56 protein-coding genes (2 of these 56 running past the window's edge) are annotated in these 54,461 nt (G+C 65.8%); 20 read left to right on the top strand and 36 right to left on the bottom strand.

The window, feature by feature from the left end; all coding sequences use genetic code 11:
- Positions 1–62, top strand: the 3' portion of a protein-coding gene (locus AC1ROK_RS15270) for a DUF2147 domain-containing protein (protein WP_492848320.1). The gene continues 334 nt to the left of window position 1, outside the view; 62 of the gene's 396 nt are visible here — the last part of the coding sequence; its start codon lies off the left edge, out of view; it ends in the stop codon at positions 60–62.
- A gap of 273 nt (positions 63–335) precedes the next feature.
- On the opposite strand, the gene AC1ROK_RS15265 is transcribed toward AC1ROK_RS15270, so the two are convergent.
- Complete coding sequence (locus tag AC1ROK_RS15265) at positions 336–1,235, bottom strand: DMT family transporter (RefSeq protein WP_492848318.1); 900 nt, start codon at positions 1,233–1,235, stop codon at positions 336–338.
- Between the two features lie 173 nt (positions 1,236–1,408).
- Here AC1ROK_RS15265 and AC1ROK_RS15260 point away from each other — a divergent pair, with 173 nt between their 5' ends.
- Both AC1ROK_RS15260 and AC1ROK_RS15255 read left to right on the top strand, forming a co-directional pair.
- Positions 1,409–1,762, top strand: a complete 354-nt coding sequence (locus AC1ROK_RS15260; RefSeq protein ID WP_492848316.1) for a nuclear transport factor 2 family protein — start codon at positions 1,409–1,411, stop codon at positions 1,760–1,762.
- A 170-nt stretch (positions 1,763–1,932) separates the two neighbouring features.
- The gene (locus AC1ROK_RS15255; protein ID WP_492848314.1) at positions 1,933–2,646 is read left to right on the top strand and encodes a DNA helicase; all 714 of its coding nucleotides are present in this window, start codon (positions 1,933–1,935) and stop codon (positions 2,644–2,646) included.
- Between the two features lie 64 nt (positions 2,647–2,710).
- Here the strand turns inward: AC1ROK_RS15255 and AC1ROK_RS15250 are convergent, their stop codons facing one another.
- From AC1ROK_RS15250 to AC1ROK_RS15230, 5 genes are all read right to left on the bottom strand, one after another.
- Entirely contained in the window at positions 2,711–3,943 is a 1,233-nt protein-coding gene (locus tag AC1ROK_RS15250; protein ID WP_492848312.1) for an aminotransferase class V-fold PLP-dependent enzyme, read from the bottom strand.
- Positions 3,944–4,215: 272 nt separating this feature from the next.
- On the bottom strand, positions 4,216–4,785 hold the full coding sequence (locus AC1ROK_RS15245) for a Spy/CpxP family protein refolding chaperone (protein ID WP_492848311.1): 570 nt from the start codon (positions 4,783–4,785) through the stop codon (positions 4,216–4,218).
- Between the two features lie 230 nt (positions 4,786–5,015).
- Positions 5,016–5,444, bottom strand: coding sequence for a CBS domain-containing protein (locus AC1ROK_RS15240; protein ID WP_492848309.1), 429 nt, complete (start codon positions 5,442–5,444; stop codon positions 5,016–5,018).
- Positions 5,445–5,605: 161 nt separating this feature from the next.
- Positions 5,606–7,495 (bottom strand): aq_1923 C-terminal domain, encoded by a 1,890-nt coding sequence (locus tag AC1ROK_RS15235; protein ID WP_492848308.1) that lies wholly within the window; start codon positions 7,493–7,495, stop codon positions 5,606–5,608.
- A 170-nt stretch (positions 7,496–7,665) separates the two neighbouring features.
- Complete coding sequence (locus tag AC1ROK_RS15230) at positions 7,666–7,947, bottom strand: hypothetical protein (protein ID WP_492848306.1); 282 nt, start codon at positions 7,945–7,947, stop codon at positions 7,666–7,668.
- Between the two features lie 196 nt (positions 7,948–8,143).
- Here AC1ROK_RS15230 and AC1ROK_RS15225 point away from each other — a divergent pair, with 196 nt between their 5' ends.
- From AC1ROK_RS15225 to pip, 4 genes are all read left to right on the top strand, one after another.
- A complete protein-coding gene (locus tag AC1ROK_RS15225; protein WP_492848304.1) occupies positions 8,144–8,599 on the top strand; it encodes a DUF4864 domain-containing protein in 456 nt (151 codons plus the stop codon).
- Between the two features lie 99 nt (positions 8,600–8,698).
- A complete protein-coding gene (locus AC1ROK_RS15220) occupies positions 8,699–8,857 on the top strand; it encodes a hypothetical protein (RefSeq protein WP_492848302.1) in 159 nt (52 codons plus the stop codon).
- 96 nt (positions 8,858–8,953) lie between these two features.
- On the top strand, positions 8,954–10,156 hold the full coding sequence (locus AC1ROK_RS15215) for a pyridoxal phosphate-dependent aminotransferase (protein ID WP_492848299.1): 1,203 nt from the start codon (positions 8,954–8,956) through the stop codon (positions 10,154–10,156).
- Positions 10,156–11,115, top strand: a complete 960-nt coding sequence (gene pip, locus AC1ROK_RS15210; RefSeq protein ID WP_492848297.1) for a prolyl aminopeptidase — start codon at positions 10,156–10,158, stop codon at positions 11,113–11,115. Before AC1ROK_RS15215 ends, pip begins: the two co-directional genes overlap by 1 nt.
- A 144-nt stretch (positions 11,116–11,259) precedes the next feature.
- Here pip and AC1ROK_RS15205 read toward each other — a convergent pair whose 3' ends face one another.
- From AC1ROK_RS15205 to AC1ROK_RS15190, 4 genes are all read right to left on the bottom strand, one after another.
- Positions 11,260–12,357: a hypothetical protein gene (locus AC1ROK_RS15205; protein ID WP_492848295.1), complete on the bottom strand. Its 1,098-nt coding sequence runs from the start codon at positions 12,355–12,357 to the stop codon at positions 11,260–11,262.
- Positions 12,358–12,583: 226 nt separating this feature from the next.
- The gene (locus AC1ROK_RS15200) at positions 12,584–13,426 is read right to left on the bottom strand and encodes an aldo/keto reductase (RefSeq protein WP_492848293.1); all 843 of its coding nucleotides are present in this window, start codon (positions 13,424–13,426) and stop codon (positions 12,584–12,586) included.
- Between the two features lie 950 nt (positions 13,427–14,376).
- Positions 14,377–15,363, bottom strand: coding sequence for a magnesium transporter CorA family protein (locus tag AC1ROK_RS15195; RefSeq protein WP_492848291.1), 987 nt, complete (start codon positions 15,361–15,363; stop codon positions 14,377–14,379).
- Between the two features lie 253 nt (positions 15,364–15,616).
- Positions 15,617–16,111: a hypothetical protein gene (locus AC1ROK_RS15190; protein WP_492848289.1), complete on the bottom strand. Its 495-nt coding sequence runs from the start codon at positions 16,109–16,111 to the stop codon at positions 15,617–15,619.
- 123 nt (positions 16,112–16,234) lie between these two features.
- Here AC1ROK_RS15190 and AC1ROK_RS15185 point away from each other — a divergent pair, with 123 nt between their 5' ends.
- Positions 16,235–16,918 carry a GNAT family N-acetyltransferase gene (locus tag AC1ROK_RS15185; RefSeq protein WP_492848287.1) on the top strand — a complete coding sequence of 228 codons (684 nt, stop codon included), beginning with the start codon at positions 16,235–16,237 and terminating at the stop codon, positions 16,916–16,918.
- Between the two features lie 170 nt (positions 16,919–17,088).
- Here AC1ROK_RS15185 and AC1ROK_RS15180 read toward each other — a convergent pair whose 3' ends face one another.
- The 5 genes from AC1ROK_RS15180 to AC1ROK_RS15160 all read right to left on the bottom strand — a co-directional run bounded on the left by AC1ROK_RS15180 (position 17,089) and on the right by AC1ROK_RS15160 (position 20,632).
- Complete coding sequence (locus AC1ROK_RS15180; protein ID WP_492848285.1) at positions 17,089–17,982, bottom strand: LysR family transcriptional regulator; 894 nt, start codon at positions 17,980–17,982, stop codon at positions 17,089–17,091.
- A gap of 3 nt (positions 17,983–17,985) precedes the next feature.
- Positions 17,986–18,948 (bottom strand): thioredoxin-disulfide reductase, encoded by a 963-nt coding sequence (gene trxB, locus AC1ROK_RS15175; RefSeq protein ID WP_492848283.1) that lies wholly within the window; start codon positions 18,946–18,948, stop codon positions 17,986–17,988.
- Between the two features lie 158 nt (positions 18,949–19,106).
- Positions 19,107–19,580, bottom strand: a complete 474-nt coding sequence (gene greA, locus AC1ROK_RS15170) for a transcription elongation factor GreA (protein WP_492848282.1) — start codon at positions 19,578–19,580, stop codon at positions 19,107–19,109.
- Positions 19,581–19,836: 256 nt separating this feature from the next.
- Complete coding sequence (locus tag AC1ROK_RS15165; RefSeq protein ID WP_492848281.1) at positions 19,837–20,229, bottom strand: hypothetical protein; 393 nt, start codon at positions 20,227–20,229, stop codon at positions 19,837–19,839.
- Positions 20,230–20,422: 193 nt separating this feature from the next.
- Positions 20,423–20,632 carry a cold-shock protein gene (locus AC1ROK_RS15160; RefSeq protein WP_055045318.1) on the bottom strand — a complete coding sequence of 70 codons (210 nt, stop codon included), beginning with the start codon at positions 20,630–20,632 and terminating at the stop codon, positions 20,423–20,425.
- 444 nt (positions 20,633–21,076) lie between these two features.
- Here AC1ROK_RS15160 and AC1ROK_RS15155 point away from each other — a divergent pair, with 444 nt between their 5' ends.
- Positions 21,077–21,997 carry a class I SAM-dependent DNA methyltransferase gene (locus AC1ROK_RS15155; protein ID WP_492848278.1) on the top strand — a complete coding sequence of 307 codons (921 nt, stop codon included), beginning with the start codon at positions 21,077–21,079 and terminating at the stop codon, positions 21,995–21,997.
- A gap of 55 nt (positions 21,998–22,052) precedes the next feature.
- On the opposite strand, the gene AC1ROK_RS15150 is transcribed toward AC1ROK_RS15155, so the two are convergent.
- From AC1ROK_RS15150 to AC1ROK_RS15115, 8 genes are all read right to left on the bottom strand, one after another.
- Positions 22,053–22,835: a sulfite exporter TauE/SafE family protein gene (locus AC1ROK_RS15150; RefSeq protein WP_492848276.1), complete on the bottom strand. Its 783-nt coding sequence runs from the start codon at positions 22,833–22,835 to the stop codon at positions 22,053–22,055.
- A gap of 175 nt (positions 22,836–23,010) precedes the next feature.
- Entirely contained in the window at positions 23,011–23,805 is a 795-nt protein-coding gene (locus tag AC1ROK_RS15145) for a phytanoyl-CoA dioxygenase family protein (RefSeq protein ID WP_492848274.1), read from the bottom strand.
- A gap of 199 nt (positions 23,806–24,004) precedes the next feature.
- Positions 24,005–24,868 (bottom strand): EamA family transporter, encoded by an 864-nt coding sequence (locus AC1ROK_RS15140; protein WP_492848271.1) that lies wholly within the window; start codon positions 24,866–24,868, stop codon positions 24,005–24,007.
- Positions 24,869–24,914: 46 nt separating this feature from the next.
- A complete protein-coding gene (locus AC1ROK_RS15135; protein ID WP_492848268.1) occupies positions 24,915–25,712 on the bottom strand; it encodes a nucleotidyltransferase domain-containing protein in 798 nt (265 codons plus the stop codon).
- A 67-nt stretch (positions 25,713–25,779) separates the two neighbouring features.
- A complete protein-coding gene (catB, locus tag AC1ROK_RS15130; protein WP_492848266.1) occupies positions 25,780–26,418 on the bottom strand; it encodes a type B chloramphenicol O-acetyltransferase in 639 nt (212 codons plus the stop codon).
- Positions 26,419–26,797: 379 nt separating this feature from the next.
- Complete coding sequence (carB, locus tag AC1ROK_RS15125) at positions 26,798–30,121, bottom strand: carbamoyl-phosphate synthase large subunit (protein ID WP_492848264.1); 3,324 nt, start codon at positions 30,119–30,121, stop codon at positions 26,798–26,800.
- Between the two features lie 224 nt (positions 30,122–30,345).
- Positions 30,346–30,999, bottom strand: a complete 654-nt coding sequence (locus AC1ROK_RS15120) for a DUF2161 domain-containing phosphodiesterase (protein WP_492848379.1) — start codon at positions 30,997–30,999, stop codon at positions 30,346–30,348.
- 40 nt (positions 31,000–31,039) lie between these two features.
- A complete protein-coding gene (locus tag AC1ROK_RS15115) occupies positions 31,040–31,252 on the bottom strand; it encodes a hypothetical protein (RefSeq protein ID WP_492848262.1) in 213 nt (70 codons plus the stop codon).
- Between the two features lie 230 nt (positions 31,253–31,482).
- Between AC1ROK_RS15115 and AC1ROK_RS15110 the strand changes: the two genes are divergently transcribed.
- Positions 31,483–31,764: a DUF2277 domain-containing protein gene (locus AC1ROK_RS15110; RefSeq protein WP_291308596.1), complete on the top strand. Its 282-nt coding sequence runs from the start codon at positions 31,483–31,485 to the stop codon at positions 31,762–31,764.
- On the opposite strand, the gene AC1ROK_RS15105 is transcribed toward AC1ROK_RS15110, so the two are convergent.
- Both AC1ROK_RS15105 and AC1ROK_RS15100 read right to left on the bottom strand, forming a co-directional pair.
- Positions 31,765–32,349 carry an NADPH-dependent FMN reductase gene (locus tag AC1ROK_RS15105; RefSeq protein WP_492848260.1) on the bottom strand — a complete coding sequence of 195 codons (585 nt, stop codon included), beginning with the start codon at positions 32,347–32,349 and terminating at the stop codon, positions 31,765–31,767.
- Between the two features lie 67 nt (positions 32,350–32,416).
- Positions 32,417–32,926 carry a hypothetical protein gene (locus AC1ROK_RS15100; protein ID WP_492848258.1) on the bottom strand — a complete coding sequence of 170 codons (510 nt, stop codon included), beginning with the start codon at positions 32,924–32,926 and terminating at the stop codon, positions 32,417–32,419.
- 213 nt (positions 32,927–33,139) lie between these two features.
- Between AC1ROK_RS15100 and AC1ROK_RS15095 the strand changes: the two genes are divergently transcribed.
- Together AC1ROK_RS15095 and AC1ROK_RS15090 are read left to right on the top strand one after the other, a co-directional pair.
- Positions 33,140–34,201, top strand: coding sequence for an SH3 domain-containing protein (locus AC1ROK_RS15095; protein ID WP_492848256.1), 1,062 nt, complete (start codon positions 33,140–33,142; stop codon positions 34,199–34,201).
- 141 nt (positions 34,202–34,342) lie between these two features.
- Positions 34,343–34,825 carry an SRPBCC family protein gene (locus AC1ROK_RS15090; RefSeq protein WP_492848254.1) on the top strand — a complete coding sequence of 161 codons (483 nt, stop codon included), beginning with the start codon at positions 34,343–34,345 and terminating at the stop codon, positions 34,823–34,825.
- Positions 34,826–34,907: 82 nt separating this feature from the next.
- Here AC1ROK_RS15090 and AC1ROK_RS15085 read toward each other — a convergent pair whose 3' ends face one another.
- Together AC1ROK_RS15085 and clpS are read right to left on the bottom strand one after the other, a co-directional pair.
- The gene (locus tag AC1ROK_RS15085) at positions 34,908–35,741 is read right to left on the bottom strand and encodes a ChaN family lipoprotein (protein WP_492848252.1); all 834 of its coding nucleotides are present in this window, start codon (positions 35,739–35,741) and stop codon (positions 34,908–34,910) included.
- A 93-nt stretch (positions 35,742–35,834) separates the two neighbouring features.
- Positions 35,835–36,143, bottom strand: coding sequence for an ATP-dependent Clp protease adapter ClpS (gene clpS, locus AC1ROK_RS15080; protein WP_492848250.1), 309 nt, complete (start codon positions 36,141–36,143; stop codon positions 35,835–35,837).
- Between the two features lie 106 nt (positions 36,144–36,249).
- Here clpS and AC1ROK_RS15075 point away from each other — a divergent pair, with 106 nt between their 5' ends.
- The gene (locus AC1ROK_RS15075; RefSeq protein ID WP_492848248.1) at positions 36,250–39,000 is read left to right on the top strand and encodes a M16 family metallopeptidase; all 2,751 of its coding nucleotides are present in this window, start codon (positions 36,250–36,252) and stop codon (positions 38,998–39,000) included.
- On the opposite strand, the gene AC1ROK_RS15070 is transcribed toward AC1ROK_RS15075, so the two are convergent.
- Positions 39,001–40,311 (bottom strand): tetratricopeptide repeat protein, encoded by a 1,311-nt coding sequence (locus AC1ROK_RS15070; protein WP_492848246.1) that lies wholly within the window; start codon positions 40,309–40,311, stop codon positions 39,001–39,003.
- A gap of 311 nt (positions 40,312–40,622) precedes the next feature.
- On the opposite strand from AC1ROK_RS15070, the gene AC1ROK_RS15065 reads away from it, so the two are divergent.
- Positions 40,623–41,459, top strand: a complete 837-nt coding sequence (locus AC1ROK_RS15065; RefSeq protein ID WP_492848244.1) for an aldo/keto reductase — start codon at positions 40,623–40,625, stop codon at positions 41,457–41,459.
- A gap of 58 nt (positions 41,460–41,517) precedes the next feature.
- On the opposite strand, the gene yddG is transcribed toward AC1ROK_RS15065, so the two are convergent.
- Entirely contained in the window at positions 41,518–42,414 is an 897-nt protein-coding gene (gene yddG / locus AC1ROK_RS15060; RefSeq protein ID WP_492848242.1) for an aromatic amino acid exporter YddG, read from the bottom strand.
- A gap of 79 nt (positions 42,415–42,493) precedes the next feature.
- On the opposite strand from yddG, the gene AC1ROK_RS15055 reads away from it, so the two are divergent.
- The 3 genes from AC1ROK_RS15055 to AC1ROK_RS15045 all read left to right on the top strand — a co-directional run bounded on the left by AC1ROK_RS15055 (position 42,494) and on the right by AC1ROK_RS15045 (position 44,661).
- The gene (locus AC1ROK_RS15055; RefSeq protein WP_492848239.1) at positions 42,494–42,823 is read left to right on the top strand and encodes a DUF6665 family protein; all 330 of its coding nucleotides are present in this window, start codon (positions 42,494–42,496) and stop codon (positions 42,821–42,823) included.
- A 147-nt stretch (positions 42,824–42,970) separates the two neighbouring features.
- The gene (locus AC1ROK_RS15050; protein WP_492848236.1) at positions 42,971–44,260 is read left to right on the top strand and encodes a hypothetical protein; all 1,290 of its coding nucleotides are present in this window, start codon (positions 42,971–42,973) and stop codon (positions 44,258–44,260) included.
- Between the two features lie 125 nt (positions 44,261–44,385).
- Positions 44,386–44,661 carry a hypothetical protein gene (locus tag AC1ROK_RS15045; protein ID WP_492848234.1) on the top strand — a complete coding sequence of 92 codons (276 nt, stop codon included), beginning with the start codon at positions 44,386–44,388 and terminating at the stop codon, positions 44,659–44,661.
- A 180-nt stretch (positions 44,662–44,841) separates the two neighbouring features.
- Here the strand turns inward: AC1ROK_RS15045 and AC1ROK_RS15040 are convergent, their stop codons facing one another.
- Both AC1ROK_RS15040 and AC1ROK_RS15035 read right to left on the bottom strand, forming a co-directional pair.
- On the bottom strand, positions 44,842–45,315 hold the full coding sequence (locus AC1ROK_RS15040; protein WP_492848232.1) for a GNAT family N-acetyltransferase: 474 nt from the start codon (positions 45,313–45,315) through the stop codon (positions 44,842–44,844).
- Positions 45,281–45,664 carry an ArsR/SmtB family transcription factor gene (locus tag AC1ROK_RS15035; RefSeq protein WP_492848230.1) on the bottom strand — a complete coding sequence of 128 codons (384 nt, stop codon included), beginning with the start codon at positions 45,662–45,664 and terminating at the stop codon, positions 45,281–45,283. Before AC1ROK_RS15035 ends, AC1ROK_RS15040 begins: the two co-directional genes overlap by 35 nt.
- 112 nt (positions 45,665–45,776) lie before the next feature.
- On the opposite strand from AC1ROK_RS15035, the gene AC1ROK_RS15030 reads away from it, so the two are divergent.
- Positions 45,777–46,949 (top strand): MFS transporter, encoded by a 1,173-nt coding sequence (locus tag AC1ROK_RS15030; protein ID WP_492848228.1) that lies wholly within the window; start codon positions 45,777–45,779, stop codon positions 46,947–46,949.
- Positions 46,950–47,059: 110 nt separating this feature from the next.
- Positions 47,060–47,221 carry a hypothetical protein gene (locus AC1ROK_RS15025; protein WP_492848226.1) on the top strand — a complete coding sequence of 54 codons (162 nt, stop codon included), beginning with the start codon at positions 47,060–47,062 and terminating at the stop codon, positions 47,219–47,221.
- On the opposite strand, the gene AC1ROK_RS15020 is transcribed toward AC1ROK_RS15025, so the two are convergent.
- The 5 genes from AC1ROK_RS15020 to AC1ROK_RS15000 all read right to left on the bottom strand — a co-directional run bounded on the left by AC1ROK_RS15020 (position 47,196) and on the right by AC1ROK_RS15000 (position 53,627).
- Positions 47,196–48,731 carry a permease gene (locus tag AC1ROK_RS15020; RefSeq protein ID WP_492848224.1) on the bottom strand — a complete coding sequence of 512 codons (1,536 nt, stop codon included), beginning with the start codon at positions 48,729–48,731 and terminating at the stop codon, positions 47,196–47,198. The two genes, AC1ROK_RS15025 and AC1ROK_RS15020, sit on opposite strands and share 26 nt — an antisense overlap.
- On the bottom strand, positions 48,731–49,492 hold the full coding sequence (locus tag AC1ROK_RS15015; protein WP_492848222.1) for an ABC transporter ATP-binding protein: 762 nt from the start codon (positions 49,490–49,492) through the stop codon (positions 48,731–48,733). The genes AC1ROK_RS15020 and AC1ROK_RS15015 overlap by 1 nt, the downstream gene beginning before the upstream one ends.
- Positions 49,493–49,630: 138 nt before the next feature.
- On the bottom strand, positions 49,631–50,437 hold the full coding sequence (locus AC1ROK_RS15010; protein ID WP_492848220.1) for a ribonuclease T2 family protein: 807 nt from the start codon (positions 50,435–50,437) through the stop codon (positions 49,631–49,633).
- Positions 50,438–50,441: 4 nt separating this feature from the next.
- Entirely contained in the window at positions 50,442–51,536 is a 1,095-nt protein-coding gene (gene cfa, locus AC1ROK_RS15005; RefSeq protein ID WP_492848218.1) for a cyclopropane fatty acyl phospholipid synthase, read from the bottom strand.
- Between the two features lie 114 nt (positions 51,537–51,650).
- A complete protein-coding gene (locus AC1ROK_RS15000) occupies positions 51,651–53,627 on the bottom strand; it encodes a bifunctional 2',3'-cyclic-nucleotide 2'-phosphodiesterase/3'-nucleotidase (RefSeq protein ID WP_492848217.1) in 1,977 nt (658 codons plus the stop codon).
- A 221-nt stretch (positions 53,628–53,848) separates the two neighbouring features.
- Between AC1ROK_RS15000 and ypfJ the strand changes: the two genes are divergently transcribed.
- A protein-coding gene (ypfJ, locus tag AC1ROK_RS14995) for a KPN_02809 family neutral zinc metallopeptidase (RefSeq protein ID WP_492848215.1) crosses the window boundary here: on the top strand, positions 53,849–54,461 show its 5' portion. Its footprint extends 287 nt past the window's final position; only the first 613 of its 900 coding nucleotides appear in the window; the start codon lies at positions 53,849–53,851; the stop codon falls past the right edge of the window.

The following is a 54,461-nucleotide window of genomic DNA, read 5'->3' as shown; positions in this document are numbered from 1 at the left end:
ATGTCAAGGCCTGCGCCTATATCGTGGTGTGCCGCGAGATCACCCTGACGCGGGTGCAGTAGTCGCCAGACATCGGTTAGTCATCGGAACTCGGCAACCCGCGCCCCTCTCCCCTGAGGGGAGAGGGTGGTGCAGCTAGGACCGTCAGGTCCGTAGCGAAACCAGGGTGAGGGGTTCAGCTTCTCAGCGAGCGCGTGTTGCGCCGCCTCACCCCTCAACCGGCCTTCGGCCACCTTCTCCCCTGAGGGGAGAAGGGGAAGAACTGCCTGCGCCGAGAGAATAGGCGGTCGAACGTAATTGCCGCTTTTGCGGTGACGAGGGGTGCAGCCGGGTTACTACGCGGCAGCGCTACGGCGCTGCTGCAGTGCCGGGATCGCCTCCACCAGGATGATGGCGAAGAAGATGAGCGCCGCGCCGGCATAGCCGACGGGGGGCAGGCGCTCGTCCAGCAGCAGGGCGCCGCCCAGCGCGGCGAACAGGCTTTCGGCCGACAGCACGATCGCGGCGTTGGCGGCCGGCACGTGCTGCTGGGCGATGGCCTGCAGCGTGAAGGCCAGCGCGGTGGACATCAGCCCGACATAGAGGATCTGCACCCAACCGGCGGCGATATCGGCGACATCGGGCGTCTCGAAGCCGAAGGCGAGCGCCAGGCAGACAAGGCCGACGCTGATGAAGGTGATGGCGGAGAGCACCACCGGCAGGCCGGTCTCACGGCTCAGCAGCCCGAGCATGAAGACGTGGCCGCCCCAGAACACGGCGCTGATCACCACCAGCATATCGCCGAAGTTGAAGCTCTCGAGCCGTCCGCCGTTCAGGTAGAAAATGCCGATCAGCGCCAGCGGGGCGCCGAGATAGATGATCGGGTGCGGTTTGGCCCGGATCACCAGGAAGGCGATCAGCGGGACGAACAGCACGTAGAGCGCGGTGAGGAAGCCCGAATTGGTGACGCTGGTCTGCGCCAGGCCATATTGCTGCAGCAGCGAGCCGGCGAGGAAGGCGATGCAGAGCACGGCGATCAACCGCCAGAGACGCGGGGTGAACTGCGTGGCTGCCGGGGCCTTGCGGCGGAGCTCGATGAACGCGAAGGGCAAGAGCGCCACGCCGCCGAGCAGGAACCGTGCGCCGCTGAAAGTGAGCGGCCCCATATGCGCCATGGCGGCCTTCTGCGCGACGAACGCGAGACCCCAGATAGCAGTGGCAATGAGCAGCAGCAGGACGGCGAGCGGGCGGGACATCGGCGCTGTGTAGCCGGAGCGACGGGCCCGCGTCGAACGGATTTTGGCGATGGGACCGATCAGCCGGCGTGATGGCTGGTGGGTGAGTGAATCGAGCGTCGCTCCCTCGGTCCTGGATTTATGTCAGCATTACTGACATAATGAGTCGGAACCAGTGCATGGAGGAATGAGCAGTGGACACCGATGACAGAGGTTTCGCCGAGGAGTGGGTCGATGCCTGGAATGCAAGGGATCTCGAACGGATCCTGAGCCACTACGCACCGGACATCGTGTTCCTCTCGCCAGTCGCGGCGCAGCGGCTTGGTGATGGTCGCGTCAGTGGGATTTCAGCGCTGCGCGCGTACTGGCAGGCCGCGCTGGCGGCGCTACCGGACCTGCGATTTGAACTCGAGGCCGTGCTGTCCGGCTACCGCTGCCTCACCATCCTCTACCGCAACCAGCATCGGCAGCTGGTGGCTGAAACCGTCGAGTTCAACGCCGTTCGGCAGGTCGTGCGTTCGTCCGCCTGCTATGGCGCATCGGCCTGATCGCTCGGATTGCACGAATCGGCTAGCCTCCAGTCTTGGCGCACGGCCCGCGCCGCCCCCCTCCGACGGGAAAGTAGATCGCATACAGGGCTGGTTGAACAATCGAACCGACTGATCGGGCGAAGGCAAAAGGAGGGATTGCTTGTTGGACCCGTACCAGGAGGTTTTTGATGAAACTATCTGTACCGATCTATCAGTTGAAGCGTGACGCCAAGCGGCGGGCGCGTGAGGAGGGTATCCCCCTCCACACGGCCCTCGATCGTGTGGCGGAAGCCGAAGGCTATTCCGGGTGGAGCCTGCTGGCCGCCCGCTATGCCCAGAGTTCTCCGGTGGCCAAGCTCCATGGCCGGTTGCAGGCGGGCGAACTGGTGCTCGTCGGGGCGCGGCCGGGGCAGGGCAAGACCTTGCTGGCGCTGGAGCTGGCTGCCGAGGCGGCCAAGGCCGGCGGACAGAGCATGTTCTTCACGCTCGAATACACCGACAAGGAAGTGCTGGAGCGCCTGCGGGCGATCGGGCAAGAGCCGGAAAAGCTCGGTAGCCGGTTCGGCTTCGATTGCTCCGACCGGATCTCGGCCGACTACATGATCGACAAGCTGGGGCAGGCGGCGCGCGGCACGCTGGTTGTCGTCGACTACCTGCAACTGCTCGACCAGCGGCGGGAGAACCCGCCCCTGGCAGTGCAGGTCAAGGCGCTGAAGGCCTTCGCCGAGGCGCGCGGGCTGGTGATCGTGTTCATCTCGCAGATCGACCGGTCATATGATCCGGCGGAGAAGCCGCATCCCGATCTCAGCGATGTGCGGCTGCCCAACCCGCTGGATCTCGGTCTGTTCAGCAAGAGCTGGTTCCTCAACAACGGCGAGCTCAGCCTGCAAGCTGCCGGGTGAGTTCCCATGTCCAGCGCCTCGGCGAGGCGCTGGATTCCCGCTCGGCCGGCCGGGCCCGGGCGAATTACTTCAGTTCGGCATCCAGCGCTTCGATCAGCCGCTGCACTTCGGCTTCGGAGGTGTAGTGGGTGAACGAGACGCGCAGCACGCCGTGACCGGGGTTGAGGCCGAGTGCTTCGAGCAGGCGGTAGGCGTAGAAATGGCCGCCTGAAGCCATGATCTTGTGGCGGGCGAGACGGTCGGCAGCTTCGACGGCGAGCTCGCCCAGCGCCAGCGAAATGGTTGGCGCACGCTTCGCAGGATCGGTAGGTCCGATGAGGCGGACATTGTTCTTGGAACGCAGGAACTCCATCAGCGGAGCGAGGAGGATTTCCTCCTGCTGCCGCATGGCGGCGTGCGCCCTGCGGAAGGGGTTGGTTCCCTCGACGCGATCACCGGCGAGCTCAGCGACCCGCTCGAGATAGTCGGCGACACCGGCGCTCGCCGCGATCTGGGCGTGGTCGGGGCCGGCCGGCGTCAGACGCTTGCGCGGCTGGGTATCGTTGAAGAAGTGCCCCTGGTTGGGGAGCTCCGAGGCCAGCGAGGGGCGGATCGCCATGACGCCCTGATGCGGGCCGTACACCTTGTAGGCTGAGAACAGGTAGACGTCGCAGCCGAGCTCGAGCAGGTCGGGCAGGCCGTGCGGCGCGTAGGAGACGCCATCGACTACGGTGACGGCGCCAAAGCTCTTGGCCTTCTGGACGATCTCGTGGACCGGGTTGATCTCGCCGACAATGTTGGAGGCGTGCGGGAAGCAGACGGCGCGGACCTTGCTATCGAGCAGCTTGTCGAGCGCGGCAGGATCGAGATGGCCGGTAAGCGGATCGACCTGCCACTCGCGGATGACGATGCCCCGATCGGCCAGCCGGCGCCACGCGCCGCCATTGGCCTCATGGTCCTGGTTGGTGACGATAACCGCGTCACCGGGCTTCAGCCAGCCGGCAAAGGCATGGCCCAGGGTATAGGTGTTGCCGGAGGTAGACGGGCCGAAATGGATCCAGTCCATGCCGACATTGAGCGCCTGCGCCATGCGGCGATGCGCCAGGTCCATGGCGGCGCCGGCCTCGCGCGAGGCCGGGTAGAAGCCATAGGGCTGCACCTTGGTGGCGCGATAGAAGTGATCGAGCCGGCCGAGCACCTGCTGGGAGGTATAGGAGCCGCCGGCATTCTCGAAGAAGGCCCAGCCATCGAGGCTCGGTTCGCGAAAAGCCGGGAACTCGGCGCGGATCAGGTCGGTGTCGAGGGGCAGGGCGGTCATGAGTGGCGCTCGGGACAAGAGATGTCCGATGGTTAGCGGAGCGATGTGATCGCGGCAATGCGGCGTGTGGATAACGGGGGATGGGGACGGCGAGGGCGGTGGCTGTGGACCCCCACCCCTGTCAGCTCCCCGCAAGGGGGACAGGGGTGGGGGCGGAGTTCACCGGCCGCCGAGAGAGGGAAGAAGCCCCCGACGGGAGGGACGCCGGGGGCTTCTCTGGGGACGGCGTCGCGGCCGGTCGCGTTGGGGACTTCGACCGGCGGCGACTGGGGTCAGCCGTCCAAACCGGGGGTGGCGGGGCGCTGGGGCAGGTGCTTGCCGGGATGCTGCAGCTTGCCCTGCATGTGGCCGCGTGGGGCGAGTTCGCGCTTCTGGGTGTCGGTGAGGCTTTCGTAGAAGCTCCTGAACTGCGGCAGCAGGTCGCTCATCGCGGCAAGGCGGGCTTCGTCGAACTTGAGGCGCTGCTCGAGGCGCTGGATCAGGTCCGGGCGCTCGGTCTTGTTGGCGGCCTGGCCGGGGCGGATGGTGGCGCACTGGTCGGCGAAATCGGTCTGCGCGGTCAGTGCCGAGGTACGGAAATCCTCGAACAGCTTTTCCTGGTCCGCGGTCAGCTGAAGCCTGTTGGCCATGCGGTCGAGGCGGCGCTCCAGCCGATCGGCGGCGCGGCTGTTGCAGGAGAACTCGGCGAAGCGGAAGGCGCCGCCGGCGGCGTCGCGGCGGAACTCGAGGGTGCGGTTGTCATTGCGCGGGCGATCGGGACCGGCGGCGAAAGCCGGGCTCATGGCGGTGAGGCCAAGGGCGGCGACGAGGGCGGCGAGGATGGTGGCGCGGGTCGGGGTCATCGGGGTCTCCCATCGATTGAGTGGCAACGGGAGGAGGATGTGCTGCGTCGGCTTGCCGGGGTGTTGCGGCAAGGTGAAATCGCGGCAAGGTTGGAAAGGTGGGCGGGTCGCCAAACGGCGACACCGTGCACTAGGCACACCCCCTCCGAGCTCCGCTAGGTCGCTTCGCTCCCAAGCTTCGCTTGCCTCCCCCGTCAAGGGGGAGGTGGGCATCGAGCTTGTGGCTATGGCTATGAGGCGATGTATTCTTTCAGCGCCAGGGCTTCCTGTTCGGCTTCTTCGATCTTGCGCTTCACCACGTCGCCGATCGAGACGATGCCGGTGAGTTTGCCGGCTTCGACGATGGGGATGTGGCGGATGCGGTGGCGGGTCATGGTTTCCATGAGATCCGAGACCGAGCTGGCAGAGGTGCAGGTGATGACCTTGCTGGTCATGACGTTGCGCACCGGGCCGGCGAGAACCGCAACAGGGTCCTTTTCGAGGTGACGGACGACGTCGCGCTCGCTGAGGATGCCCGCGACCTTGCCTTTGGCGTCGACGACGACCACGGCACCGATCTTTTTGGAGTTGAGAATGCGGACGGCTTCGGAGAGCGGCTCGCCGGCTTCCACCGTGAAGACGGTGTGGCCCTTGGATTGAAGGATAGTCTCGACTTGCATCGTTGTTCCTCCTCTCAGGCGGCCATAGTGCGCCAAAGGTGAGGAACGGACAAGAGTTCGGGTCGGCGTACCGTTATGGCGGCGTTTGGAGGCACCAAGCAGCCAAATCCACCGGCCCGACACCTCCCCCACAAGGGGGGAGGTGCCTGAGAGTGCAGTGGTTACTGCGCAGCCGGGGCCTTGAGGTCGCGCTTTTCGTCCTGGCTGGACGGGGCCGGCGTGTCGAGCACGGGGAGCTCGACCGGTTCGCCGCTCGCTTCGGCGACGACATTGAGCTTGCCGGCGAGCGCTGCCGGGTTGGTCTCGGCGGCGGCGAGGTCGGCGAGGCCGATGCCCGCTTCGTCCTTGGCAGTGATGGTCAGCTTCAGGTGCGAAGCGCCGCTGAGGAAGGTGCCGAGTTGCTGGGCAGCGGTGAGCGCCTCGGTGGTGTTGCCGAGGAAGGCGAGCGTCATGCCCTGGGCCATGCCGGCGACGGCGGTGCGGAAGGCAGCCTCGGACTGGCCGGCATCCTTGGCGCCGGCGGCGAAGGCGAGCGAGCCGATGCCGCGGTCTTCGACCTCGATGGTGACGTCGCGCAGGGTGAGCAGCATGGCGGCCATGGTGGCTTCATCGGTGTTGTCGGCGAACAGCGATTGAGTCGCGTTGCCGAAGGTGCCCGAGAGGTTGACGCGGCCGAGTGCGCCCATGTCGATCAGCACGTCATCGACCTTGATGGTGGACGACGCCTGATCCCAGGCGAGCTTGGTGCCGAGCGAGATGTCGAGCTTGTCGACGCCGCGAGCCAGCAGATCGGCGACCGGCAGGTCGGTCATGTCGGCGGTGATCGGCAGGATGAAGTTGGAAAGGTTCAGCGCGATGTCGGCCGGAATGCCGTTGACATAGTTGCCGAGCGTCGCGTCGAAGGCGCCGAGCGTGCCGGTAATGCGCTTGCCCGAGGCTTCCGGATCGGGGACGTCGATCGAGAGATCGGCGAGGCTCATGCCGTCGAGCGCCGGAACGAGCTTGCGCCAATTGGCGGTGAAGTAGGCTTCGTCGAGCTTGGTGGCCGCTTCGATGGCCGCGATGGCGGCGGTGAAGTCCATCTTCTTCCAGGTGAAGTTGCCGAACTTCAGGAAGCCGTCGTTCTCGACCGTCATGTCGAAATCGTCGAGCGAGATCGCCGGATAGATGGCCGGCTCGAAACCGCCGACGGTGATCGGGCCCGAGGCGACGGTGAGCGGGTTGCCTTTGTCATCCTTGCCCGAGCAGGTGAAGCCGTTGAAGGTCATCGGCGTCGAGGAGAAGGCGGTGAACATGTCGGCGTAGAAGCGAACGAGCTTGTCGACAGTTTCGGGCGCCACGTCGGTGCCGGCCTTCTGCGCCGCGTCGGCCTGGACGATCAGCGAATTGATCTCGGTAAAGTTCTGCTTGAGCGGCCGGGCGCTGAAGCTACCGAGCTCGCCGGTGCCAAACTCGCAGCTGAAGGCGTCGCCGCCCTTCAGCGAGCCGCCGGAAAACTTGAAGTCGGCATAGACCTCTTTCATCTCGGTGCCGGCCGCAGGGGCCGCTGCGAGACCGTAGAAGCCGAGCAGGGCGGCGAGATCGAAGCGGCCGACCGACATTTCGCCGAAGGTGCCGGTGACGCTTTCGGGGCCGCTGAAATCGGCGCTGCCGACATGGGCGGAGGCCGCGACGCCATCGGCGACATCGGTGAGGGTGATGTCGCGATAGGTGATCACCGACGGGCCGGCGCCATCGACATAGCTGGGGTAGCTGACCTTGATCTCGGGGATGGTGACCGACTTGGCATCGAGGGTGGCCAGCGCATCGAGCGCGCCCGGTGCACCGGTGAACAGGCCACGCACCGCGCCTTCATTGATATTGCCGTCGACCACTTCGACGCTGGGGACCGAGAGCTCGTAGGGGCCGGTGGCCGCGCCCTGGGTGATGCCGGTGACGGAAAGGGTTTCGGCGGAGGCGCCGGTAACGGCAAAGCCGGCAAATACGCTGCCGAGCAGAAGGGCGCGCATCGGACGCAGGCGGCCGAGCGGAGCAGAAGCGGTACGGGTCATGTCGGTTTCCTCAGTCGCAAAATCATGAGACGCCGCGGCCCGCGCTCACCTTGGGGTGAGGAAGGACACGGCGCGGGGAACGGCCCGAAGCGAGCGTCACCGGCTTCTAGACTACCCTAGCTAACGGGAAGATGAACGGCGGAGCGCGAAACGCGCGGAATTATGCCGTTTCAGCCTTCGCCGTGGCCGGGCTTCCAGGCGGAAAGCGGACTGGACTGCCGGGCCTTGGGCGGCTGCAAGCCTTCGCGCAGAATGGCGCGGACCACTTCGACGAGGATGGCGAAGAGCAGGGCGCAGAGCGGCACGAACAGCAGCACCACGGCAGTGTCGATCTCGCCGGCGCCGATGATGGCGCGAGGCGGGACGATGCCGAGCAGCAGCGCGATGCCGGCGCCGACGAAGGTGAGCGAGAACGAGATGGCGGTCGCAGCACTCAGGGCATTGCGGAACAACGGCCGCCGCAATGACGGTCGCTTCGGCTGGGGAAGCTTGGTGGGAGACATGAGGACTCGCTGACTCGGCAGATCACAACGCAGTGATAAGGCCCACTGAATGCGCGGATGTTTCGTTGCTAAAGGGGTGAAGCGGGTACGATTTGAAGGCAATCGTGTGGCGAAAACCCGTCAGGCGACATTGGGAGATGGGAGCATGGGACTGTTCGCGGCGGGGAGCCGGTTGGTGCTGGCCGGGCTGTTGGCCGCATTCCTGGTGATTGGAACGCAGGCGCGAGCCCAGGATCAGGCCGGCGAGGTCGTGGCGCTCGAGCCGTGGCAGAGCGTGATCACCAGCCAGATCGAGGCGTTCCGTACGAGGGATGCGGCCGCGGCGTTCAGCTATGCCGGGGCGGGCTTCCAGGTGACGTTCCCCAGCGCCGAGGCGTTCTTCAGCGCCATCGTGGCCGCGGGGTACGCGCCGATCATGGAGTCGCGCTCGCACAGCTTTGGCAGGTTCCAGAAGCTTGGCGACAAGGCGGTGGTGCAGGAAGTGAAGTTCGTCGGCAACGACCAGAGCCTTTACGGCGCCATCTACATGCTGGCCGAAGAGGCCAATGGCTGGCGGGTGCAGGGTGTGCAGCTCGCCAAGCAGGCGGGCGTCGGAATCTGAGCCTTCCTGAGCCGAGGATGAACGGCGGTATCAGTGAGCGTTCAACGGGTTGGAGCGAGAAGCGGGCATTCCAATGCCGCGTTGTCCAGGATTGTTCCGTTGAAGCTTCTCGTTCTTTCCGCCGTCCTTGCCGCCATTCTCGTCAGCCTGATGCCCGATGGCGAACAGGCGATGGGCAGCAGCAAGAGCACCGTGCGGGCCGACGGGACCGAAATCGGGCTGCCGGCGCACCAACCGGTGCCCGCTCGCGCCGTGTAAGCGCGGCATCTGACCACCGCCATCTGACCAAACGTCCCGGTTGTCTCTGGGCAATCGAAGCCGTAGAGCTTTCCCGCCATTTTTCGGGAGATGATCTTGGCTTTCCTGTCCGACGCCCTCAGCCGTATCCAGCCATCCGCCACCGTGGCGATCAACTCCAAAGCCGTGGAGATGAAGCGGCAGGGGCAGGACGTGATCTCGCTGGCCGCAGGCGAGCCGGATTTCGATACCCCCGAGCATGTGCGCGAGGCGGCGATCCGGGCGATCAATTCGGGCAAGACCCGCTATACCGCGGTCGACGGCATCCCCGAGCTCAAGGAAGCGGTGGCGCAAAAGTTCAAGCGCGACAACGGGCTCGATGTCACGGCGGCGGATTGCTTCGTTTCGTCGGGCGGCAAGCAGATCATCTTCAATGCGCTGATGGCGACGCTGAATCCCGGCGACGAGGTGGTGATCCCCGTGCCGTACTGGGTCAGCTACCCCGAGATCGTGCGGCTCTGCGATGCCGATCCGGTGTTTGCGGTGGCCGATGCCTCGACCGGCTTCAAGCTGAAGCCCGAAGTGCTGGAAGCGGCGATTACGCCGAGGACCAAGTGGCTGATCCTCAACACCCCGTCGAACCCGACCGGCGCGGCCTATACGCGCGAGGAACTGCGGGGGCTGGCCGATGTGCTGCTGCGGCATCCGCACGTTCACATCCTCACGGACGATATCTACGAGGTGTTGGTCTATGACGGCGGCACGTTCGCCACCATCGCCGGGGTGGAGCCGAGGCTCATGGAGCGGACGCTGACCATGAATGGCGTGTCGAAGTCGCACGCCATGACCGGCTGGCGCATCGGCTATTGCACCGGCCCGCGGCCGTTGCTCGGGGCGATGAACAAGCTGCAGAGCCAATCGACCACCAACCCCTCCTCGATCTCGCAATGGGCGGCGGTGGAAGCGCTGAACGGGCCGCAGGAATTCCTGAAGGGCTGGCGCGACGTGTTCCAGGGGCGGCGCGATCTGGTGGTTGCCGGGCTCAACGCCAATACCGGGCTCGACTGCCTGACCCCGGAGGGGGCGTTCTACGTGTTCCCGTCGGTGAAGCGCCTGCTCGGCAAGACCTCGGGCGGTGGCCGGGCGCTGACCGATGACGCGGCGTTCGTGCTGGCGCTGCTCGAAGAGACCGGCGTGGCGCTGGTGCATGGCACGGCGTTCGGCCTCGCCGGGCATATGCGGCTGAGCTATGCGGCCTCGAATGCGCAGCTCGAGGACGCGGTGAGCCGGATCCAGGATTTCTGCGCCAAGGTGAGCTGATGGCATACCCGATCACCGAGCCGGTCGCGAGCGGCTGGCTCGAGGTCGGGGATGGCAATGCGCTCTGGTGGGAAGAAGCCGGCAGCCCCGACGGGGTGCCGGCGCTGATCCTGCATGGCGGGCCGGGTTCGGGGTTTTCGGCCTCGATGCGGCGGTTCTTCGATCCCGAGCGCTATCGGATCATCGGCTTCGACCAGCGCGGCTGCGGCAGGAGTACGCCGCATGCCGCGGATGAGGGTGTCGACTTCTCGGTCATCACCACGGCGCACCTCGTCGCCGATATCGAGCGGCTGCGCGTACATTTCGGCGTCGACAAATGGGTGATCTATGGCGGCTCGTGGGGCACGACGCTGGGGCTCGCCTATGCCGAGGCGCACCCGGCGCATGTCTCGGCCATGGTGTTCGGCGGGGTGACGACGACCCGGCGCCGCGAAATCGACTGGCTCTACCGCGGCATCGCGCCGCTTTACCCCGAGGAGTGGGAGCGGTTCGTCGCCGGCGCGCCCTCGGGAACGCCCGAGGATGGGCTGATCGTGGCCTATAACGAGCTGCTGTTCGACCCCGATCCGGCGGTACGCGACAAGGCGGCGCGGGACTTTCACGATTGGGACAATGCGGCGGTCTCGGTCACGGCGCAGGTCGGCCGTCCGTCCGATGGAGTCGACCCCAAGCGGCTCCTGGCGCGTAGCCGGATCGTTACGCATGTGTTCCGCCACGCGGCGTGGATGGAAGAGGGCAGGCTCCTGGCCAATGCGCATCGGCTGCGGGGTATTCCCGGTGTGCTGGTGCAGGGACGGCTCGACCTGCAGGGCCCGCTGGTCACCGCCTGGGAGTTGGCGCGGGCCTGGCCGGAAGCGAAGCTGGTGGTGATCGACGGGGCAGGGCACTCGGCCGGTGATGCCGGAATGCCCGAGGCGATCACCGCGGCGCTGGATGGGTTTGCCGGGGGTGACCACTGATAGAGACGGCCCCCTCCCGGCCTCCCCCATGAAGGGGGAGGTGGAGAGGGGCCGGTGCTCTTGACCAGATCGAGCCCCAAACTCGATGCGGCACCTCCCCCATCATGGGGGAGGATGGGAGGGGGCCGTCTGCTTCGGCTCTGCTCACAAATAATCCATCAAGCTCATCGATTTGCCGTCGCTGCCGCCGCCGAAGGCGGATGAGCCGGTGACCTGGCTGAGCAGTGAACCCAGCTTGCTGGCAGTCTGGTAGTTCGATACCGCGGCGGCGTAGAGGTTTTCCGACCAGCCAGCGGCGGCGCGTTCTTCGCTGCTCATCGCGCCATACAGCGAGATGACGTTCTGGGCAAAGCCGGCAGGGTTGCCGTTGCCGGCTGATTTGAGGCTCTGCAGCAGCGCCGCGCCGGAGCGCGAGCGCATCTCCATCGAGGCGGTGCGAACTTCGGTGGCCGAGAACTTGCCGTTGGAATTGAGCGCCACCGAGGCCAGCGAGCGGCTGTCGAACTCCGAATAGTCAGGCTTCGAACTGCCGCTGGCCTTGTACTGCGCATCGAGCGTGGTGCGGGCGTCGCCGGCGACATCCTTGATGTCGCGCGGCTTGCCGGTTTCGCCGCCGGCGAGGCGCTCCATATAGGCGTTGACCGGGTCGTTGGGCACGGCGCCCGGCAGGGTCGAGGGCTTGGCCTCGATCTGCTTCAGCATCTCCTCGAGTGCGGCGCGCTGGTCGGCATAGGCGGCCGAGGCTTTCTCCTCTGGGCCCATGGTGTCGAAATAGGCGAGGGCGGCGACATAGAGGCCTTTGACGCTGCCGGTGACGCGGCCGACCGCGGTAGGTCCGGCCATCGCCTGGTCGAAGCGATTTTGCAGTTCGATGGCGGCGGCCTTCTGCTCCTCGGCGGTGAACAGCTGGTTGGAGTTGGTGCTCATCGCATAGAGCTCGCGGCGATCGACCTTGCTGAGATCGAGGGCGAGCTTGCCATCCTTCAGCGGGGTGGTGAGCTTGGCCTCGGCGAGCAGCTTGTCGAGGGTGGCGCGGGCCTCGGTCGTGACGGTGGCGAAGTCCTTGATAGTGGTCAGCGCCGCTTTGGCGGCATCCGACAGGGTGACGTTGGTGGCGCCGGGCTCGCTGGAACTGGCCGCGGGCGGATTGGTCAGCGCCTGCTGCTGGGCCTTCTGCGCATTGGCGATGATCTGCGCGTAGGTCAGGGAACTGGTGCTGGTCGCGGTGCCGACGCTGGTCATGGGTGCCTCCGGGCGGTCACGGTTCACCATGCAGGCAGCGTGCCAGCGCGAAGGCGCGGGAATCCGGGCGTTCGGATGGAGCGAGAACGGGCAGGCGGCAGGAAATGCCGGGTAAGGATTGCGCCTGGGGGCACTGACCTATCCCCACTCTCGGTGTCACCCCGGCGAAAGCCGCGGTGACACGTGGTTGGGGTGACTTGGGTGCCCTCACCCAAAGCTTACGACCTCAGATCATCTCCAGCGCCTGTTTGCGGCGTGGCGGTGGGAAGGCGGCGTCGAGGGCGGCGTGTTCTTCGGCGGTCAGCATGAGGTCGGCGGCGGCGCGGTTTTCGGCGACGTGGTCGAGGCCGGTGGCTTTGGGGATGGCAATGACGCCGGGTCGAGCCAGCACGAAGGCGAGGGCGACCTGGGCGGCGGTTACGCCACGGGCGTTGGCGATGCGCTGCAGTTCGGGGTGACGAAGCATGCGGTTGTCGTTGCCGAGCGGCGAATAGGCCATGATCGGCACGGCGTGGGCAGCGGACCATGCCAGCAAGTCGTATTCGATGCCGCGGGCAGTGAGGTTGTAGAGCACCTGGTTGGTGGCGCAGGCCTTGCCGCCGGAGGCGGCGAGCAGCTCGTCCATATCGTCGACATCGAAATTGGAAACGCCCCAGGCGCCAATGGCGCCGGAGCGCTGCAGGGTTTCGAAGGCCTCGACGGTTTCGGCGAGCGGATGCCGACCGCGCCAGTGCAGCAGGTAGAGCTCGATATGATCAGTGCCGAGGCGCTTCAGGCTCCGCTCGCAGGCGGCGATGGTGCCGCTGCGGCTGGCATTCCCGGGCAGCACCTTGCTGACCAGCTGCACCTCGCTGCGGCGGCCCCTGATCGCTTCGGCGACCACCAGCTCGGCGCCGCCATCGCCATACATCTCGGCGGTATCGATCAGCGTCATGCCAAGTTCGATGCCGCGGCGCAGCGCCATGACCTCGTCAGCATGACGGCGGCGATCCTCGCCCATGCGCCAGGTGCCCTGGCCCAGAGCGGGCACGGACTTGCCGGAGGGAAGGGCGACAGCAGGAAGAGTCATGAGCGGCCTCGCGTTGGGTGAGCAGCCTAGCGCGGCCGGCGCGCCGGGCAACCGGAGAGCCAAAAGAAAAAGGCTCCGCTCGAGGGGATGAGCGGAGCCTTCAAAGGCCGGCTCGCCGAAGCGGGCGACCCATCGAAGCGCAGCCAGGGAGGAGGAGCGGCTGCAATTCGTTGAGATGACTATCGGGTGATGCGGCGAAATGAACAATCGCCAAGTCGGAACGTCAGCCATGCGCTGGGCGCGAGGCGCCCCCGACAACCAAGATGAGGTGAAGCAAAAAAAGAGGCCCCATCCGAAGATGGGGCCCAATGAAAAGGACCGAGGTCCAAATCTGAAGTGGTGGCAAATGGACGAGGGAGGAGGATACGCCATTTGCCGATGGCCCTAAGTCGAGGGAGGAGGATACGACTTCGGACCGGTGTCGCAGAGCAGGACCGAGGGAGGAGGATACGGTGCGGCTCACATCGACAGTCACAATATGCACTTTGACCGTTTGGTCCACAATGCAGACCTCAACATGCCAGCTATGCAGTTTGTGCAGGGAAAGGTCAGTCATGCTGCCGTGACGCATGCGTCAATCACCTGCCGCCTGAGCGGCTGGTTCGGACGTTCGTGCGGGGAGAAAAAAACAAGGCCCCGCTCGAGGGGAGAGCGGGGCCGAGTAGCAGCCGTTGCCGGCTACAGGGAGGAACAAACAACGAGCGCGAGGAGGAGGAGGGAGATGCGCTCAGCTGCTGTCGAGCGGGGATATATGGGGTGAGTGCCGACCCAGCAACCGAAGAGTATCGAATGAGGGGCATGCGTTTTTCGCATGGCTGTTAAGTCGATGAGTTTGCTCGTGTATTACGGTTCTCGGTCTGCGTCGTGGCGTCGCACTGCGATGTGAATGCGACGCCAAGTGCTTGATTGTGACAGTTTTTTGTCAGATTCGACGCCCGAATCCCGTTGCCTCAGAGCCAGCCGCTGCGCTTGAAGAACAGGTAGGGCACTGCCGCGGACAGGACCATGAGCCCCAGCGCGAATGGATAGCCCAGAGGCCAGCTCAGTTCGGGCATGAACTCGAAGTTCATGCCGTAGATCGAGGCCACCAGGGTGGGCGGCAGGAACACCACCGCGGCGACGGAGAAGATCTTGATGATCTGGTTCTGCTCGAGGTTGATCAGCCCAAGCGTCGCATCGAGCAGGAAGGTGATCTTGTCCGAGAGGAAAGCCGCGTGGTCGCTGAGCGCGGCGGCGTCGCGCTGCAGCACCTTGATCTCCTGCTTGCGGTCACGCGCTGCTTTCTGGTCTTCGGCACCGCTCGACTGGTGGAAGCTGACGAGGCGGCTGATCGAGACCAGACTCTCGCGGGCGAGGGTGAGGACATCACCCTTCTTGCCGATGCGCTCGATCAGCGATTGCAGGTCACGGGTCTTGCGGGTGGGTTTGGTGGATTTGTTGCCGAACACCTCGCGGGAAATCTGGTCGATGCCGTCGCCGGTATTTTCGAGCAACTGCGCCAGGCGATCGATGAAGGATTCGAGCAGGCCGATCATCACGCGCTCGCCGCCGATCTCGCCGGTGGTGGGGCGGGAAACCAGGCGCTCGTAGAGGCGGAAAGGTTTTGGGTCGGCATAGCGCACGGTGACCAGCTGGTCGTTGCGCAACACGAAGGTGATCGGGGTTTTTACCACCTGATCCGCCTCATCCTCGATCAGCGCGGTGATGGTCATGAACTCGGCGCCTCCCTCGCTGTAGAGGCGGGCGGAGGGTTCGATGTCCTGCATCTCGCGACGGGTGGGAATGTCGATGCCGAGACAGGCCTCGACGAACTTATCCTCCTCGCGCGTCGGGTCGGTGAGCGAGTACCAGACGGCGCCGGTCAGCTGGGTGCCGGCGGCAGGATCGAAATCGGTGGGAACGAGGCGGTCGCCTTCGCGGATATAGGCACGCAGCATGACGGGGCTCCAATAGATAGCCAGGCCGGCGCGCCCGGCCCACCTGTTTGTCGCGAGATCGAACCGGAAAAGTCTGCAACTTTTCCTGATCTCGCTTCAGGAGCCTAGAGCGCCGGCAAGATCGAAGGTCGACTTCGACTGTCGGGGTTCATTTTCAGTCCTTGATGAAGGTCCTGACGCAAGCGCCCGGAACAGAGCCGCAATGCGCCTTTGCGCTGTGGGCGTCAAGGCCGAAGCAATGGGTGGCGAGACACTAGTTCGCGAAGGCGGAGACCAGCACCGAGCGCAGGTCACCTTCGGTGGCGTAACCGAGGTTCTCGATGCGCCACAGCGGTTCGGGAAGGTTGGGTTGCGCCACGAGGATCAGCTGCAGGTGATCGGTGAAGTTGGCGTCCGGATAATCGGGGAAGCCGTAGGCGATATCGACGACAGCGCGATCGGCCTCGAGCGTGACGGCGCCGACCTTGCACTCGGCCGCGTAGTCGGGGAAGGCCTGCCAGGGGATGCCGTCGCCGAGCGGCGGTTTCTCGTCCGGGTGGGCCTGCTGGATGGCGTCGTTCTTCGCCTCCGCATCGGCAATCGCCGCCGTGAGCTCGGCGGTGAGCAGGCCGTCGACCGGCGCCATGTCGTTGCCGAGGCGCGAGATGCAGAAGATCTCGCCGATCTGCTCGGGGCTGATGGTGACCATCTGGGCAAAGGACGGCGTAGCGAAGAGGCAGAGCGCGGCGGCGACGGCGAAGCGATGCATGAGAGGTTCCCCGGGGTTCCGCCCGTTCTAGCCGAGGTGACTGAATTGCCGATGAACACCGGGAGTTGGGAACTCACCGGTGCGGTGGTAGAGGCCAGGCGTGATTACCAAGGACTCTTAGCAATGACCGACTTCTCCGGGCTCGACGATCCGGCGTGGCACGCCCTGACCACCGACCATGCGGCGCTGGGCCAGCGCAATGGCGCCGCGGCACGCTACCGGACCGAGCTGTCGCCAATCGGCGGCCTGGCGCGGTACGACGCCGAAGCGTTTGCCGAGTTGCGGCCGCTGGTCGCGCCGGAGGAGGCGGTGGGGCTGGTGTCGGCAACCCAATACGACGTGCCCGCAGACTGGGAAGTGCTACAGGCAGTGCCAGTGTTCCAGATGGTGTGTGAAACGCTCTCTGCGCCGCTTGAGGTCGTACCGGTGCAACTGACAGCGGCCGATGCCGAGGCGGCGCTGGAGCTGGCGACGGCGACCGAGCCGGGGCCGTTTCGCGCCGGCACGCTCGGCATGGGGCGCTATTTCGGGCTGCGCTCGGCGGATGGGCGCCTGATGGCGATGACCGGCGAGCGGATGCGGCTGGGGCAACTGACCGAGGTGAGCGCGGTCTGTACCTGGCCGGAGTTCCGGGGCAGGGGGCTGGCCAAGGCGTTGGTGTCCTATGTGTCAGCGCTGATCGCCTCGGAAGGACGAGTGCCGTTCCTGCACGTGAAGACCGAGAATGCGGCGGCGATCGCGCTGTACGAGAAGCTCGGGTTCAACGTGCGGAAAGAGCTGACATTCACCGTGGTGCGGCCGCGCTGAAGGTGGCTTCGGTTATCTACCGGCGGGACAAGCTACGGATGGACCCATCTCGCAGCCTGCGCCAGCTGACAGTTGGGTCCCTGCTTTCGCAGGGATGACACCCGGTGGGGGGCGCAAGGCAACGGGCCATACCCAGCAGCCGGTGCGAACTCATCGGCGAAGCGCTCGAACTAGAACGACCACTCCCGCGCCTTGCCAACGAGGAAGTCGCGGAAGACGCCGACGCGCTTGGAGTTCTTCAGCGCGGGGGGATAGACGAAATAGGCTTCGTAGGCGGGCAGCTCGATGCCTTCGAGCACGCGCCGCAAATTGGTTTCGCCCTCGGTGACGTAGTCCGGCAGCATGGCGATGCCGATGCCGGCGCGGGCGGCCTGCATCATGCCGTAGATGGCATTGACCTTCATCGAGGCGCGGCGCGGCGAGGAATCCGGGCGGCCGAGACGCTCGAGATAGTTGATGTCGCCGAGATAGGACGGCACCGGCTCGCCGAACGAGATGACGCGATGGTTGTCGATATCCTCGACCGCCTGCGGCTCGCCGAACTCCTTGAGGTACTGCTCGGAGGCGTAGAAATGGTTGTGCACGGTGAACAGCTTGCGCTGGATCATCTCGGACTGGTTCGGCCGGTGCAGCCGGATGGCGACGTCGGCCTCGCGCATGGCGAGATCGAGTTCGGCGTCGTTGAGCTTAATCTCGATCTGGATTTCCGGATAAAGGATCAGGAACTCGTGGATGCGCGAGGATAGCCAGGTCGAGCCGATACCCACGGTGGTGGTGACGAGCAGGGGGCCGGTGGGCACCTCCTGGCTCTCGGACATCTGGGTCTCGACCTGCTGCAGCTCCCAGTGCATGCGGTGCGCAGTGCGGAACAGCTGCTCGCCCACTTCGGTCAGCACCAGCCCGCGCGCGTGGCGGATGAAGAGCTTCAGCCCCAGATCCTCCTCGAGCGCCGAAATCTGCCGCGATACGGCAGACTGGCTCATGTTGAGCTTTTCAGCGGCGTGGGTGAAGGACCCGGATTCGGCGGCGGTGTGGAAGATGCGGAGCTTGTCCCAATCCAGCATCGGCTATTCCGCCGCTTCTGCGAGCTCGAGCGATGCCAGATATTCTTCTGCGTCCAAGGCTGCCATGCACCCCATCCCCGCGGCTGTCACCGCCTGCCGATAGACGTCGTCGGTGACGTCGCCGGCGGCGAACACACCGGGCACGTTGGTGGCTGTGCTGCCTGGCTGAACCTCGAGATAGCCGCCCGGCTTCATGTCGAGCTTGCCCGAAAAGATCGAGGTCGCCGGCGAGTGGCCGATGGCGATGAACACGCCGTCGACCGACTTCTCGGTGACGTGGCCGGTCTTGGTGTCGCGGATCTTCACCCCCTCAACCGAGCGCGGCATGTGCTGGCCGTAAACTTCCTCGATCTCGGCGTTCCAGATCACTTCGACCTTGGGGTTCTTGAACAGCCGCTGCTGCAGGATGCGCTCGGCGCGGAACTCGCCGCGGCGGTGGACCACGGTGACCTTGGATGCGAAGTTGGTGAGGAACAGCGCCTCTTCGACCGCGGTGTTGCCGCCGCCGACAACGATCACTTCCTTGCCGCGATAAAAGAAGCCGTCGCAGGTGGCGCAGGCCGAGACGCCGAAACCCTGGAACTTCTCTTCGGATTCGAGGCCCAGCCAGCGCGCCTGCGCGCCGGTAGCGACGATCACCGCATCGGCAGTGTAGCGGGTGCCGCCGTCACCGATGAGCACGAACGGGCGCCTGTCGAAATCGACCTCGACGATGATGTCGTTGATCATCTTGGTGCCGACATGCTCGGCCTGCGCCTTCATCTGCTCCATGAGCCAGGGGCCCTGGATGACGTCGGCGAAGCCGGGATAGTTCTCTACATCGGTGGTGATGGTGAGCTGACCGCCGGGCTGGATGCCGGAGATCATGACCGGCTCGAGCATGGCGCGCGCCGCATAGATGGCCGCCGTGTAGCCGGCAGGACCCGATCCGATGATGACGACTTTGGCGTGCACCTTACGCTCCACTTACTCTGAGACCTAAGCCCAAGACAAATAGGTATGGACCAAAATAGGAGGTTCGGCGCGCACCTTTCAAGGGCACTACCATCGCCCTGAGGCGATGGAGCGCACGGACTCACCGAAAAGTCACAGCCGGCAGGCGCTGCAGAGCGCCTGCAGCGTGCCTAGACGAACTTCACGTCGAGGATTTCGTAAGTCTTGGCGCCACCGGGGGCTGCCACTTCGACCGAATCGCCGGCTTCCTTGCCGATCATGGCGCGGGCGATGGGCGACGAGATCGAGATACGACCCTTCGAAAGGTCGGCCTCGGCGTCGCCGACGATCTGGTACTGCTTTTCGGCCTCGGTATCCTCGTCGACCAGCTTCACGGTGGCGCCGAACTTGATGGTCGAGCCGCTGAGCTTGGTGACATCGATGATATCGGCGAGCGCCAGCAGCGACTCGAGTTCCTTGATGCGGCCTTCGTTCAGGCTCTGCTGCTCCTTGGCGGCATGATACTCGGCGTTTTCGCTGAGGTCGCCATGGGCGCGGGCTTCGGAAATGGCGGCAATGATGTTCGGCCGGTCCTCTGAGGTGCGGCGACGATATTCCTCCGACAGGGTCTTGTGACCGCTCGGTGTCATCGGAATTTTGTCCATGGCCGTCTCCAACGCAAAGAAAGGCTCCCCTGCCAAAGTCATTCGGCGTCGTCAGCATGCTGACCTGAGGGGGAGCGTGTATGTAAACTGCCTTCGGCGAAGGCTTCGGTCAAGCGGGGCGTATCCGCACTGCGCGAGCGGTGCATATCGTTGCGGGAGGGGAGCGGGTCAAGGGGGCGCTTGTTAGCGCGCGATAGCGGAGCGTGCCGCGCGGTCCGGTGGCCCTGACCGAGGCCACCGGACACGACTGGTGGGTTTAGTAGTAGATGTCGCGGAAGCGGGTCGGTACATCGCCGTCGCCGGGCGTCAGCAGCGAATGCGGAGTTTCGGGCGTCTCCGCGGGTGCCGCGCCGGTGTTTGCGTCGGACGCGCAGAGGCGCGGCCGGACCTTTCGGTTGTCGGCGGTAAGGTAGACCTTACCCAGCACGACCCCCTTGGCCTCGTACCAGGGCTTCTCGGCGACGACGAGACAACAGCGTTGGTGGTGCGGGCCGGAACTGACGGTGAAATTCTCGCCCAGGGCGGCGCGGCAGGTTCGATCGCCGTTGGACTGGGCTACGACGGGCGTGGCAAGCGTTGCGCCAGCCAGCAGCACAGAGCAGGCAAGCAATTGTGCGCCGGCGGCCAGGCGGGAGGGCAGGTATCTCATGAAGCTATGTCCTCAGATCGTTTCCCCCGCGGAATCAAGACTATGAGGGGGATCTATCCGGCGCTTCACTCATATGGATGAACTGGCGCCAAGCCCGGCAGATCGCGCAAAACAGAAGGCGCAGCCCAGGGGCTGCGCCTTCTGCAGATCTGACGCCGACCCAAAGCTGGACGCCCTCGCGTCCAGCCGGGGATCAGGACGCCTGGAGGTTGTCGGCGGCGTTCTTGCCGGTCCGCTTGTCCTTGACGATCTCGTACGTCACCTTCTGGCCTTCATCGAGGCCCGAAAGCCCCGAGCGCTGGACAGCGGAGATATGCACGAACACATCAGCCCCACCCTCGTCGGGCTGAATGAAGCCATAGCCCTTCTGGCCATTGAACCATTTCACAGTGCCGGTAGCCATAAGTAGTCCCTTTCGCAGTCTGCCGTGGCAGTTCCCACCCCAATGGAAACTCCGCCAATCGAATTCTTGGTATGACCTCAGCAGGCGCGTTTGAGACGCCAGGCACGAAGTGTCGGCCGCAATATTCGACTGTTAACTTGTAGACCGAAAAATTCCGCCTATCAATACGGCGTTGTGAACTGCTTTTGCCCGGCGTGCGGGCTGCACGTCGGGTTGAAATTCGATCTGACTAGCAGGCCGTCGGGCCCGGGAGCGGGGCGCCGAAGGCGTAGAGATACCGGGCGACTCGGCCCGATGGACGGGGCTGCACTCGCGCAGCACGCCCATAGCTCAGTCTATGCCTCGCCAATGTGACAGCAAAGTGGAAATTCCGGCTCTTGCCCATCTTCCCCGCGGCCGGCCGACGCGCTAAAGGCGTTTCGTTCCAGCCGGTGCCAAACAACCTTGCGCGAAATACAGTATTCGTCCGGCGACCTCGTCGCCGATCGTCGTGCGTCCTACGCCGCGGCGCTCGCCGCCGAGCGCGCTTTTGCGGAAGCTGCCGATCTCATGGTGCAGGCGCTGGAAATGGTGCCACAATGGGTGGCCGGCTGGAACCTGCTCGGCGGCTATCGCGAGGCGGCGGGAGATGTCGCGGGTGCGGTGGCGGCATGGACGCAGTTGCTGCAGCTCGACGCCAAGGGGCTGTTCGGCGCGGCGCTGAAGCTGGCGGCGCATGGCGCCGGCGGGTCGTCGGAGGCAGCGCCGGCCTATGTCGAGGCGCTGTTCGACGACTACGCGCCGCGCTTCGAGGACGCGTTGGTGGCGCGCCTGGGCTACCGGACGCCGGAAGCACTGGAGCAGGCGATCCGTACGGCGATGGCGGCCCGCAGCATCGGACGGTTTGGGCGGGCGCTGGATCTGGGCTGCGGCACGGGCCTGATGGGGGAGCGGCTGCGGGCGCTGGTCGATCGGCTCGAGGGTATCGACCTGTCGGCGAACATGCTGGGCGAGGCGCGGCGCAAGGGGATCTACGACCGGCTGGAGAAGGCCGACCTCAAGGCAGTGCTCGACACAGAGCAGGCAAGCGCCGACCTGATCGTCGCGGCTGACGTGCTGAACTATGTCGGCACGCTCGAGGCGCCACTCGCGTCGGCCAGCCGCGCGTTGCGGCGGGGCGGGATCATCGCCTTCTCGCTCGAGACCCATAGTGGAAGCGAGCCGGTGCGGCTCGGGACCTCGCTGCGGTTCCAGCATGCGGTGGAGCCAACGCTGCGGATGTGCCGCGCCGTGGGGTTCGAGGTGGTGAATGCCGAGCCGCTGGTGATCCGGATGGAGCGGGGGGCGCCGGTGGACGGGGTGATCGTGCTGGCGGAACGGCTCTAGATCAGTCCTGAACGCGCCTTCGAACCGGAAAAGCCTGCAACTTCCTCTGAAAGCTCTAGGCCAGCAGCAGTCGCACGCCGACGACGCTCAGCACGGCGGCGAGCAGCATCCGTACCAGGCTTTCCGGGACTTTGGGGGCGAAGAAGCTGGCAATCAGGATGCCGGGGATCGAGCCGATCAGCAGCGAGATCAGCATGGCCCATTCGACGTTGCCGATGGCCCAGTGGCCGAGCCCGGCGACGAGGGTCAACGGCACGGCGTGAGCGATGTCGCTGGCGACGACGCGAACCAGCGACAGGCGCGGATAAAGCAGCATCAGCACGGTGACGCCGATGGCGCCGGCCCCGACCGAGGAAATGGAGACCAGCACACCGAGCAACGCGCCGAAGCCGATGGTGACGGCCGTCTGCACGGGCGGTGGAAGCTCACGATGGCTGCGGGCGAAGCCGAACAGGCGCTTCCGGAAAACCAGCGACAGCGCGGTGAGCACCAACATGACGCCGAGCACGACGGCGAGGCTATGCGCAACAGTCGGGTTGGAGCCGCCGAGCTGAGACAGGACCCATAGCGTGATGGTGGCCGAGGTGACGCTGCCGAGCGCCAGCTTGCCGACGATGTGCCAATCGACATGACGGTTGAAACCATGGACGGCAGTGCCGGCGGTCTTGGTGGCGGCCGCGAACAGCAGGTCGGTGCCGACGGCCGTGGCCGGGTGGACATTGAAGAGCAGGATCAGCAGTGGGGTCATCAGGGAGCCGCCGCCGACGCCGGTGAACCCGATGATCAGGCCCACGAAAAAGCCCGACAGCGAGTAAAGCGGATCGATGCCCCAGATCAAATGCGCGCCCCCGGCTTGTGGTAGCGCAAGCTAACGGCGCGGCCACGGCACCGCCAGCCGCGGTGCGGGCAGGATTTGGCGTGTCCGGCGCTGCCTCGGCAAAATGAGTCTAGCAGAGGCAGGGGAGACGCAAGCGTGACCGGGAGGGCCGGACAAAGCCGGCCCTCCCGACCCGTCAGGCGATAGCCTGGCGGATGGCAAGTTCCACCGGCGAGGAGTCGCCGTCGGCGCGGTCGAGGCGCAGCGGCTCACGCGGCAGCAGTGGCGGCTGGGCCATGAAGCGCGGCTCGGTGCCATGGTGCGGCTGGGCGGCGTGCACCAGGAACGGATGGCAGAGATAGACCGTACCGGGGCTGCCGGTGGCGAGAACTTCCGGCCGATGCGCCGAGGCGGCAAAGTTGTCGGCGGCAAGCTCGCGCAGCGTCAGCCCGGCCTCACCCGCCGGCGCCAGTTGCCGCGCGATATCGAGGTGCGAGCCGACGCGGATGCGGGTCGGCGCATCCTGTTCACCGACCTCCGAGAACAGGAACAGCATCAAGAGGGCGCGGCCGCGGGAGCTGACATTGGCGCGCCAGCTCAGGAAATCGGTCGGGTTCTCTTCCCAGCCGAAACTCACATCGATGTGCCAGCCGGCATCGCCCGGATCCTCGGGCGAGGGGAAGCGGACCGGGAAGGTGCCGAGGTTGCCCTGCGGCAGCCAGCGGCCGGGGCCGACCAACTGGTCGAAGGCGGCGCGGAGCAGCGGCGTATTCGCCGCAGCGACAAATGGCGGCTGGCTGTAGTTGCCGAGGCGGACGACCGGCTTGGTCCAGGTTGTGGGGTCGTTGGGGTCGCATCCGGTGTCGGCCCAGAGGATGGCACGGCCTTGCGCCGCGAGATCCGCGGAGAAGGCATTGTCGATGCGGACGAAACCGTCGGTGATGAAGGCGTGGATTTGCGCTGCGGTGAGCGCGGGAGCGGTTACAGGCATTGTGGTTTCCGAATTCGCATAAACTCGCGACGCCCCGACCGACAAAGCCGGCGACGGACGAGCAGGGCGCCCTCAGGCGCGGTGGTGTTGCCTCATGGCTCGCTCAGGCGAGGAGGAACACCGATGCGAAATTGCGGATCATCATCATGATGTGGGGGAACATAGCGGACCAAGCGGCGAGGTCAACCCGTTGCCTCGTTCAGCCCGCCGCTCTGGCTCGGCGACGACGATCGGCGGCGATGAGTGCGAGCGCCACGCCACCCAGGATGCCGATGGAGGCGATGACGAGGCGCGGCGTGAGCGGTTCGGCAATCAGCAGCACGCCGCCGACGGCAGCGATAGCCGGGACGGTGAGCTGGACAATGGCCGCCTGGGTGCGGGCAAGGCTGGGAAGTACGGCATACCAGACGGCGTAGCCGAGGCCGGAGGCCAGGGCGCCAGAAGCAGCGGCGTACGCCGCAGCGCCGGGATCGATCGGATGGAGCAACAGCCCTGCGGCGATGATGACCAGGGCGATGGGCAGGCAGCGGATGAAGTTGCCGGCGGTATCGACCAGCGGGGCCTTCGAGCCGCGGCCGAGCAGGGTGTAGGCGGCCCAGCAGAGGCCGGAGCCAATCATCAGGAGCGTGCCGAGCGGGTGCGGGGTGACGAGGCCGGGGGAGACGAGGTAAGCGAAGGCCGCGAGCGCCACGGCGAGGCCGAGCCATTCGAGCGCGCCCGGCCGATCGCCCTTCAGCACAGCCCAGCCGAGCATGCCGATCTGCACGCTGGCAAACAGGATCAGCGCTCCGGTGCCGGCGCCGACGAGGATATAGGCGACCGAGAAGGCGAGGGCGTAGCCGAACAGCGCCGCGGCAGCGCGCCAACTGCCGCCGACGGCAACGGGCGCTCCCGGTGAACGGCGGAGGAGGAGCAGCGCCGCAAGCACGATGGCGCCCGCGGCGAGGCGGATGCCGGTGTAGCTCAGCGGTTCGGCATTCGCCGTCGCAAAGGCGAGACGCGCCAGCACCGAGTTGGCGGCGAAGGCGAGCATGGCGATGGCGGTGAGGACGACGATCTTCACGCGTGGTGCTTCCGCGGGCAGTGTCGTCACTATGCGCCGGTTGCGATCACCAGTCGATGCCGCGGCCGGGGAGGGCGCGCTGCAGGTTGCGCCGGGTGGCGGCTTCGAAGGCCGTTGGCCACTCGACACCGAGCGACGCGCACAGGGCCTTGGCGCGCGGGATGTAGACGCGGGCGAGGGCGAGGTTCGACTCGATGGCGGCGTCGGCATTGAGTTGCGGCAGGGGCACCGAGGCCAGCACGGCCATGCGCTCGGCATCGAGCACGCGGCTCAGATGCAGCATGCCGCCGGGAATGCGCGGATTGACCTCAATGATCAGGAGGTCAGTGAGGAAGCGGCGGAGGAAGGTGTTGCCGACGGTCATCAGTTCGACTTCGCCGCGACCGATCGCCACCGGCGTCAGGCCGAGGATGCGGATGAACTCGCCGACCATCCAGCCCAGGCGCCCTGGATTGCGGGCGGGCTCGGGCGTCTCGGCGCGAAGCGTCGCGTAGAGGTTGTCGCGATCGACCAGTGGCTTCAGGCAGTCCTGCGCCGTGCTCGCGAGATGCTCGCGGCTGGCGATATGGAGGTCGACGCGCAGCCAGTCGTCGGTGACGGCATTGAGCACCAGCGCGTGCGGCAGGCGGATGTAGTGGACGATCGGTGCAATGGTCTCGAGCGTCCTGCGCCAGTCCGCGGCGAGCGCTTCGTGCTCGGCAGCATCGGCGATGGCAAGGAAATCGACATCGCTGAACGCATCGGCGGTGCCGGCTCCGAAGCTGCCCGAGAGGAACAGCGCCGCGACGCGCGGATCGCCGCCAAAGCTGTCGGCGACCCGCGCAATCAAGGTTTTCTGGTCCATGACGTCCTCTCCCACTGGTTTTCACAGTATTGGGAGTGGGGTGTCGCGCGGTCCAGAAGACCTATGTTTATCTTGTCAGTACTGTTGACTGCCAATATGCATGAAGATCCGCGATGCGGTTCGAGGTGAACAGCGGCATCGCCCCGGCGAGCTGTTCGTCGGTCCAATCCCACCAGTTCATTTCCAGCAGCATTGCGATTTCAGCCTCTGCGAAGCGCTTGCGGATGGGCTTAGCCGGATTGCCACCGACGATGGTGTATGGCTCGACGTCCCGTGTCACCAGGGCGCGGGTGCCGATGAGGGCGCCGTGGCCGACACTGATACCGGGCATGACGATGGCCTCCGAGCCGATCCACACATCGTTGCCGATGACGGTGTCACCAGCCGGTGCGAAGCCGTCGGCGGCGCCGGCAAAGGCTGTCACCTCCGGCATGTAGTGGAACGGGAAGGTGCTGACCCAGTCGTTCCGGTGGCCCTGGTTGCCAGCCATGATGAAGGCGGCGCCCGAGCCGATGGAGCAGAAGCTGCCGATGATCAGGCGGTCGACATCGGTGCGGTCCGGCATCAGGTAGCGGGCGCAATCGTCGAAGCTGTGGCCGTGGTAATAGCCCGAGTAATAGCTGAAGCGGCCGACCCGGATATTGGGGTTGGTCACCTGCTCGTCGAGCCGGATGCCCTTGAACGGGCTTTCGAAATAGTTGGTCATGATGCTGTCTCGATAGGGGCCCGGCGCCGCATGAGCGGACGCTTCAAGCCATGTGGTTGTTGAGAATGGGCAGCCGCACTCGCCCGGCGCGGCGCGCCGGGGGCAGCAGCATCGCCACGCCGATCAGGCGCGCGACGCGATGCAGGTGGTTCGGTCTGCCAGCTTCATGATGCGGGGCTTTTAGGGGGGACCGGGCGAGGTGTCAAACCCGCCAGTAAAGAAGCACCGTCCGTCGGGCTCAAGTCAGAAATCGCCGGCCAGCCGGCCCCCAACGATGCTATCCTGGCATTCGCTCCGAAGACGAGAATGGGGACGATTCTGGCGCCCCCATTCTATTCGCCGATCCACTGCCTGGTTCACCCCGGAGAGTGACCCGCGATCAGGCGGCGAAGTAGCTCTGCAGCGGACGGACCTGCAGGTTGCCCTCGCGGTAGGCGATGATGCCTTCGACGGCAGCCACGGCGCCCGGGATGGTGGTGTAGTAGGGGATCTTGCCCATCAGCGCGGTGCGGCGGATGTCGCGGCTGTCGGAAATCGACTTGGCGCCATCGGTGGTGTTGATCACCAGTTGCACGCCGCCGTTCTTCATCGAGTCGACGATATGCGGGCGGCCTTCCAGCACCTTGTTGACCTTGGTCGCGGCGATGCCGTTCTCGACCAGGTATTTGTGGGTGCCGGAGGTGGCGACGAGCTTGAAGCCGGCATGCTCGAGATGGCGGCAGAACTCGAGGATCAGTGGCTTGTCGTCATCGCGGACCGAGACGAATACCGTGCCCTCGCGCGGCACCTTGGAGCCGGCGCCGAGCTGCGACTTGGCGAAGGCGATCGGGTAGCTGGTATCGAGCCCGATGACCTCGCCAGTCGACTTCATCTCCGGGCCGAGCACGGTGTCGACGCCAGGGAAGCGGTTGAACGGAAAAACCGCTTCCTTCACCGCCACGTGGTTCAGTTTCTTCTCAACCAGGTTGAAGCTCTCGAGGCTTTCGCCGGCCATGACGCGCGAGGCGATCTTGGCGATCGGTTCGCCGATCACCTTGGCGACGAAGGGCACCGTGCGCGAGGCGCGCGGATTCACTTCGAGAATGTAGATGGTGCCGTCCTTGAGCGCATACTGGACGTTCATCAGGCCACCGACCTTGAGGGCGAGCGCCAGTTCGCGGGTCTGGCGCTTCAGTTCGGTGATGATCTCGTCCGACAGGTGCTGCGGCGGCAGCGAGCAGGCCGAGTCGCCGGAGTGAATGCCGGCTTCCTCGATGTGCTCCATGATGCCGCAGACGAACACGTCCTTGCCGTCACCGAGGCAATCGACGTCGATCTCGATGGCACGGCTCAGATAGCCGTCGAACAGCAGCGGATTGTCGGAGAGCACCGAGTTGATCTGGCCGGTCTTGTCGTTCGGGTAGCGGATCAGGATATCGGGCGGCACAAGGCCGGTGAGGGTATCCTGCACATAGCGCTCGAACTCGTTGGGCGAGTGGACGATCGCCATGGCGCGGCCACCCAGCACGTAGGACGGACGGATCACCAGCGGATAGCCCAGGCGCTCGGCGACGAGGCGAGCCTGTTCGAGCGAGTAGGCGATGCCGTTCTTGGGCTGGGCCAGGTCGAGACGGCTGATCAGCTTCGAGAACAGGTCGCGGTCTTCGGCCAGATCGATCGAGCTAGGCTGAGTACCGAGGATCGGAACACCGGCCTTCTCGACCGCATCGGCGAGGTTCAGCGGGGTCTGGCCGCCGAACTGCACGATGACGCCATGCAAGGTGCCGTTCTGCTTTTCGGTCTCGAGGATCTCGATAACGTCTTCCTCGGTGAGCGGCTCGAAATACAGGCGATCGGAGGTGTCGTAGTCGGTCGAAACGGTTTCCGGATTGCAGTTGACCATGATGGTCTCGTAGCCGGCATCGGCCAGCGCGAAGGCGGCATGGCAGCAGCAGTAATCGAACTCGATACCCTGGCCGATACGGTTCGGGCCGCCGCCCAGGATCACCACTTTCTTGCGGTCCGAGGGACGCGCTTCGTCGTCGGGCTGGCCGTTGAACGGCGCTTCATAGGTCGAATACATATAGGCGGTGGGCGAGGCGAACTCGGCCGCCGAGGTGTCGATGCGCTTATAGACCGGGCGAACGCCCAGTGATTTGCGCAGCGCCCGCACGTCTTTGGCCTGCTTGCCGGCGAGATCGGCGAGGCGCCGATCGGAAAAACCCATCGCCTTGAGGCTGCGCAGCGCACCGGCGGTGTCGGGCAGGCCAAGCTCGCGGACCTTTTTCTCGGTCTCGATCAGGCCGTGGATCTCTTCGAGGAACCACGGGTCAATCTTCGATGCATCGTGGATGTCTTCGAGGCTGTAGCCGAGCCGCATGGCTTCGGCGACGTGCAGCAGGCGCTGCGGCGTCGGGGTGGAGATGGCGGCGAACACCGCGTTCTCGTTGTCGTCCTCCGGTGCGCCGGTAGCAAAGCCGGGGATGCCGATTTCGTTGAGACCGGTGAGGCCGGTTTCGAGCGAGCGCAGCGCCTTCTGCAGCGATTCCTGGAAGGTGCGGCCGATGGCCATGGCTTCGCCGACCGACTTCATCGAGGTGGTCAGGCGGTTGTCGGCGCCCGGGAACTTCTCGAAAGCGAAGCGCGGGATCTTGGTGACGACGTAGTCGATGGTCGGCTCGAACGAGGCCGGGGTGGCGCCGCCGGTGATGTCGTTTTCGAGCTCATCGAGCGTGTAGCCGACGGCGAGGCGGGCAGCGACCTTGGCGATCGGGAAGCCGGTGGCCTTCGAAGCCAGCGCCGACGAACGCGAGACACGCGGGTTCATCTCGATGACGATCATCCGGCCATCAGCCGGGTTGATGGCGAACTGCACGTTCGAACCACCGGTCTCGACGCCGATCTCGCGCAGCACGGCGATCGAGGCGTCGCGCATGATCTGGTATTCTTTGTCGGTCAGCGTCAGGGCCGGCGCGACGGTGATGGAATCGCCGGTATGGACGCCCATCGGATCGAGGTTCTCGATCGAGCAGATGATGATGCAGTTGTCGTTGCGGTCGCGGACAACCTCCATCTCGTACTCTTTCCAGCCGAGTACGGATTCTTCGATCAGCACTTCATCGGTGGGCGAGGCATCGATGCCGCTCTCGACGATGGTGAGGTATTCTTCCTTGTTGTAGGCGATGCCGCCGCCGGTGCCGCCGAGGGTAAAGCTGGGGCGGATGATGCAGGGCAGGCCAATCACCTCGAGCGCCTGCAGCGCCTCGATGGTGTTGTGGGCGAGCATGGAGCGCGGGGTCTCGAGCCCGATCTTCTTCATGGCGTCGCGGAACAGTTCGCGATCCTCGGCCTTGTCGATGGCCTCGGCATCGGCGCCGATCATCTCGACGTTGAACTTGTCGAGGATACCCATCTTCTTGAGGCTGAGCGCACAGTTGAGCGCGGTCTGGCCGCCCATGGTCGGGAGCAGCGCGTCGGGGCGCTCCTTCTCGATGATTTTGGCGACGATCTCGGGGGTGATCGGCTCGACGTAAGTGGCGTCGGCCAGATCCGGATCGGTCATGATGGTCGCCGGATTGGAGTTGACCAGGATGATCCGGTAGCCCTCATCCTTCAGCGCCTTGCACGCCTGGGTGCCGGAGTAATCGAACTCGCAGGCCTGGCCGATGATGATCGGACCCGCACCGATGATGAGGATCGATTTGATGTCGGTGCGTTTTGGCATCTCTGGTCGCTCTTAGTTGGTCGGTTGCGCTGCGGCTTGTCCGGAAGTCTCGCGACTTTCGGGCCTCAGCGTTTGGCGCGCGCGGAAAGACGCGCGTTGGCGCGGACTTGGGCGGCAGACTCTGTGGGCTAGGCGCGTCCTGTAACCGAAGCGGTGGGGGAAGGGAACCCCCAGCGCGAACGAAGCGTGTGCAAGTTGTCGCGGGGGCAGGCGTGCCCACGCGATCAGGCGTCGACCGGCCAGCGCTTCAACGCTTCGGCGCCAGCGTTGCTCAACCCATAGATGCCGCGGTCGATGCGGTCGAACCAGCCATAGACATTGTCGAGCAGGATCCGCGCGGCGATCGGGGTGGTGGCCTTGAGGTCGCGAGGACGCAGCGGGCCGGCCTGCAGCGCCGCTGCGCAGGCGAGGGCCTGCTGCCGGTAGGCGGTCATGATCGGCTGCCGCGTGCTGCCGCCGGAGGTGGGGTCGCCCTTGCGGCGGCGATGTTCCTCGACCAGCCGGTTGCGCTTGCGGGTGTTCCTCTTCGGCATCGGCGCGAGCGGGCTGACGATGATCTCGACATGGTCGCCGGCGCTGACGCCGAGCATGCCGAGGCCGAGCCGGCGGCAGAGATCGCGAAAGCGGCGATCGCGCTCGCGGCCCTTGCCGGTCGGCGACATGCGCGCGGCGATCCAGACCTCGTCGCTCTGCGCCTGCCGATCCACCGCCTGCAGCACCAGCTCGAGGTTGAAGGCCTGTTTCAGCTCGCAGATCACCACCAGCGGCGGCTCGCCCTCGAGCAGCCCGACAAGATCGCAGCCGCCGACTTCGCCTTTGACAGCGTAGCCGGCGGCCTCGAGGAAGCTCTTCACAGGCGGGTAGAGGGTGGTTTCCAGTTGAGGGCGTCCGAACATGATTCTCGGCGCCGATGTTAGCTTAATGGCGGGCGTCGAGCGCGTCCCTGACCGTATCGATGCTGACGCCGAGATCGTCGAGGCGCCAGGCGTCCATCTCCAGCAGACTGAGCATGGCCAGCCGGCGGGCGCGCTGCGCGCGCCAGGCGATGAAGCTCGAGGCCAAGGCGCGCAGTGCAACAGCAGCGAGGCTGGAACGTGGGGCGTCTTGGTGGGCGACAGACAGCAGGCTCATTTCGATCTCTCCTCGGTTTCGACATCCGGCACAACGCGGCCGTTCGACTTCATGACGAGCGAGCTAGCTGCGGATCGACAGCGCCGGATGAAAAAGGTGAGGCGGGGAGGCGGGTGTCGAACTTGTCGGGGCCAAAGCGACTACTTGGTTGCCTGGGCGGGTAATGCCTTGTCGAGGCGCGCCTGAGGTGCGAGTTTTTCGGCTCTCGATTGCATCCGGAGATCATTGCCATGTGCCGCAACATCAAGCCGCTGTTCAACTTCGAGCCACCGGCCAGCAAGAACGAGATGCATGACGCGGCGCTGCAGTTCGTGCGCAAGATTTCGGGCTACACGCATCCTTCGAAAACCAACGAGGACGCCTTCAACGACGCCGTTGCCGACATCGAGCGCGTGGTGAAGCGACTCCTGAAGGAGCTCGAAACCGACGCGCCCAAGCGCGACCGCGAGGTGCTGATCGCGCGGGCGCGGGAGAAGGCGAAGCTCAGGTATGCGCCGCGCGTCGAGGCGTAACTAGACCGCCGGACTGTGCGGCCGCGGGATCGCGGTGTAGACGCGTCCGATGAAGCCGTAGAATTCGGCCATGTAGTTCCGCAGGAACTCCGCCGTGGCTTCGTTGGTGACGTCGCCATCGTCGGTAATCAGGCCGGGCTTGAACTGGATGTAGGCTTCGATCGAGTTCATCAGCGGCGAGTTGCAGAAGGCCATCACGCTCCTCAGGCTCTGCTGAGCCACTGCGGTGCCGATGGCGCCAGTCGAGGCGCCGATAATGGCCGTGGGTTTGCGGGCGAAGGAATTCTGGCCCCAGGGGCGGCTGGCCCAGTCGATGGCGTTCTTCAGCCCGCCCGGGATCGAGCGGTTGTATTCGGGGGTGACGAACAGCACGGCCTCGGCCTCGGCCAACGCCGCCTTGAAGGCGCGCGCGGCTGGCGGAAAGTCGGCGTCATAATCGTAGCTGTAGAGCGGGAGATCGGCGAAGCTGATCTCGCTGAGCTGCATTTCAGTGGGCGCAAGGCGCACCAGCGCCTTGGCCAGTTTGCGGTTGATCGACGCCTTGGCGAGGCTGCCGATCAGGTATCCGACCTTCACGTCACGCATGTCCTGCTCCTCGGTGAAACCAAGGACAACGCATGGCGTGACAGGCGGTTTCAGTCGCCGGAGCGGCTCAGCTCTTCTTGAAGCTGATGGCCGAGGCGGTGGTCTGGCCCTTCTTGTCGACCAGGGTGAAGCCCAGCTTGATGCTGCTGCCGCTGAGCGTCATCACCGAGGAGGCGAGGCCGTAGCTGGTTTTGATGCCGGCGGAGGCAAAGACGATGCTGTTGCCGGCCCGCTTGCCGATGGTGGTGGTGGAGGCGCCCTGCGCCGAGGACGAAGCCTCGAAGCGCTTGGTCGCATCGTTATAGACCATGCTGCCGCGGAAGCTGGCCGCGCCCGAGCCGCCGAACGAGCAGCGGCCGGAATAGGTGAGCTTGCCGGCGCTGGCTGCCTTGAAGGTCAGGCGGCAGACCACCGTGCCGGGATCGGGACCGGTAACCTTGCCGGAACCGCGCCAGTTTCCTTCGTACTTGGCGAGGAGCGCATTCTCGGCCGGACCGGCGACAGCCGGCAGGGCAACGGGCAGGGCGAGGGCGGATGCGAGGGCGAGGACCTTGAGGCTCGTCGGCAGGCGCAACATTAAGCATCTCCGGAATCGGGCGTTTCGGTGGGAGCAACGGTAGCGCGGGGGCCAAGGTTGCGGGAGGGGCTCGCGGAGTTTTGCGAGAACGCGATGAAGCTGCGATGAACGGCCCGAAACATCAGCATTCACGGCGGGTTCAGCCGCCGGGACGCTTATCCTGCCCCCGTATGCAGGGAAACGCTTTCCCCGCAGAGGAGAGGGATGAGGGAAATGACCATCAAACGGGCTATGGCTGCCGCCGCCATGATTGCGGCAAGCCTGCTGATCTGCAGCACCGTGGCGCTTGCCGTAGAGGCCGCAGCCAAATCACCGGTCAATGTGCGCACCGGACCGGGCAAGACCTTCGGCATCGTCGACCAGTTGACCGCCGGCGAGGTGGTCAACGTCACCGAGTGCGCGCCATCGAATTTCTGCTTCGTCGAGCATGACGGCCCCGACGGCTGGGTGAGCGCCAATTTCCTCACCAGCGTCGAGGACGACGAGGAGGAGCCTGCCGAAGAGGGCACAGGCTCCAATCCGGATTGCAGCTTCGGCTTCACCATGACGCCGAGCGGCCCGACCATGTCGATCAACTGCGGCGACGAGGCGGGTCCGGGACCGGGGCCTGCGCCGGAACCCGAGCCCGAAGAGGACCCCGGCGCCTGCTTCTATGTCGGCAACAATTTCGGCGGCGATGACCTCTGCGTCGCGCTGGGCACCCGCAACGCGCTCAACGCCACCTTCAACAACAAGATCTCGTCGGTGCAGCTGTTCGGCGGCGCCAAGGCGAAGCTGTGCGAGGATCCCAACCTCGGCGGCTACTGCCGGACCATCACCGGCGATACCGATGTGCTGCACACCTCGATCAACAACAAGGCCTCGTCGCTCGCCGTCTATGTCGGCGCGCCGCCGATGCCGGAGCCGCCCGAGCCGCCGGAAGTGCCGGACACCTTCTCGACCGGCCCGATCGAACTGATGCAGACCTATACGGCCAACCTCGACAACGGCAGTGTCGGCGGGGCAGGCACCGACATCTGGTATGAAGCCGAGACGGCAGTGGAGAAATACATCACACCGCAGAACGGCGCTTCGATCGCCGTCGGCGACGGTTCGAACCGCGGCTATGAGGGGTGTTTCGAGGAGAGCTTCTCGACCGCACGCGTGCCGCTCGCCGATATCCCGCCGGGCACCTATGTGTGCGCGAAGACCAACCAGGGCCGGATCTCGCAGTTCCGCGTCAACGGCTTTGTCGGCACCACGATGAAGCTTGGCTACACCACCTGGTCGAACTGAACGGCCGACAATGAAAGCAAGGGGCCCGGAGGCATCTCCGGGCCCCTCGCTTTTTCTGAGGTTTTTTCGTCGGGACTGTCGATTCCGGCTCGCGTGCTTCGTCGTGAAGTCGAACAGGCAGTTCGAACCGAGGAAACCAAGATGACCACGAAGCTCGATATCACTCCCGACAACGACAACCAACTGGTGCTGGCCCGCATCATCGATGCGCCGGTGGAGCAGGTCTATCGCGGCTGGACCGACCCGGTGCTGATGAAGAAGTGGTTCGCGCCACGGCCGTGGACGACGCCGAAAGTGGTGACCGATGTACGGCCGGGTGGCAGCACGCTGGTGGTGATGGCCGACGAGAACGGCACCGAGTATCCCAACCCGGGCCAGTATCTCGAGGTGGTGCCGAACCGGAAGCTGGTGTTCACCGATGCCTACACCGGCGACTGGCAGGCCAGCGAGAAGCCGTTCATGACGGTGACTCTGACCTTCGAGGATATCGGCGGCAAGACCCGTTACATCGCCCGCTGCCAGCACTGGAACGCCGAGGACAAGGCGGCCCACGAGCAGATGGGCTTTCACGAGGGTTGGGGCCTTGTGACCGAGCAGCTCGAGCAAGTGCTGAAGGCGCACTGAGGCAAGGCGAATAGCGAATAGGAGGGAGTTGCCGGGCCCAAATGCCCGGCAGCCCCTTTCGCTATTCGCTATTCGCTATTCGCTACTCGCTACTCGCCAGGGCCGGCAACCGGAACAACGCGTCGGCGATGTTGGCCTCGCGCAGGGGATCGAACGGCCCGTCGGTGGGCAGCGCGATGGCGACGCGGTCGATGCCGAGATCGGCCAGCTGGTAAGGCGTGCCATAACCATATTCGAGGTGGCCGCGGCCGATAATGCCGATGACCAGCGGCGCGGCCGGGCCATCGAGGGCGCGGGCGATATTGCAGGCAAAGGCGCGATCCCAGGTCTGCTGGGCGCGGACGAACCGGTCGGAGGCCATCGCGTCGCGCGAACGGCTCGCGGGACCAGCAAAGCCGCTCAGGTAGTCGCGGTAGGCGGGGAGGGCCGCGCGTGCCGGGGTGAGGCCGTCGCGTTCGTCGACCGGGATCGCCTCCCAGCCTTCCTTGCCGACGCGGGTGACCAGCGGGCGGTGACAGTTGAGCGCCAGCATGGGCAGGCGGAACTGCCGGCAGAACTGGAACAGCGGCAGGTAGAGCGTCGGATCAAAACGCCACACCTCGCTCCATTCAGCGGCCTCGAGGAAATCGGCGGTGGTGGCGAAGGCGCCGGCGATGAAGGCGTCGAGCACCGGCTGCAGGCGGCGCGGAAACATCTCGAAGCCGAGCGCGATATCGGAGCGGTGCGCCATGATGCCGGCGGCGACGTGCAGCTGCCAGCGATGCACGTCGAAGCGATCGTGGGTCTCGCCGAGCAGCACGACCTGCTGCAGCGCCAGGTGGCGCATCAGTTGCGGGTGCGCGACGGGTTCGGCAGTGCGCGGATCGAGCCAGGTGCCCGGAGCGATGGAAATCGTGGGGGCGGCGGTGTCGGTCATGCCAGCTCTCGTGGGGTTCGGGGGCGCTGGCTGGCAGATGCTGGCTTGCTGAGCGGGTGGTAGCGGCTGGCGGACGACCGGTCAATCGGTCTGCTACTCTTCCGGCTCGGTGGTGAAGAGCAGCGGGTAGCCTTCTTTGCGGGCCATCTCGGTGGCGCGCGTCGCCTTGGTTTCGGCGATCTCCTGGGTGAACACGGCGACGACGCACGAGCCCTTGGTGTGGGCCGTTATCATGATGCGATGCGCCTGGTCCTCGGTGATGCGGAACTCGGCCTTGAGCACGCGGACAACGAAGTCCCGTGGCGTGAAATCGTCGTTGAGCAGGATGACCTTGTGCAGCGGCGGACGCGCTACCTTGGGTGCGGTCCTGGTACGCGGCTTGGTATCGGTGTCGTTGGCCATGGTGCTGACAATATAGTGCAGCCTAACCGGCGCCGCATCCTTTCGGTTGGACGATAGCCGAAGCCGATGCAATGAAGGACGTCGGATTTCATCAGGGTCATATTGCATGCGCGTTATTGGGTTGGTTCTGGCCGCTGCCTGGCTTGTGCTGGGTGGTGCTTCGGTTGTTGCCGGCGATGAACTGCCGCCGGTGGTGCAATACCGGCTCGATAATGGGCTCGAAGTGCTGCTGTCGCCCGACAGCAAGGTACCCAAGGTCGGGCTGGCGCTGGTCTATCGCGTGGGCGGGATGAACGAGCCGGCCGGGCGCTCGGGTTTTGCGCACCTGTTCGAGCACCTGATGTTCTCGGGCACGACGAAATACCCCAAATTCGACGATACCTACTCGGCGCTCGGGGTAGAGAACAACGCCTTCACCGAGGAAGATCGCACCATCTATGTGGCCGATGCCTTGGCTTCGGCGCTGCCGGTGCTGCTGTCGGTGGAAGCCGACCGGATGGCCAATCTGGGTGGCGAAGTCGACCAGCACGAGCTGGATGTGCAGCGCGACGTGGTCAAGAACGAGATGCGGCAGACGGTGCTCGACAGCGCCGGCCAGCCGGGCATGCAGGCGCTGCGCTCGGCGCTGTTTCCGGCGCCGCACCCCTATGCCGAAGCGGTGATCGGCTCGATCGCCGATCTCGATGCGGCAAAGCTCGACGACGTGAAGGCGTTCTTCGACCGCTACTACGTGCCGAACAATGCGGTGCTGGCATTGGCCGGAGATTTCGACGTCGAGGCGGTGAAGGCGCTGATCGCTGACACTTTCGGCCGCGTCGCGCGCGGCGCCGATGTAGCGCTTCCTGAGGCCCAGGAGCCCAAGCCGGTGACGTTGCGCATGGAGGTCACCGACCGGTTGCCGTCGCCGACCGTGGTGCTGGCGAGCGCGGGGCCGGCCATCGGCACCATGGACAGCGCGGCCCTGATGGTGGCAGGCGACCTGCTGGGCAATTACGAATATGGCGTGCTGCGGCGCGAGCTGGTGAACAAGGGGCTGGCCATCAACGCCACCGCGGGTTGGGACCCTGGCCGGCTCGGCGGGCGGTTCATGATTTCGGCCACGGCGGCGCCAGGCGTGACGCCGGATGCGCTCGAGGCGGCGTTGCGCAAGACTGTGGCGGAGTTCGTTGCAGCGCCGCAGGACGTAGCGGGGGTCGAGCGGGCGCGCCAGACACTGCGGCTGGGCCGGGCGCTGAGCGGCGAAGCGATGCTGGACCGGGCGCGGTCGCTGGCGACGCGCTACGATCTCTATGGCGAGGCCTCACCCGGGCTGGCGGACGATCCAAAACTGCTGGCGCTGACCGCTGCGGATGTCGAGGCGGCGGTACGCAAGCGCCTGGCGCCGGAGGCGCTGAGCGTCCTGACCATGCTGCCGGGGGCGGCGCGAAGCGAGTATCCGGCGGTGCTGCAGGCGAGTTCGGGAACGGCGGTGCCGATCGCCGCCGCGCCGCGCCCGGTGGTCGATGTGCCGGTGCTGGCTGCGGGAGAGCCGGGACGGGCGGCGCTGCCGCCGATGGAGACGGCGACGCTGTCGAACGGCATCCGGGTGGTGCATTACGAGACCGCCGGCTCGCCTCTGGTGCTGCTTGCCGCCTCGGTCAGCGGTGGGGCAGGCAGCGATGTGCCGGGTGAGGAAGGACTGATCGAGCTCACCACGATGATGATGTCCCGCGGCGCCGGCGAGCGAGGGTTCGAAGCGTTCAGCAAGGCGGCCAAGGATATCGGCGCCGACATTTCTGGGCAGACCGGGATGGAGCAGTCGGCGGTCGTCCTGGGCGTGCCTCCGGAGAATTTCGCGGCCGGCGTCGACCTGATGGCCGACGCGGTGCAGCGTCCGCGCTTCGAGCAGCCGGAGTGGGACGCATTGCGGGGCGAGGTGCAGCAAGGGCTGGCTTATCGCAAGATGGATCCGGGCGCGCTGGCCTTTTACGCGATGGAGCAACTGGCGTTCCCGATCCCGGCGGGCAGGGCGGCGCTGGAGCCGACGCCGTCGGGGGTGGCGGCGCTGACCGTTGCGCAGGCTCAGGCGACGCATCTGAAGCTGTTCACGCCCAGGACCATGACGATCTACAGCGTCGGCTCGGTGAGCCTCGCCGTGGTCAAGGCGGAGCTGGAGCGGGCCTTCGGCGGATGGAGCAATGACAGCCCCGGCATCACCTCGGTGCCGCATCCGTCGGCAGTGCTGCCCGAGGGGCTGAAAGTGTATGTGACGCCGAGTGCCGGCAACAGCCAGGCGATCATCAACCTGTCGCGGCCGGCTCCGGCATTCAACGATCCCGGCGTGCTCGAGGCGATCGCAGTGGCGCGGCTATTGGGCGGCGATTTCACCAGCCGGCTCAACCAGGTGATGCGCGAGGCGAAGGGCTACTCCTACGGCGTCGGCGCCTCGGTGTGGACCAATATCCCCACCGGCGGCATGCTGACGGTGTCGTCGGCGGTGGCCGCGGACCAGGTGGGGACGGCGATTGCCGATATCCGCGCCGGCTTCGAGGGACTGGCGTCGATCCCGGTGGCGCAGGCGGAGCTCGACCGTACGGTGATGGCCACGGCATCGGGCACGGCCGGGACGGTCGAGACCTCGAGCGGGCTGTTCGGGCTGGTGATGAGTGCCGCCAGCGCCGGGATGACGGCTGAGGAGATGAACGGCAAGCTCGACGAGATCGTCGCGCTGCAGCTGCCGGCGGTAGAGGCCGCGGCGCAGTCGCTGGCTTCGCTCGACCGGGCGCTGGTGGTGATCTCCGGCGACCCGCAATCGATCCTGCCGCAACTGCAGGCGATCGGGATCACCGATGTGACGGTGCTCCCGCCGGAGGAGTAATCAGCCTGCAGGCAGGCCAAGGCGGACGAGGAGGGCGGTGAAGCGTGGATCGCCACGCAGGCTTCTGAACTCCGGTTCAACGAGGAGGCCGATGGTCTCGGCGCGCTCCACCGAGGTTTCGAGGTAGGTAAGTGCAAGCTGCTTGTCGCCGAGCAGGGCGGCAGTGGCGGCGACCTTGTAGGCTTTTTCCCGCTCGGCCAGGAACTGGCGCTGTTGCTCGTCGAGCATGGCGCGCAGCATGGCCTCACCACCTTGCGGCAGGGCGGCGCGGGCGGCCTTGGCGATCAGCTGGCGGCCGACGCTGCCCTCGACACTGGCGGCGATCTCGTAGCTGTCGAGGAACTCGGCATAGCGGCGCTGGTCGAGGTAGATGGTGGCGAGATAGGCCGGGACGGCGAGATAGTCGGGGTTAGCCTGCCGCAGCTGTTCGAGCATCGCGATCGCGGTCTGCGTGTCACCGGAATAGTAGTGGATCAGCGCCGCATTGGCGCGGATGGAGCGCGAGTCCGGCTGCAGCACCAGGGCGCGGTCGATCAGCGCGAGGGGGCGCTCGAACTTGCCCATCTGCATCGAGGTCAGGGCATACCAGTGCAAGGCCTGGGCGTTGTCGGGCTCGAGTGCCAGTGCCTTGTCGAACAGCTCGGCGGAGCGGGCGAACTCATGGCTGCCGTAGAAGGCGTTGAAGCCGAGCGCGGCATAGGCCTCGCCGGATCGGGGATCGAGGACGAGGGCCCGCTCGGCAGCCTGCCTGGCCTTGGCGTAAGACTCGGCGGCGGAGGCAAGCGTGTATTGGCTGATCAGGTTGTAGACATTGGCGCGGCCGACTTCGGCGCGGGCGTAGTCCGGTGCGATGGCGAGAGCGGCATCGAACTTCTCGAGGGCGATGGCGAAGCCCGAAGCGGTGCGGCTGGTCCAGGCAATGACGCCCTCGTCGTAGAGCGCCTCGGCTCCGGCGGGGATGGTGGGGCCAGGCCTCCCCGGCGGCTGGGCGGTGGCGATGAGGCCAATGATGAGTACGGCGAGGATGGCGATGGCCGCCGCGAGCGGCAGCAGCAACGGGCGGCTCGCGGGCGCGGCCAGCTCGGCTGCGGGCGCGGCAGCTACCGGGCGCGGCGCGCTGAGCCAGGCCTCGAGCTCGCTGACATAGGCGAAAACCGAGGTGCGTGTGCCCCCGGGGACGCGCCGCACCGGCAGGCCGCGGATGCTCTCCCAGCGCTTCACCGTGCGCTCGTCCTTGCCGAAGAAGGCGGCGATTTCCTTCCAGCTGTTGAGGCGCTGGCTCACCCCTGCGGGGCCAGTCTGGTCAGGCATCTGCAAGCCCCGAACTCCGTCGTCCACCGCGGTCGCTCCTCCCGATTACGGTCGAAGGCGCAGGGGGAGTCAACTGCGTCGCGGGGCATTTGATCGGGCGGCCTTCTTTGATTTCCGGAAGCATCGGCAGATGACGCTGGAGCCAATATCGGCTATCAACGATGGAGGCGGACGCGTGGCATGAGCCGGCGGCGCCTGAACCTTTCCCCCGCCGGCGGCATTGTCCTGCCGGATACCAGACATCCCGGTCTATCCCTCAGCGTCGCCGGCGACGCCCGGGTCGTCTCATCGTTCAGCTTCGGAGGCAGTAAATGGCAGCGGTTCCATCCATCAAACTTCGCGACGGCAATTCCATTCCGCAACTGGGACTGGGCGTCTGGCAGGTCGATCCGGCCATTACAGCGCGAGTGGTCTCCGACGCGATCGAGGTCGGTTATCGCTCGATCGATACCGCCGAGGGCTATCAGAACGAGGAAGGCGTCGGCGAGGCGATCAAGCGCGCCAGCGTGCCGCGCAGCGAATTGTTCATCACTTCGAAGCTGCGCAATGGCGGGCACGCCCGTGACCTGGCGCTCGCGAGCTTCGATGCGACGATGAAGGCGCTCGGGCTCGAGCAGCTCGATCTGTTCCTGATCCACTGGCCGGTGCCGAGCCAGGGCAAGTTCGTCGAGGCGTGGAAGACGCTGGTAGAGCTGAAGACACAGGGCCGGATCCGCTCGATCGGCGTGTCGAACTTCAACCAGGATCATCTCGAGCGGATCATCGGCGAGACCGGTGAAACCCCGGTGGTCAACCAGATCGAACTGCACCCGCGGTTCCAGCAGCGCGACAAGCGCGACTTCCACAAGACCAACAACATCATCATTGAGAGCTGGAGCCCACTCGGCTCGGGCCGGATGCTCGACGATGCGACCGTCGCCACGCTTGCCAGAAAGCACGGCAAGTCGATCGCGCAGATCATCATCCGCTGGCACCTGCAGCAGGGGCTGATCGTCATTCCCAAGACCACGCATCGCGAGCGCATGGTGGAGAATTTCGACGTCTTCGGCTTCGAGCTCGACACGGATGACATGGCCAAGATCAGCGGGCTGGACCAGCGCGACGGGCGTGTCGGCGCCAACCCGGCAACGGCGTCGTTCCTGTTCTGAGGTCTGTGCCCTGAAGATGGCGTGCCTTCGAAAGGCCGGGAGCGATCCCGGCCTTTTTCTATTCCGCGGCAGCGGCTGTGGAACGACGCCGGAACAACAGGTCCTTGGCGGCGAGCACGGCGCCGGCGGTGATCAACAGGCAGGCGATCAGGATCACGTGGCTGTAGCTGGCATAACCGGTGAGGATGAGGATCAGCGTCGAGAGCAGCGGGGCCGAATAGGAGGCAGCGCCGAGCACCTGAATATCGCCGCGCTTCACCCCGATGTCCCACACGTAGAAAGCGAGGCCGACCGGCCCAAGCCCGAGCCCGAGCAGGGCGGCCCATTGCCAGAGGTCGCTGGGCCACACCGTCTGTTCGAGCAGCAGGTGGCAGATCGCGGCGAGCACGGCAGTGACGAGGCAGAAGCCGGCGATGGCATCGCTGCTCACCGCGGCGAAGCGGCGCGACAGCACCGAATAGGCCGCCCAGATGACGGCGGCGCACAGTGCGGTGGCGTAGCCGAGGCTGAATTGTGCATCAAAGCCAAAGCCCTGGCCGCGGGTGACGACGAGAGCGGCGCCGGTGAGCGCCAGGGCGCAACCGGCAACGTGCTGCCAGCGCAGCCGTTCGCCGGGGAGCAGGGCGGAGAACACCACGATCAGCAGCGGCCAGAGGTAGTTGATCAGCCCGGCTTCGACCGGTGGGGCGTTCCTGAGTGCGAAGAAATAGCAGAAGTGGTAGCCGAACAGCCCGCCGACGCCGAGCAGCCAGACCGGCAGCGGCTGGCGCATCGCCTTGATGGCGCCCGGCCGGATCAGCAGCAACGACAGCCCGCCGATGGCGAAGGTGATGGCGGTAAGCTGGAAGGCCGGCATGGTGCCGCTGGCGGCGGTGAGGAAGGCAAGCAGCGACCACAGCAGCACCGCCGTGAAGCCGATGAAGGTAGCGGTGGAGCGGGAGAGGTGGCTGGTCATGCCACGCTTCTAGCGTGCTGCCGCAAGCTGGAAAAGGGCAGGGGTTGCAGGCGCACATGCTCACACCTAGCTTTGCGCCATGAGCTTGAGCATCGCCGATCTCGCCGAACTCCGCCAACGCCTGACCAGCGGTTTCGGGCCCATCGAAAGCGAGGTGATGGCCGAAAAAGCCTCCTCGCTCGGCTATCACGGGCGGCAGGTGGAGAAGGCGATGGCGGCGCTCAAAGCGTTCGACGCGGCGCCTGGCTTGGCCGATGAGCGTTTGATCCTGGTCAAGGCGGCGGCGCGCGACGTGTGGAAGTTCTTCGTGCAGCGGGAAGCCTGCGGCATGCGCGACCAGCGCGATGCCATCCGGCATTACGGCATTCCGCCCGAAGTGCTGGCGCGGCTGGGGGCAATCGAGAAATGACGCAAGGCCTCAGTGCAAGTCGATTGATCCGGCCGGGCGATTTCCCTAGAATTTGTGAGATCGATTACATGCCTGATCTGTGCGGGGGCGTCGCGCACGGTTTGGGTCAGCCGTTTCGAGTTCGATTGATTCGGCCGGGGAAAGCCGATGCTGGCCGATAAGGTTCGCAAGTCCCTCGGGGACCTCGACAGGCCGCTTTCGGCGCCGCGTCCGGCTGCCGACATGGCACCGCCCTTCCACAAGCTTGCCGTCGACGTGATCTGGGCGGGGTTCCGCATCGATCCCGATGCGGTGAGGCCGTTCCTGCCCGATGGCCTGGTGCTGTCGCCGGCCAGCATCGGGGTGCTCGGCATCTACCAGGCGCCCACCGGCTACGGCATCGCTCCCTATATGCGCGGGCTGGTCGGGGTATCGGTCGAGGGGGTGCGCGGCTCCGACGTCGGCGAGGGCATGTTCGTGATGGGCAACATCATGGATGAGCCGGGCGCCGCGACGATGCGGAAGTTCTATTCCGGTGCGACGGTCGAGGGCGTGGCGCGCACCTGGCGCGACGGTGACTTGCTGCACGGCGTCGCCTCGGTCGGCGGGGTCGACTGGCTGCGGGCGACGATCCGGCCGGGCGAGTTGCGGCCGGCGCTTTCGGGGGTCGACAATTTCCTCGGGCTGACCGATGCCGGGCTGATCAAGCACGCGGATTCGACCGTGGCGGACCTGGCGGATGCAGACATCGTGACGCTGGAGATCACTGACGCGGCGCCCGACTACATGCGGGCGCTGCGGCCGGTCGAGCACGTGTTCGCGCTTGATGCGGTGCGGGTCAACTCGATCTGGAGCGAACCGCGCGTGGTCGGGCGTACCGCCTCGGGCAATGCGGCCTCGGTGTTCCTCGGGCTGATCGAGGATACCGGCCGGGCCGCCGCCGTGGTGCGGCAGGACGGGACGCTGATTGAGGCCAATGCCAGCGGCCGGGTCCTGCTCGGACCGGATGGCCCAAAGGCGGGCGAGCCGCTGCTGAGTGGCGTGCCGGCCGAAAAGCACGCGCTTTGCCAGGCGCTGAAGATGAGCTGCGCGCGCAAGGGGCCGCGCGTGTCGGAACCGATTGCACTGACCCGCCCAGGCGGCGGGCATCTGCTTGCCTATGTGTTGCCGCTCGAGCATGGCGAGCATGGCGGCGATGCCGCGCTCGTGCTGCTGGCCGATCCGCGCGGGCCGGAGCGGCGCGATGCCGCACAGATGCTGCAACTGTTCGGCCTGACCGGGGCGGAGGCCAGGCTCGCCGCGCTGGTGGGCGTGGGCCATGCGCCGCGCGGGGCAGCGGCGGAGCTCAGGATTTCCGAGCATACGGCGCGCTCGACGCTGAAGACGGTGTACGACAAGCTCGGGATCAACAAGCAGTCCGAACTCGGCCACCTGGTGGCGCGGCTGCAATACCTCTAGCGCTTCGCGAAAGCGCGTTGAGACCAATGCTGCCCATAGGCACTTGAACCCCTCATTTGTGGGGTGCGGCTTTTGCCGGGTGCTGCGCATTGTCCGGTCGGGAATGCATCTCAGGACAGACAGCCGTGCTCGACCTTCTCGAAAGACGCCCCGCACCCAGGGCCCCGCAACTCAGCGGACTGACCGTGGGGGATGTGATCGCCATGCTCGAGACGTTCGATCCTGCGGCGCCGCTGATGGTACAGGGCGAGAGCGGCGGCTTCGAGGAAGTGCTGGGCTTCCGCACCACCGGCGTCGTGCTGAACGTCAACACCGCCGAAGGGTTCGGTCCGCACGACCTGCCCGATGACGGCGCCCGGGCCGATCTGGTCGCGGTGGTGCTGCGGTCTGCCGAGCGGTAGTCGCCATAAGTTTGGCCTAGTGCCTCAACCTGCACCGCCGTCATTCCCGCGTAGGCGGGAACCAGTGGGATGCTGCAGCGCCCGCTGAAGCCGAGGGATCGCACTGGGGCCCCGCCTGCGCGGGAATGACGGCGGTGGGTGGGCCAATCAGCCACCCGCCGCTCAAGCATCGGCCCCTCGTCAATGTTGTGGCTCCTGAAGCGCCAGCTTGAAGCCTTCGTGACTCTTCTTGAAGCCCAGCCGCTCGTAGAAGCGGTGGGCATCCAGCCGCTGCTTGTTCGAGGTGAGTTGGACGAGGCCGCAGCCGCGGTTGCGGGCCTCTGCAACGGCCCAGCCGATCATCTCCCCGCCAAAACCCTTGTTGCGATGCGCGGGGGCGATGTGCACCGCCTCGATCAGGCAGCGCCATTCGCCGAGCCGGTTGATGCCGGGGATGAAGCTGAGTTGCTCCGTGCCGACGGCCTCGCCGTCGAACTCGGCAATGATCAGCCGCTGGTTGGGGTCTGCGGCGATCGCCTCGAAAGCGGCAAGGTAGCGTGGGTGTTGCGGCTCGTCGGGGCGGTCGTCCGTGGCGACGACGCTGTCATCGACGATCAGCCGGACGATGAAGCCGAGATCGTCAGGGGTCGCGTCGCGGTAGGTCAGCCGGCTCATGCGGTTCGTCCTCGAATCCATCGATGTGGAGATCACGCGTACTGGTGATGATCGAGTCGAGGAAGCCGGGGAAGCGATTGTCGAGATCGTCGCGCCGCAAGGTGACGCGGCGGCGGGTGCCTTCAGGCGTGACATTGACCACGCCGGCCTCGCGCAGCTTGCTTACGTGGTAGGTAATCGACGTCTTGCTGGCGAGGTCGGTAAACTGCCCGCAGGTCATGCCGGTGCCCTCGCAGCGCGACAACTGCCCGATGATCGCCAACCGCGTCGCATCCCCGAGCGCGGTGAGCACGTTAGGCAGGGTGATCTGGTCGGCGTCCGGATGGGGCAGGGCAGGCTGTGTGTTCATGTCTCTCACCTAAGCCATTTCCTTCCAAAGTTCAATGATCGTTGAACTAGGGGTTGACGGACGCGTCGACGAGGTTCATTTGTTCAATAATCATTGAACTAAGGATCTTAACATGGACACGCGGCTCATCTGGCTCGCGCTCGGCACTTTTGCCGTCGGCGTCGAGGGCTTCGTCATCGCCACGCTCCTGCCGGCCATTGCGGCCGATAGTGGCGTGACGATCACCCAGGCCGGCTATCTGGTTTTCGCCTATGCCATCGCCTATGCGGTGGGCGCACCGGTGCTTTCGGCGCTGACCGGCAGGTTCGACCGGCGGCCGCTGCTGGCAGTAGTGGCGCTGGTATTTGCCGCCGGCGCGCTGCTGGCCGCGCTCTCGCAGGGCTATGTGGTGCTGCTGGTGGCGCGGCTGATCATTGCCGCGTCGGCCGGGCTCTATGCGGCAACGGCGCAGGCAGCGGCGGTGACGCTGGCGCCGGCCGAGCGGCGGGCGCGGGCCGTGGCCACGGTGGTCGCCGGCACCACCATGGCAGTGGCGCTAGGCGCTCCGATCGGGGCGTTCCTCTCGGGCTTCGCCGGCTGGCGTGGTACCTACTTCGCCATCGCCGGGGTCGGCGTGCTGACCGCGGCGGCGATCTGGCTGATGTTGCCCAGGGGCATCCAGGGCGACCGGCGTGGATTGGGCGAGCGGTTGGGCGTGCTCAGCGTGCCCGGCCTGCTGCCGGCGCTGCTGACGATCCTGCTCTACATGTCCGGACCGTTCGCGGCGTTCATCTATCTGGGGCCGGTGACCACCAGGCTGATGGGGCTCGATGCCGGGCTGCTGCCCTTCGTCATGCTGGCCTATGGGTTCGGCGCGGCGCTCGGTAACCCGCTGGGCGGGCAGCTGTCGGACCGGATCGGGGCGCAGGCAACCGTCACCATCGCGGCGGTGCTCAACATCGGCTTCCTGCTGCTGCTCGGCGCCATTCCGCTGCTGCCGCAGGCGACGATCACCCCGGCCTACTTCGCCTTCATGGTGGCCTGGGGCATTGCCGGCTGGATGTTCGTGCCGGGGCAGGTGAGCCGCGTCGTGGCACTGTCGCCAAGTTCGGCGCCACTGGCATTGTCGCTCAATGCTTCGTTCCTCTATCTCGGCACGGCGCTTGGCGCGCTGGTCGGCGGCCTGGTGCTGGAGCACCTGCCGATCAACGAGCTCGGGCTGGTGGCGGCGATCTTCCCGGCGCTGGCGCTCGGGGTGCTGCTCCTCAGCCGCCCGCGCGCCGTCGTCATGCCCCGGCTTGGGTGAAGCCGACGCGGCGTGGCTCGGCTGGAGCCGGGCTCGGCTGAAAGGCTTAGTCTCCGGCGGCTTGACCGCCGTCGGGGGCTCTCCATCGTCGGGCGAGGAGTTTTCCGACGATGTACGTACGATTGCTGTGGTTGGCGCTGGGGGCATTTGCCGGCAGCGTCGAGAGTTTGGTCATCGTCGGCCTGCTGCCCGCCATTGCGGCTGAAACCGGCGTCAGCCTGGCCGCAGGCCGGCTAGTGAAGCGCTCTATACCCGTTTGCCCTTGGGGCTGAGGACCCAGGCGACGATCAGGACGATGACGGCGAGCGCCGCCGGCAACACGGCGAGCAACTGGTTGCCGGCGACCAGCACGGCGGTGCCGGCCCACATGATCGAACTCAGCGCCTCGGAAATCGTTGCGGTGCGCGAAGCGACCTGGCGGCGGCGGAACATGGCACGGCGCATCGGCACACGGAACCAGAGCTGGATGGCAGTGGCCGAGCCGGTCGAGACGGCGACGAAGATGGCGGTGGTCCACGCCAGGTCCCACGAGGCGATCGCGACGAACAGCAGGATCGGCGCGAACACCACTGATATCGAACAGAGCACCGCCTCGATCTTGGCGATCAGCACGGCGCGGGGGTGGATCGGCGCGGTGACGACGAGATCGTGCGCGTCTTCGCCAGAGATGGCGAGCCAGGAGAGGCCGCCGGCGAGCTGGCCGGCCGCCATGACGATCACCGGGATCACCACGACATAGGTGCCGGCGCTCTGGCCATAGGAAACCCACAGGAACAGCGCCGGCGGAAACAGATAGAGGATCTGCATCAGCGTCTGGCTGAGCAGCCATGGATCGCGCAGCAGCAGACGCCATTCCTTGACCCGCAGCGCATGGCGCTGTGAGGCCTTGCGGAAGGCCCGCGTCGAAGCCGTCTGCTGCACGCGGGTGGCGGAGACGCCGGCTGCAGCAATCGCGTGCTGCGCGAAGCCGCCGGAGGTGAGACGGATCACCAGCGCCAGGGCGCCGAGGCCAAGAGCCAGGACGATGAGCATGGCGCTCAGGTCGCCCATGGCGGCGCGCGCCGGTAGCCAGAGCGGGTTGGTGAGGTCGGGTGCCCCAGCGATGAACTCCGGAGATTGCAGCACCGAGAAGCGGTCCATGTTGCCGAAGCTGAGGATGGCGACGGCCTGGATGCCGATGACGAAGCCGGCGCCGACGACGCCGGCGATGATCTGGGCGATCAGCCGCGTGCGGGCCGGTCCGATGGTACGGAACAGGCCGACCGTCACCAGCACCGAGATCGCCGCCGCAAGGGCGCCGAAGCCGGCGAGCACGGCGTAGGCGGCGAGCCATTTCGGCCCCTCATAGGCGATCAGCACGTTGATGATCGGGCTCGCCAGCAGGCAGGCGAGCAGCACCGTCGCCAAGGCGGTGGCGCCGGTGCGTACGGCGAAGACGCTGGCCGACGAAGCTGGAGAGCTCAGGATCAGATCGAGGTCGGAGCGCGCGTAATAGGCGCGGGTGACCGATTCCAGCGCCTGGCTCAGCATCACCGTCCAGAACAGGAAGCCGGTGCCGGTGACCATCACCAGCGTCGCCTTGTCGACAACGATGCCCTGGCTGATCCACGGCGCCAGCAGCAGGTTGGCGAGCAGATGCAAGCCCAGGTAGAACAGCCCGAGCACAAGGACCAGCACGACGCCGCGGACCTTGCGGCCGCCGGTGGTCATGGCGAGCCAGTCGCGCCAGGCGAGGCGGAACTCGTGGGCGGCGAACCAGGGAAGCGTGGCGGGCGTGCTCATCAGGCCACTGCCGCGAGGTCGGCTTCTTGCTGGGCCACCAGGTCGAGGAAGATCTCCTCGAGCGTGGTTTCGCGGCCGACGCGGGCGCGCAGTTCGGCGAGCGTGCCTTCGGCGACGAGGCGGCCGTGGTTGATGACGCCGATCCGCTCGGCCATGCGCTCGGCCACTTCGAGGATGTGGGTGGTCATGATGACGGTTACGCCGGACGCCACCTTCTGCTTCAGCACATCCTTGACCTGCCGGGCGGAGCCGGCATCGAGGCCGGTCAGCGGCTCATCGAGGATAATCAGCCGTGGGTTGTGGACCAGCGCCCCGGCCAGGGCGACCTTCTGCAGCATGCCTTTGGAAAAGCCGGCGCAACGCTCGTTGGCATGCGGACGGAGACCGAGCCAGTCGATAAGTTCGTTGGACTGGCGTTCGGCCTCACGCGCCTCGATGCGCCAGAGGCCAGCGACGAACTCGAGATATTCGAGCGGGGTCAGCCGGTCGTAGACCATGGGCTCATCGGAAACCCAGGCAACGATGGATTTGGCGGCGATCGGGTCCGTCGCCGTGTCGATGCCGTAGACCGAGATCGCCCCGGCGTCGGGTTTCAGCAACCCCGCCACCATGCGGAGAATGGTGGTCTTGCCGGCGCCGTTCGGTCCGAGCAGGGCGTAGAATTCGCCGGCCCTCACCGTTAACTCGAGATCGACGACGACAGGACGGTCGAAGCTCTTCCGGAGCCCGGAAATGGCGAGGGCGAAATCGGGGGACGGCATGCGAGGCTCCGCTGGGTCTGCTCAAAGACTAGCGTCGAGCCGTTGAGAGGCGCTGAACTGGGCCGGTAAACAAAGAGTAGTTCTCGCTGGGTCGCGTGATCGAACCGGAAAAATCTGCAACTCTTCCTGATTACGCTCCTATTGCAGCCCCACCGCATCGACTATACCCCCGATGCAGCCGCCATCGGTGGGGCGGGCGGCGCGGATCAGCTTGCCCAGATTGGGCGGGTCGGCGGGCGCGCCCCAGAGGCCGATGGTGATCTCGCTGATGATGCGGCGCTTGCCGTCGTCGTCGCAGGCGATGCGGACGCGCTGGCCGGCGCCCCGGCCGAAAGCGTCGTCGAAGGCTTCGCGGATCTGGTCGCGGGTCAGGGTCTTGCCGATACTGTCGGCGAAGAGGTCACGCACCTTCGAGGCGTTGAGGGCGGCCAGCAACTGGGTGGCGGTGGCGTAGTAGCGCGCCTCGTCAGCGCCGAAGCAGCTGCCGTGCTTGATCCACTCGTGCCGCTCGAGTTGCGAGCGCGTGCCGGGCATCACCTCGTCGAGCGTCTTCTGCAGCGCGGTTGGAAGCTCGACCGGGGGCAGGGCCGACCAGCGGCCGTCGCGATCGAGCTGTTCGAGCTGGCTCGATACCTCGCAATACTCCCCGGTTGGCCAGAGCCCGTGCAGCGAGAAGTGGTTGGCATCGAACCGGGTGCGGCTCTGCTGGCGACATTCCGGCTTGCCGGCAGCGCCTTCGCAGAAGGCGGGCTGCCAGCTCGCAGCCAGAATTAGGAACTGCTCGGAAGCCCTGGAAGGCGTTGTGGGTTCCGGCTTTGGCGCGGGCTCGGCCGGGGCAGGGGCTGTGGCGACCACCGTCGGGGGATCCGTCGGCTTCAACCAGAGGTAGACCGCCCCGCCGATGAGGAAAGCCAGCAGCAGGGCGGTAATGAACCTCGGATTCATCCGCTCAGCGCTGCGTCACGTAGCCGTCGGGCACGCCCCTTGTGGCGAGCACGAACTGCCAGACCTGCAGCACCTTGGCGCGGAAGCCGCCGGCGCAGCAGAGCAGGTAGTATTTCCACAGGCGGTAGAACCGCTCCTCCTCGGGGTTCCGATCCTTCTTCCAGTTGCGCTCGAAGTTCTCGTACCAGGCGACCAGCGTCTTGTCGTAGTGCGGCCCGATATTGTGGACGTCGATGACGCTGAACAGCCCGTCGATGGCCTTGCCGATCTGTGCCATCGAAGGGATGACGCCGCCCGGAAAGATGTACTTTTCCAGCCATGCTTCGATCGTCTCGGTCGACCACTGGCTGCCGATGGTGTGCATCATGAACAGCCCGTCATCCTTGATGACGCTGCGTGCCTTCTCGAAATAGGTGCGGTAGTTCTTGTGCCCGACATGCTCGAACATGCCCATCGAGACGGCGTGGTCGGTCTTGCCCTCGAACTGGCGGTAGTCCTGCACGCGGAACTCGATCGGCAGGCCTTTGTAGCGCTCACGGCCATAGGCTGCCTGGTCGGGTGAGACGGTGACGCCCACACAGTTGGCGCCATACTTCTCCGCCGCAAAGCCCATGAAGGCGCCCCAGCCGCAGCCGATGTCCCACACAGTCTGACCTGGTTGCACGCCGATCTTGCGACAGACCATGTCGAGCTTGGCTTCCTGTGCGTCATCGAGATTGGTGACGCCCTCGGGCCAGTAGCCGCAGGAGCCGGTCATGCGCTTGTCGAGCGAGGCCTTGTAGGCCTCGGTTTCGTTGTAGTGCATGGCGGCGACGCGTCGCGAACGCGTGATGTTCTGCATGTTCATGATGCGGGCCTGGACGATCTGCCAGACCAGGTTGGTGGTGACGCGCACGCCTTCGGGGACGCGTGAGCGCAGCACCCGGTTGAAGAACTCCGCCATGTCGGCAACGTCCCAGATGCCGTCCATATAGGCTTCGCCGAGGCCAAGGGTGCCCTGGCCGTATAATCGCTTCCAGAACTCTTCGGAGTGGATCTGAGGGTCCCACGGGTTGGGACCGTTCAACGTGATATCTGCCTCCTTGAGGAGGACTTCCATTTGTGGGGTGGCTCCCATCGAATCCCTGCTCGCTAAATAGACAAACGCGGGAGAGCCAATGCCCCTCGGGGAGGCAAGTCAAGGGCGGCAGGGGTGCCCTGCCGCCCTTGGTGGTCAGAGCGTGATGCGGTACTCGCCGAAGCCGTTTTCGCTGGTCTTGCCAGTCGCTTCGATCTTCACCGCGGTGACGTCGGCGAGGTGTTCGGCGGCTTTTGGGCCGGTCTCGAACAGCACGGTACCGCCGATCGGGGCGAGCGACCAGTTGCTGTCCGCCTTGGGCTCGATGGTCTTCTGATCGATGATGTAGCGCACGATGATATCGCGGTTGGTATCGGGGCCCTTGAAGATGATCTTGTCGGGCCCGATGCCGGGGAAGGTTCCGCCGCCACCGGCGCGATAGTTGTTGGTGGCGACCACGAACTTCTGCGCTGGATCGATCGGCTTGCCGTCGAATTGCAGGTCGATGATGCGACTCTCGGTGTTGCCGAGGTCCTCGCCCTTGGGGCCGTATTTCGACGGCTTGGTGACGTCGATCTTGTAGGTGACGCCGTCGATGACGTCGAAGTTGTAGGCCGGGAAATCGAGGTTGATCAGCGGCTGGTCGGCGCCGCCTGCTGCCACCTGATTGAAGATGCCGGCCGAGCGATCGAGCCAGTTCTGCACATCCTGGCCGGTGATCACCACAGCCTGGATGGTGTTGGGGTAGAGGTAGAGATCGGCGACATTCTTGATCGCCACCGGCCCCACCGGCACATCGGTGTAATAGTCCGGGCCGCCACGGCCTCCGGCCTTGAACGGCGCCGCGGCGCTCAGCAGGGGCAGGGCCTCGTACTCCGTGCCCTTCAGCATCTGCGTGAGGTACCACTTCTGGGCGATGTTGACGATCTGCACGCTCGGATCGTCGGCGACGAGCGCGAAGTAGGAGTGGAGCGGGGCGGCCGTCTCGCCAACCGGGCGGCGAATATAGGCGAGGGTCTCGTCGTGGTCGTCCTGCGCTGCGGCGAGGATGCCGGCGACGCTTTCGACCAGCGGCTTCACCTTGCCCTCGACGCGCTCGAAGATCGGGCGGGCCTCGGCCGTATGCGAGACGACGCTCCACTTGCCGTCATCGGCCTTTTCGAGCAGCAGGTCGATCAGGCCCATATGCGAACCCCAGAAGCCGGCCATCACGGCGGGCTTGCCGGCGAGCGTCCCGGCGGTGAGGTCGGCGCCTTCGAGGCCTTCAAAGTCCTTGGAGTTGGGGAACACCAGGTGCTGGTGGCCGGTGACGATGACGTCGAGGCCCTCGACCGCAGCCAGCTGCAGGGCGGCGTTCTCGGCCTTGGGCTGACCGGTGTCGGCGGCGATGCCGGTATGGGCGAGGGCAATGACCAGGTCGGCGCCTTCCGCACGCATCTTCGGGATATAGGCCTTCGCCGTCTCGACGATGTCGCGGGTGTCGACCTTGCCGGCGAGGTGGGTGTTGTCCCAGGTCATGATCTGCGGCGGCAGGAAGCCGATGAAGCCGAGCTTGATGGTCTGCTTGGCGCCGGCGCCGTCAACCAGTTCCTTCTCGACGATCTTGTAGGGCGCAACATAGGTGGTGTCGGCCAGCGGATCGGCGCCGAGTTCGCCCTTGGCGAGGTTGGCCGAAACGATCGGGAAATTGGCGGCAGCGATGGCGGCGTCGAGGAACTCGAGGCCGTAGTTGAACTCGTGGTTGCCGAGTGTGCCGACCTCGTAGCCCAGGGTGTTCATCGCGGCGATGATCGGGTGCGGCTCGTTGGTCAAGCCCTTTTCGTAGGCGATGTAGTCGCCCATCGGGTTGCCCTGGATGACGTCGCCATTGTCGATGAGGATCGAGTTGCCGGCTTCGGCGCGGATCGAATCGATGATCGACGCGGTGCGGGCGAGGCCGAGCGTGTCGTTGGGCGCATCGGCGTAATAATCATAGGGAAACACCGCGACGTGCAGGTCAGTGGTTTCCATCAGGCGGAGGTGGGCCTGGCCGGCGGCTGCCTGCACCGCGAAGGGGTGCAGCACCACGGCGGCGCCCAGCGTCGCCGAGCCGGCGAGGAAGGCGCGGCGGGAAATTGAGTAATTGTAGTTCATTGACGTCTCCCACAACATTTGAACAAAGCGCGACCAGACGGAACGTCGGCTCTCCTGGCCGGTTATCCCGCATGGCGATCTGGGCTTCAGATGCCGCCGCGACGTGACGTTGGAATGACGACGGCAATTGTGACAGTGGCCTTTCTGGACCGTTTGGTCAAATTTGCTGTCGCAAGGCGAATGGCAGTATTGTTACTGGGCTGGTCCCATGGAGATTCCGGATGAAGTGGCAAGGGCGTGAGCGCAGTTCGAACATCGAGGACCGGCGCGGCCAGGGTGGCGGCAACATGGGCGGCCTTGGCGGCGGCCGCATTCCGATCCCGATGGGACGCGCCGGCGGCGGTGGCCTGGGGCTGGTCGGCATCATAGTCGTCTTGGGGATCATCTGGTTCGCCACAGGGCAGAACCCGATCGACATTCTTACGGGCGGTGGTGGGGGGACGACGACCTCGCAGAACCAGCAATGGGCGCCGCCCCCGACAAATGCCGGCGAGGATGAACTCGCCAACTTCGTCGGCGTGGTGGTCAAGGATACCGAGAACCTGTGGGGTGAGGTGTTCCAGCAGAACAACCTGACCTACCAGCCGCCCAAGGTGGTGCTGTTCTCGGGCGCCACGCAGTCGGCTTGCGGCACGGCGCAGTCGGCCTCGGGGCCGTTCTATTGCCCCAACGACAAGAAGGTCTACATCGATCTCAGCTTCTACGATCAGTTGCGCCGCCAGTTCGGCGCGCCGGGCGACTTCGCCCAGGCCTATGTGATCGCGCACGAGATCGGCCATGCGGTACAGGACCAGACCGGGGTGCTGCCGGAGTTCAATCGCCAGCGGGCGTCGA

The sequence above is a fragment of the Devosia sp. GW821-FHT12F11 genome, from assembly GCF_058806655.1.
This window is presented reverse-complemented; position numbering and strand designations above follow the sequence as displayed.

Excerpts from the sequence above, each read along its gene's own strand:
- AC1ROK_RS15015 (WP_492848222.1), bottom strand. The coding sequence starts at position 49,492 with ATGCCGTCCCCCGATTTCGCCCTCGCCATTTCCGGGCTCCGGAAGAGC.
- AC1ROK_RS15185 (WP_492848287.1), top strand. The coding sequence starts at position 16,235 with ATGACCGACTTCTCCGGGCTCGACGATCCGGCGTGGCACGCCCTGACC.
- AC1ROK_RS15070 (WP_492848246.1), bottom strand. The coding sequence starts at position 40,311 with ATGCCTGACCAGACTGGCCCCGCAGGGGTGAGCCAGCGCCTCAACAGC.
- AC1ROK_RS15085 (WP_492848252.1), bottom strand. The coding sequence starts at position 35,741 with ATGACCGACACCGCCGCCCCCACGATTTCCATCGCTCCGGGCACCTGG.
- AC1ROK_RS15235 (WP_492848308.1), bottom strand. The coding sequence starts at position 7,495 with ATGACCCGTACCGCTTCTGCTCCGCTCGGCCGCCTGCGTCCGATGCGC.
- greA (WP_492848282.1), bottom strand. The coding sequence starts at position 19,580 with ATGGACAAAATTCCGATGACACCGAGCGGTCACAAGACCCTGTCGGAG.
- AC1ROK_RS15100 (WP_492848258.1), bottom strand. The coding sequence starts at position 32,926 with ATGTTGCGCCTGCCGACGAGCCTCAAGGTCCTCGCCCTCGCATCCGCC.
- AC1ROK_RS15225 (WP_492848304.1), top strand. The coding sequence starts at position 8,144 with ATGGGACTGTTCGCGGCGGGGAGCCGGTTGGTGCTGGCCGGGCTGTTG.
- AC1ROK_RS15000 (WP_492848217.1), bottom strand. The coding sequence starts at position 53,627 with ATGAACTACAATTACTCAATTTCCCGCCGCGCCTTCCTCGCCGGCTCG.
- AC1ROK_RS15065 (WP_492848244.1), top strand. The coding sequence starts at position 40,623 with ATGGCAGCGGTTCCATCCATCAAACTTCGCGACGGCAATTCCATTCCG.
- AC1ROK_RS15105 (WP_492848260.1), bottom strand. The coding sequence starts at position 32,349 with ATGCGTGACGTGAAGGTCGGATACCTGATCGGCAGCCTCGCCAAGGCG.
- AC1ROK_RS15030 (WP_492848228.1), top strand. The coding sequence starts at position 45,777 with ATGGACACGCGGCTCATCTGGCTCGCGCTCGGCACTTTTGCCGTCGGC.
- AC1ROK_RS15265 (WP_492848318.1), bottom strand. The coding sequence starts at position 1,235 with ATGTCCCGCCCGCTCGCCGTCCTGCTGCTGCTCATTGCCACTGCTATC.
- pip (WP_492848297.1), top strand. The coding sequence starts at position 10,156 with ATGGCATACCCGATCACCGAGCCGGTCGCGAGCGGCTGGCTCGAGGTC.
- AC1ROK_RS15090 (WP_492848254.1), top strand. The coding sequence starts at position 34,343 with ATGACCACGAAGCTCGATATCACTCCCGACAACGACAACCAACTGGTG.
- AC1ROK_RS15050 (WP_492848236.1), top strand. The coding sequence starts at position 42,971 with ATGCTGGCCGATAAGGTTCGCAAGTCCCTCGGGGACCTCGACAGGCCG.
- AC1ROK_RS15040 (WP_492848232.1), bottom strand. The coding sequence starts at position 45,315 with ATGAGCCGGCTGACCTACCGCGACGCGACCCCTGACGATCTCGGCTTC.
- AC1ROK_RS15195 (WP_492848291.1), bottom strand. The coding sequence starts at position 15,363 with ATGCTGCGTGCCTATATCCGCGAAGGCGACCGCCTCGTTCCCACCGAT.
- AC1ROK_RS15035 (WP_492848230.1), bottom strand. The coding sequence starts at position 45,664 with ATGAACACACAGCCTGCCCTGCCCCATCCGGACGCCGACCAGATCACC.
- AC1ROK_RS15160 (WP_055045318.1), bottom strand. The coding sequence starts at position 20,632 with ATGGCTACCGGCACTGTGAAATGGTTCAATGGCCAGAAGGGCTATGGC.
- AC1ROK_RS15115 (WP_492848262.1), bottom strand. The coding sequence starts at position 31,252 with ATGAGCCTGCTGTCTGTCGCCCACCAAGACGCCCCACGTTCCAGCCTC.
- AC1ROK_RS15255 (WP_492848314.1), top strand. The coding sequence starts at position 1,933 with ATGAAACTATCTGTACCGATCTATCAGTTGAAGCGTGACGCCAAGCGG.
- AC1ROK_RS15250 (WP_492848312.1), bottom strand. The coding sequence starts at position 3,943 with ATGACCGCCCTGCCCCTCGACACCGACCTGATCCGCGCCGAGTTCCCG.
- AC1ROK_RS15095 (WP_492848256.1), top strand. The coding sequence starts at position 33,140 with ATGACCATCAAACGGGCTATGGCTGCCGCCGCCATGATTGCGGCAAGC.
- carB (WP_492848264.1), bottom strand. The coding sequence starts at position 30,121 with ATGCCAAAACGCACCGACATCAAATCGATCCTCATCATCGGTGCGGGT.
- yddG (WP_492848242.1), bottom strand. The coding sequence starts at position 42,414 with ATGACCAGCCACCTCTCCCGCTCCACCGCTACCTTCATCGGCTTCACG.
- AC1ROK_RS15245 (WP_492848311.1), bottom strand. The coding sequence starts at position 4,785 with ATGACCCCGACCCGCGCCACCATCCTCGCCGCCCTCGTCGCCGCCCTT.
- AC1ROK_RS15180 (WP_492848285.1), bottom strand. The coding sequence starts at position 17,982 with ATGCTGGATTGGGACAAGCTCCGCATCTTCCACACCGCCGCCGAATCC.
- AC1ROK_RS15200 (WP_492848293.1), bottom strand. The coding sequence starts at position 13,426 with ATGACTCTTCCTGCTGTCGCCCTTCCCTCCGGCAAGTCCGTGCCCGCT.
- AC1ROK_RS15020 (WP_492848224.1), bottom strand. The coding sequence starts at position 48,731 with ATGAGCACGCCCGCCACGCTTCCCTGGTTCGCCGCCCACGAGTTCCGC.
- AC1ROK_RS15190 (WP_492848289.1), bottom strand. The coding sequence starts at position 16,111 with ATGCATCGCTTCGCCGTCGCCGCCGCGCTCTGCCTCTTCGCTACGCCG.
- AC1ROK_RS15135 (WP_492848268.1), bottom strand. The coding sequence starts at position 25,712 with ATGGACCAGAAAACCTTGATTGCGCGGGTCGCCGACAGCTTTGGCGGC.
- AC1ROK_RS15110 (WP_291308596.1), top strand. The coding sequence starts at position 31,483 with ATGTGCCGCAACATCAAGCCGCTGTTCAACTTCGAGCCACCGGCCAGC.
- clpS (WP_492848250.1), bottom strand. The coding sequence starts at position 36,143 with ATGGCCAACGACACCGATACCAAGCCGCGTACCAGGACCGCACCCAAG.
- AC1ROK_RS15025 (WP_492848226.1), top strand. The coding sequence starts at position 47,060 with ATGTACGTACGATTGCTGTGGTTGGCGCTGGGGGCATTTGCCGGCAGC.
- AC1ROK_RS15240 (WP_492848309.1), bottom strand. The coding sequence starts at position 5,444 with ATGCAAGTCGAGACTATCCTTCAATCCAAGGGCCACACCGTCTTCACG.
- AC1ROK_RS15165 (WP_492848281.1), bottom strand. The coding sequence starts at position 20,229 with ATGAGATACCTGCCCTCCCGCCTGGCCGCCGGCGCACAATTGCTTGCC.
- catB (WP_492848266.1), bottom strand. The coding sequence starts at position 26,418 with ATGACCAACTATTTCGAAAGCCCGTTCAAGGGCATCCGGCTCGACGAG.
- AC1ROK_RS15055 (WP_492848239.1), top strand. The coding sequence starts at position 42,494 with ATGAGCTTGAGCATCGCCGATCTCGCCGAACTCCGCCAACGCCTGACC.
- AC1ROK_RS15205 (WP_492848295.1), bottom strand. The coding sequence starts at position 12,357 with ATGACCAGCGTCGGCACCGCGACCAGCACCAGTTCCCTGACCTACGCG.
- AC1ROK_RS15145 (WP_492848274.1), bottom strand. The coding sequence starts at position 23,805 with ATGCCTGTAACCGCTCCCGCGCTCACCGCAGCGCAAATCCACGCCTTC.
- AC1ROK_RS15075 (WP_492848248.1), top strand. The coding sequence starts at position 36,250 with ATGCGCGTTATTGGGTTGGTTCTGGCCGCTGCCTGGCTTGTGCTGGGT.
- cfa (WP_492848218.1), bottom strand. The coding sequence starts at position 51,536 with ATGGAAGTCCTCCTCAAGGAGGCAGATATCACGTTGAACGGTCCCAAC.
- AC1ROK_RS15010 (WP_492848220.1), bottom strand. The coding sequence starts at position 50,437 with ATGAATCCGAGGTTCATTACCGCCCTGCTGCTGGCTTTCCTCATCGGC.